General features: G+C 62.3%; 51 protein-coding genes and 4 pseudogenes (2 of these 55 cut by a window edge). 29 read left to right on the forward strand and 26 right to left on the reverse strand.

Going from position 1 to position 56266, the window contains the following annotated elements:
* Positions 1-65, forward strand: partial view of a GntR family transcriptional regulator gene (locus MKP05_RS12125; protein ID WP_240568505.1) — the 3' portion only. 571 nt of this gene lie to the left of the window's left edge; the window shows 65 of its 636 coding nt (coding positions 572-636); the start codon falls outside the window, past its left edge; its stop codon occupies positions 63-65.
* Positions 66-131: 66 nt separating this feature from the next.
* Positions 132-296 carry a hypothetical protein gene (locus MKP05_RS12130; RefSeq protein ID WP_240568506.1) on the forward strand — a complete coding sequence of 55 codons (165 nt, stop codon included), beginning with the start codon at positions 132-134 and terminating at the stop codon, positions 294-296.
* Positions 297-441: 145 nt separating this feature from the next.
* On the opposite strand, the gene leuD is transcribed toward MKP05_RS12130, so the two are convergent.
* The 6 genes from leuD to MKP05_RS12160 form a co-directional block, all read right to left on the reverse strand.
* Complete coding sequence (leuD, locus tag MKP05_RS12135; protein ID WP_240568507.1) at positions 442-1092, reverse strand: 3-isopropylmalate dehydratase small subunit; 651 nt, start codon at positions 1090-1092, stop codon at positions 442-444.
* A gap of 95 nt (positions 1093-1187) precedes the next feature.
* On the reverse strand, positions 1188-2612 hold the full coding sequence (gene leuC, locus MKP05_RS12140) for a 3-isopropylmalate dehydratase large subunit (protein ID WP_240568508.1): 1425 nt from the start codon (positions 2610-2612) through the stop codon (positions 1188-1190).
* A gap of 352 nt (positions 2613-2964) precedes the next feature.
* Positions 2965-4236: a TRAP transporter large permease gene (locus tag MKP05_RS12145; RefSeq protein WP_240568509.1), complete on the reverse strand. Its 1272-nt coding sequence runs from the start codon at positions 4234-4236 to the stop codon at positions 2965-2967.
* Positions 4233-4811 carry a TRAP transporter small permease gene (locus tag MKP05_RS12150; protein ID WP_240568510.1) on the reverse strand — a complete coding sequence of 193 codons (579 nt, stop codon included), beginning with the start codon at positions 4809-4811 and terminating at the stop codon, positions 4233-4235. Before MKP05_RS12150 ends, MKP05_RS12145 begins: the two co-directional genes overlap by 4 nt.
* Before the next feature lie 15 nt (positions 4812-4826).
* Positions 4827-5921 carry a TRAP transporter substrate-binding protein gene (locus MKP05_RS12155; protein WP_240568511.1) on the reverse strand — a complete coding sequence of 365 codons (1095 nt, stop codon included), beginning with the start codon at positions 5919-5921 and terminating at the stop codon, positions 4827-4829.
* Between the two features lie 179 nt (positions 5922-6100).
* Positions 6101-6967, reverse strand: coding sequence for an isocitrate lyase/PEP mutase family protein (locus tag MKP05_RS12160; RefSeq protein ID WP_240568512.1), 867 nt, complete (start codon positions 6965-6967; stop codon positions 6101-6103).
* Positions 6968-7190: 223 nt separating this feature from the next.
* On the opposite strand from MKP05_RS12160, the pseudogene MKP05_RS12165 reads away from it, so the two are divergent.
* Both MKP05_RS12165 and MKP05_RS22130 read left to right on the forward strand, forming a co-directional pair.
* A pseudogene (locus MKP05_RS12165) lies at positions 7191-7382 on the forward strand (IS66 family transposase); the annotation flags it as partial.
* An 18-nt stretch (positions 7383-7400) separates the two neighbouring features.
* Positions 7401-7622 (forward strand): annotated as a pseudogene (locus tag MKP05_RS22130) (IS30 family transposase); the annotation flags it as partial.
* Here MKP05_RS22130 and MKP05_RS12170 read toward each other — a convergent pair.
* The gene (locus tag MKP05_RS12170) at positions 7616-7840 is read right to left on the reverse strand and encodes a hypothetical protein (protein ID WP_240568513.1); all 225 of its coding nucleotides are present in this window, start codon (positions 7838-7840) and stop codon (positions 7616-7618) included. The pseudogene MKP05_RS22130 and the gene MKP05_RS12170 overlap by 7 nt on opposite strands.
* Positions 7841-7925: 85 nt before the next feature.
* On the opposite strand from MKP05_RS12170, the pseudogene MKP05_RS12175 reads away from it, so the two are divergent.
* Positions 7926-8358 (forward strand): annotated as a pseudogene (locus tag MKP05_RS12175) (transposase); the annotation flags it as partial.
* A gap of 60 nt (positions 8359-8418) precedes the next feature.
* Here MKP05_RS12175 and MKP05_RS12180 read toward each other — a convergent pair.
* The 6 genes and pseudogenes from MKP05_RS12180 to MKP05_RS12205 form a co-directional block, all read right to left on the reverse strand.
* Positions 8419-8841, reverse strand: coding sequence for a hypothetical protein (locus MKP05_RS12180; protein WP_240568514.1), 423 nt, complete (start codon positions 8839-8841; stop codon positions 8419-8421).
* The gene (locus tag MKP05_RS12185) at positions 8831-11035 is read right to left on the reverse strand and encodes a hypothetical protein (protein WP_240568515.1); all 2205 of its coding nucleotides are present in this window, start codon (positions 11033-11035) and stop codon (positions 8831-8833) included. The genes MKP05_RS12180 and MKP05_RS12185 overlap by 11 nt, the downstream gene beginning before the upstream one ends.
* Entirely contained in the window at positions 11032-13038 is a 2007-nt protein-coding gene (locus MKP05_RS12190; protein WP_240568516.1) for a hypothetical protein, read from the reverse strand. The genes MKP05_RS12185 and MKP05_RS12190 overlap by 4 nt, the downstream gene beginning before the upstream one ends.
* Entirely contained in the window at positions 13031-14641 is a 1611-nt protein-coding gene (locus MKP05_RS12195; protein WP_240568517.1) for a site-specific integrase, read from the reverse strand. Before MKP05_RS12195 ends, MKP05_RS12190 begins: the two co-directional genes overlap by 8 nt.
* A 78-nt stretch (positions 14642-14719) precedes the next feature.
* Positions 14720-14929 (reverse strand): annotated as a pseudogene (locus tag MKP05_RS12200) (MATE family efflux transporter); the annotation flags it as partial.
* Between the two features lie 101 nt (positions 14930-15030).
* A complete protein-coding gene (locus MKP05_RS12205) occupies positions 15031-15642 on the reverse strand; it encodes an outer membrane beta-barrel protein (protein ID WP_240568518.1) in 612 nt (203 codons plus the stop codon).
* Positions 15643-15840: 198 nt separating this feature from the next.
* Here MKP05_RS12205 and MKP05_RS12210 point away from each other — a divergent pair, with 198 nt between their 5' ends.
* Entirely contained in the window at positions 15841-16158 is a 318-nt protein-coding gene (locus MKP05_RS12210; RefSeq protein WP_240568519.1) for a hypothetical protein, read from the forward strand.
* Positions 16159-16268: 110 nt separating this feature from the next.
* Here the strand turns inward: MKP05_RS12210 and MKP05_RS12215 are convergent, their stop codons facing one another.
* The 3 genes from MKP05_RS12215 to MKP05_RS12225 are packed head-to-tail and all read right to left on the reverse strand — an operon-like array spanning position 16269 to position 18929.
* A complete protein-coding gene (locus MKP05_RS12215; protein WP_110285223.1) occupies positions 16269-16517 on the reverse strand; it encodes a YfhL family 4Fe-4S dicluster ferredoxin in 249 nt (82 codons plus the stop codon).
* Positions 16518-16560: 43 nt separating this feature from the next.
* The gene (gene coaD / locus MKP05_RS12220) at positions 16561-17040 is read right to left on the reverse strand and encodes a pantetheine-phosphate adenylyltransferase (protein WP_110285224.1); all 480 of its coding nucleotides are present in this window, start codon (positions 17038-17040) and stop codon (positions 16561-16563) included.
* On the reverse strand, positions 17037-18929 hold the full coding sequence (locus MKP05_RS12225; RefSeq protein WP_240568558.1) for a beta-ketoacyl synthase: 1893 nt from the start codon (positions 18927-18929) through the stop codon (positions 17037-17039). The genes coaD and MKP05_RS12225 overlap by 4 nt, the downstream gene beginning before the upstream one ends.
* A 329-nt stretch (positions 18930-19258) precedes the next feature.
* Here MKP05_RS12225 and trmB point away from each other — a divergent pair, with 329 nt between their 5' ends.
* The 17 genes from trmB (at position 19259) to MKP05_RS12310 (ending at position 38808) form a co-directional block, all read left to right on the forward strand.
* Positions 19259-19993, forward strand: coding sequence for a tRNA (guanine(46)-N(7))-methyltransferase TrmB (gene trmB / locus MKP05_RS12230; protein ID WP_240568520.1), 735 nt, complete (start codon positions 19259-19261; stop codon positions 19991-19993).
* Positions 19993-20322, forward strand: coding sequence for a DMT family transporter (locus MKP05_RS12235; RefSeq protein ID WP_276316605.1), 330 nt, complete (start codon positions 19993-19995; stop codon positions 20320-20322). Before trmB ends, MKP05_RS12235 begins: the two co-directional genes overlap by 1 nt.
* 11 nt (positions 20323-20333) lie before the next feature.
* The gene (gene dacB / locus MKP05_RS12240) at positions 20334-21830 is read left to right on the forward strand and encodes a D-alanyl-D-alanine carboxypeptidase/D-alanyl-D-alanine endopeptidase (RefSeq protein ID WP_500684151.1); all 1497 of its coding nucleotides are present in this window, start codon (positions 20334-20336) and stop codon (positions 21828-21830) included.
* Positions 21831-21843: 13 nt separating this feature from the next.
* On the forward strand, positions 21844-22215 hold the full coding sequence (locus tag MKP05_RS12245; protein ID WP_110285228.1) for a diacylglycerol kinase: 372 nt from the start codon (positions 21844-21846) through the stop codon (positions 22213-22215).
* An 87-nt stretch (positions 22216-22302) separates the two neighbouring features.
* A complete protein-coding gene (gene glnE / locus MKP05_RS12250; RefSeq protein ID WP_240568522.1) occupies positions 22303-25290 on the forward strand; it encodes a bifunctional [glutamate--ammonia ligase]-adenylyl-L-tyrosine phosphorylase/[glutamate--ammonia-ligase] adenylyltransferase in 2988 nt (995 codons plus the stop codon).
* An 89-nt stretch (positions 25291-25379) separates the two neighbouring features.
* Positions 25380-26303, forward strand: a complete 924-nt coding sequence (locus tag MKP05_RS12255; RefSeq protein ID WP_110285229.1) for a branched-chain amino acid transaminase — start codon at positions 25380-25382, stop codon at positions 26301-26303.
* Between the two features lie 197 nt (positions 26304-26500).
* Entirely contained in the window at positions 26501-27493 is a 993-nt protein-coding gene (locus MKP05_RS12260; protein WP_240568523.1) for a sugar ABC transporter substrate-binding protein, read from the forward strand.
* Between the two features lie 170 nt (positions 27494-27663).
* Positions 27664-28611 carry an ABC transporter permease gene (locus tag MKP05_RS12265; protein ID WP_219999978.1) on the forward strand — a complete coding sequence of 316 codons (948 nt, stop codon included), beginning with the start codon at positions 27664-27666 and terminating at the stop codon, positions 28609-28611.
* A 16-nt stretch (positions 28612-28627) separates the two neighbouring features.
* A complete protein-coding gene (locus tag MKP05_RS12270) occupies positions 28628-29587 on the forward strand; it encodes an ABC transporter permease (protein ID WP_240568524.1) in 960 nt (319 codons plus the stop codon).
* Positions 29584-31146, forward strand: a complete 1563-nt coding sequence (locus MKP05_RS12275; protein ID WP_240568525.1) for a sugar ABC transporter ATP-binding protein — start codon at positions 29584-29586, stop codon at positions 31144-31146. The genes MKP05_RS12270 and MKP05_RS12275 overlap by 4 nt, the downstream gene beginning before the upstream one ends.
* Before the next feature lie 72 nt (positions 31147-31218).
* A complete protein-coding gene (locus MKP05_RS12280) occupies positions 31219-32298 on the forward strand; it encodes a maleylacetate reductase (protein ID WP_240568526.1) in 1080 nt (359 codons plus the stop codon).
* Complete coding sequence (locus MKP05_RS12285; RefSeq protein ID WP_240568527.1) at positions 32295-33674, forward strand: amidohydrolase family protein; 1380 nt, start codon at positions 32295-32297, stop codon at positions 33672-33674. Before MKP05_RS12280 ends, MKP05_RS12285 begins: the two co-directional genes overlap by 4 nt.
* Positions 33671-34606 carry an NAD(P)-dependent oxidoreductase gene (locus tag MKP05_RS12290; protein WP_240568528.1) on the forward strand — a complete coding sequence of 312 codons (936 nt, stop codon included), beginning with the start codon at positions 33671-33673 and terminating at the stop codon, positions 34604-34606. The genes MKP05_RS12285 and MKP05_RS12290 overlap by 4 nt, the downstream gene beginning before the upstream one ends.
* 4 nt (positions 34607-34610) lie before the next feature.
* Complete coding sequence (locus tag MKP05_RS12295; RefSeq protein WP_240568529.1) at positions 34611-35471, forward strand: intradiol ring-cleavage dioxygenase; 861 nt, start codon at positions 34611-34613, stop codon at positions 35469-35471.
* A gap of 45 nt (positions 35472-35516) precedes the next feature.
* Complete coding sequence (locus tag MKP05_RS12300; RefSeq protein ID WP_110285238.1) at positions 35517-36107, forward strand: malonic semialdehyde reductase; 591 nt, start codon at positions 35517-35519, stop codon at positions 36105-36107.
* Positions 36108-36217: 110 nt separating this feature from the next.
* The gene (locus tag MKP05_RS12305) at positions 36218-36955 is read left to right on the forward strand and encodes a sulfite exporter TauE/SafE family protein (protein ID WP_110285239.1); all 738 of its coding nucleotides are present in this window, start codon (positions 36218-36220) and stop codon (positions 36953-36955) included.
* 80 nt (positions 36956-37035) lie between these two features.
* Positions 37036-38808 (forward strand): ABC transporter substrate-binding protein, encoded by a 1773-nt coding sequence (locus tag MKP05_RS12310; protein WP_240568530.1) that lies wholly within the window; start codon positions 37036-37038, stop codon positions 38806-38808.
* A 25-nt stretch (positions 38809-38833) separates the two neighbouring features.
* On the opposite strand, the gene MKP05_RS12315 is transcribed toward MKP05_RS12310, so the two are convergent.
* The 5 genes from MKP05_RS12315 to MKP05_RS12335 all read right to left on the reverse strand — a co-directional run bounded on the left by MKP05_RS12315 (position 38834) and on the right by MKP05_RS12335 (position 43750).
* A complete protein-coding gene (locus tag MKP05_RS12315; RefSeq protein ID WP_110285241.1) occupies positions 38834-39637 on the reverse strand; it encodes an SDR family NAD(P)-dependent oxidoreductase in 804 nt (267 codons plus the stop codon).
* 316 nt (positions 39638-39953) lie between these two features.
* Positions 39954-40616, reverse strand: coding sequence for an HAD family hydrolase (locus tag MKP05_RS12320; protein ID WP_240568531.1), 663 nt, complete (start codon positions 40614-40616; stop codon positions 39954-39956).
* A 70-nt stretch (positions 40617-40686) separates the two neighbouring features.
* Positions 40687-42189, reverse strand: a complete 1503-nt coding sequence (locus MKP05_RS12325; RefSeq protein WP_240568532.1) for a tripartite tricarboxylate transporter permease — start codon at positions 42187-42189, stop codon at positions 40687-40689.
* Positions 42190-42204: 15 nt separating this feature from the next.
* Positions 42205-42681 (reverse strand): tripartite tricarboxylate transporter TctB family protein, encoded by a 477-nt coding sequence (locus MKP05_RS12330; protein WP_240568533.1) that lies wholly within the window; start codon positions 42679-42681, stop codon positions 42205-42207.
* A gap of 61 nt (positions 42682-42742) precedes the next feature.
* Positions 42743-43750, reverse strand: coding sequence for a tripartite tricarboxylate transporter substrate binding protein (locus MKP05_RS12335; RefSeq protein WP_240568534.1), 1008 nt, complete (start codon positions 43748-43750; stop codon positions 42743-42745).
* 494 nt (positions 43751-44244) lie between these two features.
* Here MKP05_RS12335 and MKP05_RS12340 point away from each other — a divergent pair, with 494 nt between their 5' ends.
* The 6 genes from MKP05_RS12340 (at position 44245) to MKP05_RS12365 (ending at position 50857) form a co-directional block, all read left to right on the forward strand.
* Positions 44245-46089, forward strand: a complete 1845-nt coding sequence (locus MKP05_RS12340; RefSeq protein ID WP_240568535.1) for a bifunctional sugar phosphate isomerase/epimerase/4-hydroxyphenylpyruvate dioxygenase family protein — start codon at positions 44245-44247, stop codon at positions 46087-46089.
* A gap of 189 nt (positions 46090-46278) precedes the next feature.
* Complete coding sequence (locus MKP05_RS12345) at positions 46279-47142, forward strand: shikimate dehydrogenase family protein (protein WP_240568536.1); 864 nt, start codon at positions 46279-46281, stop codon at positions 47140-47142.
* A complete protein-coding gene (gene aroQ / locus MKP05_RS12350) occupies positions 47142-47591 on the forward strand; it encodes a type II 3-dehydroquinate dehydratase (protein ID WP_240568537.1) in 450 nt (149 codons plus the stop codon). Before MKP05_RS12345 ends, aroQ begins: the two co-directional genes overlap by 1 nt.
* Positions 47592-47954: 363 nt before the next feature.
* Positions 47955-48968: a DctP family TRAP transporter solute-binding subunit gene (locus tag MKP05_RS12355; protein ID WP_240568538.1), complete on the forward strand. Its 1014-nt coding sequence runs from the start codon at positions 47955-47957 to the stop codon at positions 48966-48968.
* Positions 48969-49030: 62 nt separating this feature from the next.
* A complete protein-coding gene (locus MKP05_RS12360) occupies positions 49031-49585 on the forward strand; it encodes a TRAP transporter small permease (RefSeq protein ID WP_240568539.1) in 555 nt (184 codons plus the stop codon).
* Positions 49586-50857, forward strand: coding sequence for a TRAP transporter large permease (locus MKP05_RS12365; protein WP_240568540.1), 1272 nt, complete (start codon positions 49586-49588; stop codon positions 50855-50857).
* A gap of 126 nt (positions 50858-50983) precedes the next feature.
* Here the strand turns inward: MKP05_RS12365 and MKP05_RS12370 are convergent, their stop codons facing one another.
* From MKP05_RS12370 to MKP05_RS12390, 5 genes are all read right to left on the reverse strand, one after another.
* Positions 50984-51877, reverse strand: coding sequence for a DMT family transporter (locus MKP05_RS12370; RefSeq protein WP_240568541.1), 894 nt, complete (start codon positions 51875-51877; stop codon positions 50984-50986).
* Positions 51878-51932: 55 nt separating this feature from the next.
* Positions 51933-52772, reverse strand: coding sequence for a sugar phosphate isomerase/epimerase family protein (locus MKP05_RS12375; protein ID WP_240568542.1), 840 nt, complete (start codon positions 52770-52772; stop codon positions 51933-51935).
* Positions 52765-54507 (reverse strand): FAD-dependent oxidoreductase, encoded by a 1743-nt coding sequence (locus MKP05_RS12380; protein ID WP_240568543.1) that lies wholly within the window; start codon positions 54505-54507, stop codon positions 52765-52767. The genes MKP05_RS12375 and MKP05_RS12380 overlap by 8 nt, the downstream gene beginning before the upstream one ends.
* A 115-nt stretch (positions 54508-54622) precedes the next feature.
* Entirely contained in the window at positions 54623-55576 is a 954-nt protein-coding gene (locus MKP05_RS12385) for an AEC family transporter (protein WP_240568544.1), read from the reverse strand.
* A gap of 45 nt (positions 55577-55621) precedes the next feature.
* A protein-coding gene (locus MKP05_RS12390; RefSeq protein ID WP_240568545.1) for an IclR family transcriptional regulator crosses the window boundary here: on the reverse strand, positions 55622-56266 show its 3' portion. The gene runs 135 nt beyond the window's last position; 645 of the gene's 780 nt are visible here — the last part of the coding sequence; its start codon lies off the right edge, out of view — the gene reads right to left on this strand; it ends in the stop codon at positions 55622-55624.

Below are 56266 nucleotides of genomic sequence, written 5' to 3' on the forward strand. Positions count from 1 at the left end.
TTTGGGCGCAGAGCATAATGAGGTCCCACTTGCTATCCTCTTTTGAATATCTGGAAGACTTATAGAGATTGGCCTTTAAGACATGTTTGATAGCTCTGTGCCCAGTTTTTGCGGCGCCCTGCGAGAGAAATATGGAATCACGCAAAGCTATACAAAGCGTAAATAGCCAACATGGCCTAGAAGATGATGTTGGTCCAATCGAAAAACATGCCAAGGAAGAAGAACACCAAGGTGATAGCCTTGATAATCTCGATCACGGTGAAAGCGGGGCGACAGTATCCGTCTTTTGTAAATGACAGCTGCCGCCACCGCACCGGTGCCTGGGTTGCATGCATCCTTCTGTAACTCTAAGTTGCCCGGCCGCCATCCGTGGCGCCGCTGCGTTTCATTGAATAAGCAACTTCATGCGAGTCAACCGGTTCGGAGGCTGACATCGTACCATTACTTAGGTTGCGTCGGGGCTAGCCACGGCATCGCTGCGAGCCGATCGTTCTCGAAAGCACGAATTTTTTCCTCGTGTTGCAGCGTCAGTCCGATATCGTCTAAGCCGTTGAGCAAGCAATGCTTGCGGAATGGTTGCACCTCGAAAGGTAGTTCCGTTCCATCTGGCTTGACGATTGCCTGACGCGGCAGGTCGATGGTGAGCTGGTATCCGGGGGTTGCTTCCACTTCATCGAATAGCTGGCTTATCTGAGCTTCGGTCAGCACAATCGGCAGCAAGCCATTTTTGAAGGAGTTATTAAAGAAGATGTCGGCGAAGCTTGGTGAGATCAACACCCGGAAGCCATATTGCTCAAGCGCCCACGGCGCATGTTCACGGCTCGAGCCGCAGCCAAAGTTCTGCCGTGTCAATAAGACGGTGGCGCCGGCATATCGGGGCTGATTGAGCACGAAGTCCGGATTGGGCTGGCGCGTGCTTGGATCCTGTCCCAGCTCGCCCTTGTCGAGATAGCGCCAATCATCGAACAGGTAGGGGCCAAACCCAGTGCGCTTGGTCGACTTCAGGAACTGCTTGGGGATGATGGCATCGGTATCGACGTTGGATCGATCGAGCGGTGCGACAAGGCCCCGGAAGACGTTAAGTGATTGCATGTTTTATCTCTGTCTAGATATGGTTGCGACTTCAATCGAGCGTCCAAATTCCGGCCTCTCGAGCGAATGCCTGGTTCTTTCGTTGGCCCGGCGTGTCACGTGATTCGTGCCACGTCGACAAAGTGACCATGCACGGCGGCGGCGGCAGCCATTGCTGGACTCACCAGGTGGGTGCGGCCACCTGCTCCTTGGCGACCTTCGAAGTTGCGGTTGCTAGTGCTGGCGCAACGCTCGCCCTTTTCCAGCCGGTCAGCATTCATCCCGATGCACATACTGCAGCCCGGCTGGCGCCACTCGAAGCCGGCCGCCTCGAACACCTCATGCAGGCCTTCGCGCTCGGCCTGAGCCCTCACGAGGCCAGAGCCTGGAACCACCATAGCCTGCACTACGTTGGGCGCGACGCGCCGTCCCAATCGCTTGATCACCGCTGCAGCTGCACGCAGGTCTTCGATGCGACTGTTTGTGCATGAACCGATGAACACCTTGTCGATTGCGATGTCCGTGATGGCCTGATTGGGCTCGAGACCCATGTAGGCAAGGGCGCGCTCCATGGCACTGCGCTTAACCGGGTCGGTTTCCCGGTCGGGGTCCGGCACGTGGCTGTCAACGGCTACTACCATCTCCGGGCTTGTACCCCAGCTGACCTGGGGCTTGATATGTGTCGCATCGAGTTCGACGACCGCATCGAAATGCGCGTCGACGTCACTCTTCAGCTGACGCCAGTGCTCCACAGCCTCGTCCCACATAGCGCCAGTCGGTGCAAAAGGTCTGCCCTTCAAATACTCGAGCGTCTTCTCATCCACTGCCACGAGTCCCGCGCGGGCACCCGCCTCGATTGCCATGTTGCAGACGGTCATACGACCTTCCATGCTCAGCGAGCGAATTGCGCTACCGGCGAATTCGATCGTGTACCCGGTCCCGCCAGCGGTGCCGATCTTGCCGATGATGGCTAAGACGAGATCCTTTGCGGTAACGTGAGGGTGCAGTAGTCCTTCGACCTTCACGAGCATGTTCTTTGCCTTCTTGGCGAGCAGCGTTTGTGTTGCCAAGACATGCTCGACCTCACTCGTGCCGATACCGTGGGCAAGTGCTCCGAAGGCGCCATGCGTGGAGGTGTGCGAATCACCACACACCACGGTCATGCCTGGCAGTGTCGCGCCGTTCTCGGGCCCTATGATATGTACGATGCCTTGTCGTTCGTGAAGGAACGGAAAATAGGCAGCGGCGCCGGAGGCACTTATGTTGTCGTCCAGCGTAACAATCTGCTGCTTGGTAAGAGGGTCCTTGATGGCCTCGTAACCCTGCTCCCATCCACTAGTTGGCGTGCTGTGGTCAGCAGTCGCCACAATGCTACTAGCGCGCCAGACCTTTCGGCTCGCCAGCCGCAACCCCTCGAACGCTTGCGCGCTGGTGACCTCGTGCAGCAGGTGTCGGTCAATGTAGATGACAGCCGTGCCGTCCTCCTCCGTGTGGACGACATGTTGGTTCCAGAGCTTGTCGTACAAAGTCAATGAACTCATTGGGTAATGACCTCTAATCTGTGGAAATGGAAGATCAATCTCAGGGTGCTCTTCGCCGGGCTTTTAGGAGCCGTGTGTATCCATTGAAGGGAAGACAGTTCCAGGCCTTGTCATGTCGACCAACAACGCCATGCATCATCCTTCATTTGTGTTTCTACCCCCTTCGCACTAGCCCAGCTGTGGGATGGAGAACGACAAAGTGTTATTTTAGCAAGCATAAGTACTCTTATGTCACCTCGTGAAAGTCTCCAAGCTGCAAATCCAACTCCATCACCTTCTTGCGAGAAACAGAAAAGGCTCACCGAAAAGATACTGCACCCCTAAGGCGAAGTTGCCTCAGGCGTGCAGGAACTCAGAGGAAGGGAATGAGCAACACTACCTGCGGTACCGCCCAGATGATAACGACTGACAGAAGCATGATAATGATAAAGGGAATGACACCCTTGACCACCGTTCCCAAAGGAGACTGTGCGACGGCCTGAAGCACGAAAAGATTGAGCCCAACAGGTGGTGTGATGAGCGCGATCTCAATCAATACCACGAAGAAAATGCCGAACCAGATCGGGTCGACATCGAAACCTAGGACCGTCGGCAACAACACCGGGACCATGATCAATAGCATCGACAAGCTTTCCAGGAACAGACCGATGAACAGCAGAATCCCTGCTACGAGCAGAAGGAACATATCGACCGAGGCCACGTGCGTATCGACTAGTTGCGAGATCTGCAACGGTACCTGATAGAGGGTTACGGCCTTGCCGAAAATCTTCGCGCCAATGACGACGAGGAAGAGAACGATAGTCGTCGACACCGTTTGGCGAATGGCCTCAAACAGCGACTTGCGCGTCAAGGTACGCAACAGGAACGCCGTTATCAGGAACGCCACTACAGCGCCCACCGCAGCCGCTTCCGTCGGCGTGAAGATGCCACTGTAAATTCCCCCAAGCATGATCACTGCCAATCCTGCGGATGGTATCGCTCGGAGCGTAGACTGACGCCGGTCTTGCCAAGATGCCTTCGGGCTCGGTTGATGCGCCTTCGTGAAGGTTGCGTACAGGATGGTAAAGACACTGAACAGAACGATGAGCAAAATGCCGGGACCGATGCCTGCCAAGAATAGCTTGCCGATGCTCTCCTCAGTTATGACCCCGTAGACGATAAGTGGAATCGACGGCGGAATGAGAATGCCTAGCGTGCCGCCTGCTGCCAGGAGACCAAGCGTGAACGACTTAGCGTAACCCCGCTGCGTCATCTCGGGAATCGCCACGGTACCAACAGTGGCGGCAGTCGCTACGGAGCTGCCGGAAATCGCCGAAAACAGGCCACAAGACAGCAAGGCTGCAATGCCCAAGCCGCCGGGCCAGTGTCCGACCCAGCTTTGTACCGCGTTGAAGAGATCGCGACCAACTCCACCTTTGAGGAGGATATTGGACATTAGCAGGAACAAGGGCACGGACAGCAGGATAAAATTGTCTATTGTTCCGTTCAGGCTCTGGGCCACCATGCCCAGCGGCAGCCCCTCGGCGATTAGCATCAACGTGCCAAGTCCCGCCAGTGAGAAGGCTACCGGCAAACCGCTGAACAGCAGCACCAGCAGTGCCAGGACGACGAATACCAGCGTCATAAGACTCCCTCCTCATCAGAATGCTCGCCGCCCGGGGAGAACTCAGGGGCAGGTTGGAAAGGCAGGCGGATCAGCTCTGCCAACGCCTGCACCGCCAACAAAGCAAAGCCGAGCATCATCGGCAGTTCGTTGACCCAACTTGGCATTGCCAACATTGAGGGCTGACGACGTCCCAAGCGGATGGAGTCGGCTAAAATTTCCCAACCCATCACCACTGCCATAATGCTGAATGCCAAGATCATAACAAGCGAAAAAAACTCCATAACTCGCCTACCGTTTGGCCCCAGAAAGACCAAGATAGCCGTGATGCGAATCAACTGACGCTGTCGAAGCACATATGCCATGCCGAGGTATGTGAACCAGACTTGGAACGTGATCGAAACGTCTTGTGTCCAGACGGTTGGTGCGTTGAAGACATAACGCAGTACAACCTCCATAAAAAGCATGATGGCAATGGCGACGACGAAGAGATCGCCGAGGAAGGCGGCCCCTCCAGCTATACTATCGACACCGGCGAGGAGCGCCCGACCAGGGGCGCTCTTGAGTGACGTTTCAGTATGGTTAGTGTGTTTCATAAAGATGCAAGACCCTTAGTACATGGCACGGACAGCTTCGACAAGCTTCCGTCCCTCCTCGCCGGCTGCCTCGATGTAGGCCTCGACGGCAGGGGCAGCAGCCTTCTGCCATACGTCGATCTGTTCCGGCGTGAGGGTGGTGACCTCCATATCGGTCTCTTCAGCGATGAACTCCTGAGCCTCAAGGTTTTCTTCCTTGGTTTCCTCACGCATCTTGAACTCGGCGGCACGCGCCGCCTCAGTCATCCATTCCCGTTCCTGCTCGGACATGGATTGCCACACCTCATCATTCAGGACGATAAGGAACTCAATCTGGGCGTGGTTGGTGATGGTAACGTGGTCCATCACCTCATTGAGCTTCCGCGACTTGATGGCGGTGGTGCCGGTCATGCCAACGTCAACCGTTCCGCGCTGGTAGGCCATGAACTGTTCTGAGCCGCTAATCTTGACGGGAACAGCGCCAACAGCCTCGACAAAGTCGCCGGATGGCTTACCTATGACCCGTACCTTTTGGTCCTTCATGTCTTCCGGAGAAACGATCGGTCGATCCTTGGAGAGCAATTGGACCGGACCGTAATCCTGCCACCACATGACCCGAGCGCCCGTTTCTAGGATCATCTCATCCAGCGCCTGGCGCACCGGGCTCGACGGATCGGCAGCCCGGGCGAGCACTTCGTAACTTGGAAACATGAACGCAACGCTGAACAGGCCGGCGATCGGATCCGTGCCGGCGAACTCATCAAGTGCCACCAGGCCCATGTCGATAGCGCCCGAACTAACCGCTTGTGGAATCTGACTACCCTTGAAAAGTTGGGCGGAATCATAAATTTGTAGCTCGATCTCTCCGCCGGAGATATCCTCGATCTTCTCCTTGAAGAACTCGATATTTTGGCCCACCGGATGCGTCGTCGGCACCTGTAGAGAGAGTCGAAGGGTACGTTCTGCAAGAGCGGGGGATGTAAAGGCAACCAAACCGGCCGTCAGTGCAACTGAAACAGTCATCTTCTTCACGTTCATGCCTCCCATGCCGGGCATCGCCGAACGGGCGAAGTTGTTAAGGCTTTTAGAAGCTCGAAATGGGTTGTGCTTGTTGATATTGAGCGAGACCATTGTTAATTCCTTTGTTTTCAATTGAGCAGGCTGTGCTGATTATTATTCAGCGATATTTTGCTAAGCGCTCATGCGAGGCTCGACAAAATGTGCTTCGTGATAGCCGGGAAAGCGCAGACTTGGATGTAAAATTTTTGTTCTGTTGTTTGCGTATAGAAATTCCATTGTTTAACCCTCGTTTATTTGGCTTGGTACTTTTTTTCTAACTCCCAGACATCTTCGAACCCCATGAGTGAATTAAATTTTTCGAAAGAGCTAAGTTCTGTTTTTTCTGGGGAATTGCCATTCAAAATCACCTCCTTATACGCCTTTTCTAATGCATATCCTGCTGCTAAAAAACCGACTGCGGGGAAAAGGGCCAACTTGAACCCAAGTTTTCCTAGTGAAGCTGTATCTAACAACGGGGTGCGGCCACCCTCAACCATATTCGCAACAAGGGGTTTGTTGAAAGATTTTCCGATTATCTCTAGCTCTTCAACGCTCTCTGGGGACTCGAGGAAAAGCAGATCTGCTCCTGCTTCGGCATATAGAGACATCCTCTCTATAGCTTCATCTAAGCCCAAAGTAGTGCGTGCATCTGTCCTGGCGATCACAAGAAATTCGTCGTCCTTTCGCGAATCGACTGCGACTTTAATTTTTGTGGCCATTTCATCCGCTGGGATTACCGATCTGCCTAGAGTGTGCCCACACTTTTTTGGAAAGGTTTGGTCCTCTAGTTGTATGGCGCTAGCTCCGGCGGCTTCATAGCCTCGCACTGTATGAGCGACGTTGATTACCCCGCCATAACCTGTATCGCCATCTGCAATTAGCGGCACGCCAAATTCGGCGGCCATGGGCGCCATTATTTGGACACGGCTCAGCATATCTCGATACGAAGCTATTCCGGCGTCTGGCACCCCCAAGTGAGAGCCAACGGTACCGTAGCCGGTCATGTACAAGATCTTGGCGCCGCATTGAGCAGCGATCCGAAGGGAAATGAGGTCGTAAACGCCTGGAGCCGCTATGACTTCATGGCCACTCAATAACTCTCTGATATTCAAAGACATTTGGTGTGTTTTCCTTTGCAGTGTGTATACACTGACTGATAAAATCAACAACTTACGCGATTGACTACCTATTTCTGTATCCATCAAGTTAGAGTGAGGAAGAGGACGCTGTCAAGTGATACTAAAGGCGCATATGGGCTGATCCGAGATGAGATCGTATCTGGGCCTACCCCAGCGGGGTGAGGCTTAGCTGGACATCGAAAACGGTCATCTCTACTAGGCGGAGCGCGAGGCGCATCACGCCGCGGGAGAACGCCCACGACTGAGTGATAACAGAGCGAGCCCCATCGCCGACGCGCTGCATCGCTGGATGCTGGCTCACTATGGGAAGGGGCCGAACGGCTCGGCGACGGCCAAGGCGCTGGACTACAGTCTGAAGCGTTGGGTGGCGCAGATGCGCTACCTCGTCGATGGCAGGCATCGCTTTCTCGGAGACCGCCTGATGCCTGGCCACTGGGAGGGGGATCTCATCATTGGCGCCAACAACCGCTCTGCAGTCGGTATCCTGGTGGAGCGCACCACGCGCCTTGTGATCCTGGCGAAAGTGGATGGCATTACGGCTACGGCGGCAGCCGTCGGCTTCAGCGACAAGCTCAATGAGGTGCTACGATCCCTGCGCCTCTCCATGACCTACGAACTGAGCCGCGATCAGCTTGACGTGATAGCCTCCGCTTGCAGTTGACGAGCCCAGTGATGAGACGCCGCGCAGGCTTCCATGCCGATCTCGGCGCCGGCAGGCACTCGCTTGATGATGGCATCGAGCCACTTGTCACGGGAGTACTTGCCGCGCCACGCGACCTGATCATGACGATCCACACCGTGAACATGAAAAACGGACTTTGCGATATCGACGCCGACCCGGCTAATGTTCATGGAGAGTTCTCCTCATCCTCAGGTTGGTAAGTGATGCTCTCACCCACCAATTTGGCGCAACGACGCCGGTGCAGGGTGGGGAGGACTCCATTCCATTGCTAACGTGCTGAACAAGTTGCCGAAATCAGTGCAACCCAAGGTCAAGGCAGACCTCCATGACATCTGGATGCGAGACCCGCTTTGATGCGCACAAGGCCTTTGATCGCACGCTGAAGCGCTTCGAGGCCAAGTCCCCCAAGGCGATGACGTGCCTGGCCAAGGATCGGGACGAGCTGCTGGCGTTCTACGACTACCCTGCAGAGCATTGGGTGCATATCCGCACCACCAACCCGATCGAGTCGACCTTCGCCACGGTCCGGCTACAGACCAAGCGCAGCCGGAACTGCGGTTCCCGGGCGACGACCCTGTCGATGGTCTTCAAGCAGATCCAGAGCGCTCAGAAGCGCTGGAGGCGCATCAAGCACTTCCAGAAGCTGGAACTGGTCGTCAGCAACGTCAAGTTCCAGGACGGGGAGTAAGTAGCCGATCAATCAGACAGGAATGCGGCCTGATCATTATCCACCAGATTTGACGATAACTCACTTTGAGGGCTCTGAAGGCTTCTCCCTATCCATAACGGGGCGCACGGCACTGTCTCTCTCTGGAAACTTGACAACCTCGCTGGGTGGTCTTTTGACGGTATACTCTCCTGCTTTGAAGAGTGCGTGGAGCGATGCTAGATATTTGGCGTGTGCGATGTCCAGCATGTCTTGCATTTTCTGTTTCTCGTCTACAAGTGTATTTACTCTGTTGTTCTGGGTGCGCTGTTTAGATGGCTTCTTTGCGGCTTCTATAGCAACGATAAGCTCGTCAAAGTCACGGCCTTTACGGATCGAGCTTGCGTTAGCTTTACCTGCCTCTAGGGCGACGTTTTGTTTGTTGATCTTCGCCCCTTTCGGTAGATGAATGGGTTCGTTCTTTTTGAGTCGCGCCAGAGCGTCCCAATATTCCTTATGTCTCATTTGGCACCTCTCGCTGTTGGCACAGTTGCTCTTCTATTGCGTCAATTTCCTGTTGAATAAATCTTGCTGAAGGATGTTTGTTATCCACAAAGTCGAGGCTGACGGCGATATCATCCTTGTATATCTTCAGAAAGTTGCCCGTTTCTACGCCGAGACCATCCTCGCCCCCCATTACAGAATCAGCGCATCCTGAGCGACATGGAAGTACATCATCAATCCCTTTGTGTTTGCATGTATGAATCTTCATGCATCCGCCCGTTGGCACCTGCTCCCAGCGCATGGTGCCATTATTGATTGCCTTAGCCAGTTCCTCTTCTGAGTCCCAATATTTGGGGTAGACGGATGCTTTCATCTGCTGGAAACGCGCGCCTGCACCTCCTGTGAGGGAGTCCTTGCTATCCACAATGTGCGATTTAAACCCTGTGGCCATGATCATATTAATCTCAGCCATGAAGTCAGAGATGATTGCGTGAGTACCAGGATCTGGGGTTTCAGCGAGGATGTTTTTTGCGAAAAGAGCGTTCTCTCGATACACCATTGTCATCGCTATGTGCAGGTGCTTGAATTGGAATTTAAGGCTCGGTAGGCTAACGATGCCCGAGCGCGCACTATAAACGGCTGTCGCGCGTCTGAACTGGTGGCTGGAGAAAGGCCATACCTTGCCTTTCTTAACCTTTCTGTCGTTGCGCCAGTTTCGGTAGACGTCAAAATCGCACAGCTCCTTCATGTCTGCTTCACTTGTTACATAGACGCTCTGATCTAAGTTGGCGGTTTTAAGAAAGTTTGCCCTTCCTTCAGCTGATTCCAAGTAGCCACTGACGGGTAAATTAAAGTGAGCAGAGCTCTGTTTGTCTGGTACAAGCCCGATGAAGAGTGGGATTGCAGAGTCATCTAGCTCGTCTATATTTCGGCGATGTATTGAAGTGACAGCGAACTTCGCGATCTTTTCGGCAGCTTTGATCGCAGGAATGGCCTCTTTGGATGTGGCCCATGGCAAAAGTTCTTCACTGTAGTTGTTATTTGTCATTTTTGATGTGCGACCCATGATCAAAGGGAACTCTCCTAAATCCTTGATCGTCATCGAGCTGAGACAGCCAAAGGTCAAGACCCTGTTTTCGTGAAGGCGCTGCCCTGTATATGCGAATATGAGGGTGCGTGCGCCCGTTTGTATAGCTGATAGCAAGGCAGATAACCCGACCCAGCTGTAAGTGTTGCTGCCATGAGCGTGCGCGGTAGAAATAGGGTGCTTCTCGAAATACTCAGTCAGTCCGTACTCCGTGACAGCCTCTTCTGGGGTAGTCCATTTAAACTCGGTGGATGCAGGTGCGGATGCTGAGCCGAAGCGGTCTTTCCAGCGCCTGTAAAACGTCGCTGTCCTCCAGTTTGTGTAAGGGTTGCCACTCTCTAGAATTGTATGGGTAGGAACGATCCAAAAGGACGGTTCTTCCTGATAGCGCGCCATCATTTCGAGTAACTTATCGCTTACCTCTAGAAAATCGTTAACCATCTTCTGTGAGTCTGATAGCAACTGTGCATAGAGGCGGGCTGGGATAAGTGGGGTTCTCGTCTGTGAATGCCCTTTACTCCGCTTGGGTATGCTTTCATGAATTCTGCGCAGATTTTTCAGCTCAAACAGTTGTGGTAGCTCAAGATTGTAGCGCTGGGATATGAAGCTAACGGTATTAGCCCATGTGTTGAGTTGGCGAGCCACTGTACGAGTTGATCCGGCCACTTCGATACTTGAGAATACCTTATGAAAAGCAATTGGGCTTTCATGGATATTCTGTAGACTTCTATGTTCACCGTAAGCTATTTCGGCAACGCCTCTTAACGCGCCAAGGTAGTTTCTGAGTGTTCCAGGTTTATAGCTTAGCCCACTGTTATGGAAAGGCTCCCACATAAAAAGCCACATCAATTGCTTCATCTCATTAGCAATTTTGTGCATCAGAGGGTTTTTCTTCTCGTGCTTTTTCAAGTCAAATACGACGTAAAAGTCGAGCTTAACGGTTTTGACTGCGTAAGGGGTTAAATCCCAGATGTCATCACCGTAGCGAGAAAGTGGGTTACCCTCTTTGTCGCGTGATATTACAAAAGTGTCGTCAGGGAATTTAATTTCCCCACCTTCTTCTACATAGGTTGAGGGAGACATTTCGACAGTAGCACCACCCTGTACGAATCTGGATCTCCATTTCATATCTGAGACTCCAAGATCACGCCAGCAGCTTCTAAAGCATCTATTTTCGAGCCCCAGTAAGGGTTAAGGTTGCCGTATTCAATCTGTTGATTCGCCTCGCTTACGATCTCCTCATAGTGTTCGGAGCGGCTAGCAAAGTCGGCTATGATATCGTCTATGCGAGCGACGAGAGGCTCATATTTTTCCAAGTGCTCATCCATGTTTCGTGACATCCTTCGGCTGTGTATCGGGAGCCATTCACGGATCGATAGTAGGAGGACTATGTCATCTACTGAGGCTTGTATTGCATAATATTTACAGAAGAAGCATGTCAACATCGCAGTGCAGCGAGGGTCCTGCGCGACATCAGTGAAGCCTTCTTTCTTTTGGGCTTCAGATCCTTGGGACTGGCAGCGACCTGTGGTGCCTGCGGGGGTGTCCGAGTCTACTACTTCAACGGGAATTTTTTTCCCTACATAAAGCCCAACCTTTCGAGATAGTCCTGTGAAGAACTTGTTCATTTCGGCGACTGCTCGCCCGTTCTCCACTGCAATATAGTGTTTAGTGGCTGTCTCTTCAGTGTGATTGTGTTGTTGGGCTGACAGAGTAATGTCACCCGTTTCTGTTAGGTGGGTGTGGGTTGAATACTTTCTCCAGTCTTTTGGTCTAACCCAACCGTAGTGTTCTGCCCAGATGGTTTTTCTTGGGTTCTGAAGTGAGTCATCTCCTGGGTAGTCAGGCTTGTCGCCAGGGACACAGTGGATGCCTACAAAATTAGTGGTATCCCCGAAAGCGGCTTTGCTAAGTTCTAGCATTTTGTCCCAGTAAGGCGCGAACTTAGGGGTCATTTTGATAGGGTACTCTTTATTAGCCCTGTCTTTCACTGACATCACGCGGTATTTGCCCTCGCGGCTCATCTGTTGTGACTTGATAAGAGGCGCGAATTCAAGTGTTATAGGGTTCGCTCCGCTGTCATGGAGTAGCGCATGCCAAAAGTGATGGATAGCTAGATTAAATAGCTGCTTTCTCACTCCTTTGGTTACTTGGTGGCAGGCATTTCTTTCTTGTAGTGTCTTAAAGTTATTCGTTACAATCTTGCGATCTTTCCAACGAAGGCACGCCTCATCCATCTTGCTGCAAATCACCTCCCAGTCATTAATTTTTCCGTTTGTGTCGATGATTAGATTCCAGCTCTTCCCTGATTTTCTTTTGGTTAACGTATCAGCAAGATTGTGCACATTGTGCGTCGTCTCGCTGACAAAAATTTGCTTGCTGATCTTTAGCGTCTCTTCTGCAGGGATTACCAGTGGGAAGGGCTTTTTGTTGATTAAGAAATCGAAGATCTGAAGAAATAAGTATCGGTGTATGGCTGCGATATCATGTGCATGAGACGGATCTTCAATGACATGGAATTGATCTTCTCCCTTGCGTTGAGTGATTTGAATGGCAGTTTTTTTTACTTCAGTCCATGTCAGCCTTGGAATTGATGTGCTTACTAACCTCGCACAAGCGTTTTGATAGTGGATGGCTGTAGTTCGTTTTAATTTCGGTGCAGTGGTATCGGCGCTGGACAATCTCACTCGATGCCATAAATATTCTGAGTAGTCAGAATACATTTTTAGCATGGAATCTTTGTCGGTGAAAATGTAGTTCTGCCCTGATTGATGATCGATCCACTTCAATACTATGGACATACAGTCCAATTTGTTAAATGAAATCTCCCCGTCGAGATACTGCTCAATTAACTCAACAAGAAAACTTGCTCGATCCTTACGGATGGAGCTGTGATTGATTTCGTAGGAGTCATAGAGTTTTTGGTCGTTTTGGTTAGCAGTGAAGTCGGAATCCTTTCGTCTGTCAGGGAATAGGTATGCACCAATAAAAACCCTTCGAATGCGTTCTTTGGATGGCTTGGCGACTATTCTTACGCGGCCCAGTTCAAAGAGTGAAAGCGTTGACGGGTTTATGCGATTTCCCAAAGCGTCGTCTTCGCAGGCGATGTCATAGAACACCTCGTTAGGCATCGAACATCTCCCAGTCAAAATTATGCGGATACATGGCTTGAGCTATCTGCTCATTCTTGGCCTTAAGGGTTGCATTAATCTCGTCATAGTTGAGGTAGATGTCAGTTGTATTGCCGTTTGGGGAATGTCCCATTAGTTTCACCAGTGCTGTTTTGCAGCCATCTATGTTTCCGTGTTTACGCTCCCAGTTTCTTACAAAGCGCATGCCAAAAGTAGCCCGCAGGTCGTGAAAGCCGAATTTTTCGTAAAAGGGCTTTCTGACTGCCTTCCTGTCAAAGTAAGGGTCGTTCTTGTGCTCCTCGATCCATCTCTTTACAAGCTGTTCGAAGTTATCTTCGATCCAAGGTATTAGAGTCTCTCGATCAAAGGCATTGATCCGATCTCCCGTAGCCTTGCCGGCTTTTTTCGACCTATCAGAAAGTACCAAGGTCCGTGAAATATCTGGGTCGTCCATAGCAATTCTGTGTCGTCGAGCTACGTAGTAGGGTTTGCTCTGTTTGGTTAAAAAGCAATAGTTGGCATCAGAGTCCCCATAAAACGAGTTAAGTGCTCGGTGTTTGTAGACTGGTGAGTAAGTGACCCATTGGTAAATGGCTTCAAGTAATGCGATGGGTACCATCATGTCGTATTTGACGCTCTTCTTTGTGTCCACGCCTGTTCCAGGGCCTACAGGTATGTAGGCAAAGTTTTGATCTTTGTATGTCTTCCAAGCTTGCTGAATGGCATGTGCGTGTAACGTGCAGATGGTTTGTTTGCGGGCTCCAGTAAATATGGCGAGCCAGTGCATGAGTTGCTGTTGTCTGTCATCAGTGTTATCAAGTGCCCAAAGCACAAATTGAGCGTCTCGTTCGCTCAGTGGCCGTACTCCACCTTCCTCACCCCAAATAAGGTCGCTACGATTTCGTTCATTTTCTGAGGGCCTCATTTTGAAATGCAGGTCAGTATAGTAGATATGTCGTATGCCGTAGTTCGTCAGCTTCGTGCCCTTCAGTGGCTTATAGAAAATACCTTCAATTGGCTTCCCATCTGGGTGAAGCTTGTAATGATTTAAGAAGGTGTAGAACTGTGCTACTTCACCTGCTTTGCCCTTGACGGTGCTTAGCGAGTTTATCCGTTCGTTGTTGCGATAAGTCTCAAACAGTTGTTGAAGGTGACTTTTGTACATATATGTGATGCGGTTGCGCGGTCTGCTGCGTTCAGGGGCATAGAACTCCTCTACATCATGTCCTTGGCACTGAAGGTGCTCAATCCACCTTAGGTAACCAAGTAGATTCTTTGCTTTCCGAACGATTGTTGAAGTGCTCACCTCGTCGTAGTCAGCTTCACTTTGCCACCACTCATACAAATACAGGTTAGCTAAGTTCCATGGAGTACCGTCAGACTTGTAAAGAATTGGGTACCCTTCGACAAGCCTATCGGTCGTGAGATCATGTGTGCCATAGCTGCCGGATGTGTAGTAGTTGTGATTCGTCCACTCTACAGTGACATCACCACTGTCCTTTGAGGGGACGAATAGCTCGACGTCGAGGCGGTACAGTCGTTCGATGTAAACAATTCTAGCGTTGGAACTATACTCGTCTGGTGCTACTAGTTCGGTGGTCATTTATCATTCCGCATATAATAATATGTCAAATATTATTGTATGCGGGTGCGGGGGTCAAATATATGTGCGCGGGTGTGTGCGCAGGAAGCCGAAGCCCCAGTAGAGGAAGCTGAACAGGGTGGCGCCCAAGGTCACCGCGGCCAGGTAGCGCGAATCCGGCAGGTGGCCCACCACGGCGGTGTCCACCAGCCCCAGCAGCGGCACGGTGACGTTCGACAGGATGATCGGCCAGGCGAGCGACCAGATGCGCCGGGGGGAGACGTCGGGGGTGGCAGGAGGCGATGACACGGCGACTTCCGCTGACGGTGAAACCGCGCAGCATGGCGGGCGAGAGGCCACAACGCAACAGCCCCGCCGAAGCGGGGATGTCGGGTATCAGGGTGGGGCAGTCAGAAACGGTAGCCGATGCTGCCGGAGAACATGTCGATCTCGAAGTCCTCACCGCTTTCGCTGATATCGTAGCGTTCGAACTCGGCGCGCATGATGATCTGGTTGATCACATACTCGGTACCGATACCGTAGAAGAGATCGGTGCCATCCTCCCCTCCGCTCCCTTGGAAAGACTGGCCTTGAATCGTCGCGTTGAAATCAAGGTCCGCATCCCAGGCGATCATACCCAGTTTGCCGAAGAGGCTGAACCCGCTCTGGATGGGTAATTTACCCACCAGGGCTGCAGTGAAGCCGTCAAAGCCGAGCTTCAGGCTGGCGCTGTCGCCCCCTTCGGAGCCACTGGCAGTGAAGTCGCCGAAGTCCACATAGCTGGCTTCCACGGCGAAGTAAGGGTTGAATTGGTAGCCGGCAAACAGCTTGAAGCTGACGTCGGTGTCATCGGTGCTGGCACCGATGTCGTCCAGCAGGTCCAGGGTGTCATTATCCAGCTTCGCATGCCCGATACCGGCTCCCAGGTAGGGGCCCGCGTCGGGGTTGTAGAACGGGCTCTGGGCGAAGGCGGGGCTGGCGACGAGAGTGGCCAGGGCGGCGGTGGCGATCAGACGCTTCATCATGCGCTCCTTTGCATGGATGGGCGGGCCGGTGGCCCGTGGGGGTGGGCAACCGCCGACAGGCGTCTACCCTTGATGTAAGTTAATGTGACAGACTGTAGCCTTGTCCGGGCGGAAAGTTAAGCATGTTTAATGCCGTGGCATGCGTCGGGTCATGAAAACGGGTGTCGACGACGGCAGGGGACGGAGGGAATGATCATGAAACGCAGGATTCTGATGGCGAGCGTGCTGGCCCTGGTCTCGATTCTGGGGAGCACGCCGGCGCTGTCCCAGGCGCAGCAGCGGCTGGAGGCGCAACCCAGCGGTGGCGCCATGGTGGCGGATGCGCTGCTCGCCCGGCCGTTGCTGTTCGTGGCGACCCTGGGGGGCACGGCGGTGTTCCTGGTCTCGCTGCCGTTCTCGGCGTTGGGGGGGAACGTGGATGCCGCAGCGGAAGCGCTGATCAAGACGCCGGCGGAGGCCACCTTCCGGCGCTGCCTGGGGTGTACCGTCAGCCGGCGCGCCGACGAGCTGTAGAGGCGGCTAGTCGCAGGAGAGCGCGGCCCACGGCCCCTGGAACGCCATCGCCCCGCCTGGTTAGCGGGGCGATGGCGATGTGTATGGGTATCTGGCGCGTGCGGAGCGAATCAGGCCGCGGTGATGATGTGGTACTTCTCCATCAGTTCGTCGCGGCTCTCCTCGTGGGCCGGGTCGAGCGGGATGCAGTCCACCGGGCAGACCTGCTGGCACTGGGGCTCGTCGTAGTGGCCGACGCACTCGGTGCACAGGTTGGGGTCGATGACGTAGATCTCTTCCCCCGGCGAGATGGCGCCATTGGGGCATTCGGGTTCGCAGACGTCACAGTTGATGCACTCGTCGGTGATCATCAGGGCCATGGGGGGTACCTCACGCAGGGCAGCGCTTGTCCGAGTAATCTAGTCAAGCATTGTACTGGCTGCCCAGCGTTTCGGCGACCCTGGGATGCACCAGCTTGCTGATGTCGCCGCCGAGCTTGGCGATCTCGCGCACGATGGTGGAGGAGATATAGGAGTTCTCTACCGCCGGAGTGAGAAAGACGCTTTCCAGTTCGGGCATCTGGGCACGATTCATGTTGGCCAGCTGCAGCTCGTACTCGAAGTCCGACACGGCGCGCAGGCCGCGCAGGATGATGCGCGCCCGCTGCTGTTTCATCAGCTCGGTGAGCAGGCCGGCGAAGCCGATCACCTCGACGTTGTCGAGATGCGCCACCACCTCCCGGGCCAGGGCGATGCGGGTGTCGAGATCCAGGGTCGGCCCCTTGTCGCGGCTGTCGGCGATCGCCACCACCACCTTGTCGAACAGCCGCGAGGCGCGCTCGATCAGGTCGAAGTGGCCGTTGGTGATGGGATCGAAGGTACCGGGGTAGACCGCGATGTTCATCCGTGCTCTCCATCCTCGAGTCGTCCAAAGGGGTTGTCCACCACCAGCGATACCGGCCGGGCATAGCCGGGGATGCGGATGCTCCGGTCGCTGACCTCGAGTTCCGGTCCTTCCAGCACGCCCTCGCCGAAGCGGTAGCGGGCCTGGAAGTGGCCACGGTCGGCCTGCTGCAGGTAGGCGGCGGCGGCCGCTCGGGTGGCCTCGCGGCGAGCCTGCCAGGCGGCCACGGCGCCCTTCCCGTGACGCTGCATCAGCAACCGTTCGGTGACCCCGGGCGAGAGCACCACCCCGGTGGCGTTGTTACCGCCGAAGCCCTTGGCATTGATGAAGGCGGCGTCGGCGGCGAAGGGGAGCGGTGTGCTCGAGAAGCGCAGCCGCTCGGCGTAGACGTCGTCGGCCACCGCGTCCAGGGTCGGGATGCCCGGCAGCAGGGCGTGGGCGAAGCTGCCCAGGGCGCTGGCGAGCTGGTCGCCGGCGGCGCTGCCCTGGGAGTGACCGACGAAGGCCTTGACCGCCACCACAGGCCAGGCCTCGATGCCGTAGGCGCGGGCGACCAGGTCGAAGACATGGGACTCGGTCACCCGGTTCTTGGGCGTGCTGGTGCCATGGGCGTGGAGGAAGCTGCGCTCGCGGAGCGCCGCCTCGCCGAGCATGTCACGCACGAGCGCAGCGGCCTTGCCCAGGGTGATGTAGTTGCCGATGCCGGGGGCCGAGATGGAGCGCTTCCAGCCGTCGGCATTGACGAATACCGCCGGCACGCTGCCGAGGATCTCGGCGCCGGTCTCCAGGGCCAGGGCATCGTCCATCAGCATGATGAACTGGCTGGACTCGGCGATGGTGAAGCCGCAGTTGCGGGCAAAGGGCCGACAGGCCTTCTGGTAGTCGGCATCGGTGAGCAGCTCCAGGGCGTCCAGTGCCCTGAGGCTGTCGTCGTCGGCCAGGGCGCCCATGGCCCGGAAGCCCTCGATGATCTCGGGGGTGACCGGGGCATCGGCGGTGCCCACCATCACCACCCGGCGCCGGCCGGCGCGGATATCCTCCACGCCGAGCCGCAGGTTGTAGAGGAAGCTGGCACAGGCACCGAGCATCGCGCCGGTACCGCCCACGCTGCCCAGCACATAGGCATTGAGGAAGTCGGCGGGCATCTGGCCATAGCCCAGCGGCATCTGCTTGGAGGTGGCCCGGTTGCCGGAGACGAAGCTCTTGAGCAGCCCGCCCCAGCCCTCGTCGTCGAGCTGGCCGATGGAGTTGCCGGCATACACCGCCACCTCGTCGGGGTCGAGGCGGTCACGCAGCTCGTCCCATTCCAGGCCGCTAGCCCCCAGGCAGTCGCTGGCGGCGAAGATCGTCATGGAGAGCCCGCGAGGGTGGTGCACGCTGCGGTAGAAGCGGCTGGGCTCGAAGCCGGTGGGCAACTGGCCGGCGGCGCGCACCTGGGCCTGGCGGGTCTCGGGCAGCATCACGTCCATCTGCCCGGCGGGCACGGTGACCTCGAGGGTGTGGCGGTCGATCCCGTGCACCTGCCAGGTGGGCGGCAGGTCATCCGGCAACTGGCGACGGCGGATCCGGAAGGTCAGCGGCGTGTCCAGGGCGAGGCTCGCCCGGCGGTTGGCGGGCAGGCCCTCGTCGTTGAAGCGGGGATCCTCGATGCGCCGGATCAGGGTGTGGTCGAGCACCCGCTGGCGGGCCTGCTCGACGATGGCGGCGGCCTCGAGGGAGTGGCCTTCGGCGTCCCGCCAGCCGCCATCGTCCTGACCGCTGGCCAGTCGCATCATTGCCGCCAGGCCCAGCAGGGTCTGGGCCTGGTCGTCATCGGGCAGGGCGCCGAGCACGGTGCGGCGAAACGCCTGGTGGCCCGAGGTTCTGCCGGCGGGATTCACGCCGCCCATGCCGACGATCACCGGTAAATGTGACAAGCCGGGTTCCTCGTTGTGCTGTTGATGTCTACGAGCCGATCGTGTGTATCAGGCCATGGATCATAGCACTCGGCCCGGCACGGCGTCATGCCGCGGCCAGCGGGGTTTGAAGGGGGTGTGCAGAAACGAGTGTTTGATGATGGCCGCCGTCCCGGTCGTCATCAAACGGCGGTTCGAGTCATGTGAGCTGGCCGTGGGCGCACCTCCCCGGCGGCGCCGTTTTTTCGTTTGGCTGGGTATCAGCGCCGCCCTCGACAGGCTGCTAGAATGGCCCTCCTCCAAGCCGTCTCGGGTCGTTCGTCATGCAAGCTCCCTCCCGTGCGATTGTCTCCAACCAGCCTGGTCCCCATGAGGACCTGTCGCGGCGCGTGATGCGCTCGCTCGCCCACCCGTTGCGCAAGCCGGTGGCCGAGCATACCCGTGACGCCTTCACGAGGGCCCGTTGCTGGCGAGAAACTCGCGGCGATATGCCGCTGATCCTCGATGCCGGCTGCGGCGTCGGCCTCTCGACCCGGCGGCTGGCCGAGCGCTTTGCCGACCATGCGGTGATCGGGGTCGATCGCAGTGCCGCCCGTCTCTCCCGGGACCATGGACCGCTCCCCGACAACGCCCTGCTGGTGCGTGCCGATCTGGTGGATTTCTGGCGCCTGGCGCTGGCAGCCGGCTGGCAGCCGGTGCGCCACTATCTGCTCTACCCCAACCCTTATCCCAAGGCGGCCCATCTCAAGATGCGCTGGCACGGTCACCCGGTGTTCCCGGCCATCCTGGCGCTGGGGGGGCGACTCGAGCTGCGCTCCAACTGGAAGCTCTACGTGGAGGAGTTTGCCCTGGCGCTGGAGCTGGCGGCCGGCGTGACGGCGGCGGTGGAACCCTACGTACCCGCTGCAGCCGGCCGGTTGCCCGTCGAATACCTCACGCCCTTCGAGCAGAAGTACCATGCCAGCGGCCAGCCCCTCTGGCGGCTGGTGGTCGGGCTGCCCCCTGACGCCGTCCTGGTGCCGGCCGGCCCGGTCCGGCCGGCCGGGGAGGGGGAGTGATGGCGTTCGTCTACCTGGCCCTGGCGATCATCGCCGAGGTGATCGCCACCAGCGCGCTCAAGGCGTCGGATGGCTTCACCCGCCTGTGGCCCAGCGTCACCGTGGTGGTCGGTTACGGCCTGGCCTTCTATCTGCTCGCCCTGGTGCTGCGCAGTGTGCCGGTGGGTATCGCCTATGCCTTCTGGGCGGGGCTGGGCATCGTGCTGATCACCCTGGTGGGGCAGGTGGTCTACGGCGAGCGACCGGACCCGCCGGCCCTGCTGGGGCTCGCCATGATCGTTGGCGGCGTGGTGGTGATCCAGGTTTTCTCCTCGGTCTCGGCCCATTAAGCTGAGGCTCCATGGCGGCGCACGTCGCCATTCCACTTGCCTTTCTCGATGATGATGACCCGGCCGCCATGCTCCAACGATTGATCTCGCTTCCATTGCTTTGCTTGCTGCTAGTGTCGCCGCTGGTGCAGGCCGAGGGATTCGCGCGCCTGGCCGAGCTGGGGGAGCGGGGGTTCCTGATCGGTGCCGAGGCCCGGCTGCTCGACAGCCGTGAAGTGCTCGGCGCCATCGAGCCGCAGCGCCAGCTCTCGCCGGCCTCGGTGACCAAGGCCTACCTGGCGGCGGCGGCACTGGACCGCTGGGGCCCCCAGCACCGCTTCACCACGCGCCTGGTCAGTGATGCCGAGCTCGACGCGAACGGCGTCTTGCACGGTGACCTGCTGCTCGACGGCGGCGGTGACCCGGCGCTCTCCACCGAGGACCTGTGGCGGCTCACCCGGCGGCTGCAGCAGGGCGGGGTTCGTGAAGTCGACGGCCAGCTGGTGGTCAGTCAGTGGCGGTTCGGCCCCGTGGAATGCATCACCACCGACCGCTGCCAGGCCCACTCCCGGGTGGCCAACGCCTACAGTGCACTGCTCTCCTCGGCGGGGGTGAACCATGGCAGCTGGTGCGTCACCGTGGCCCCGGGCCCCGCCGCCGGCGAGCCGGCACGGGTCACCAGCTGTGACAGTCAGGCGGCGATCGTCGGCATCGACAACCGGGTCGCGACCCGGGCCGACGACAGCGGCACCCGGCTCAACGCCGAGCGTGTCCTGCGCAGCGAAGGCGACGTCATGGTGGTGAGCGGCCAGATCTCGCTCAACGCCACCCCGCGGGATATCTACCGCGCCAGTTCGGACCCGGCGCTGCAGACCGCCCGCACCCTGCTAGCCATGCTCGAGCAGGCCGGCGTCAGGGTGCGCAAGGGGGCCACGACCAGCATCGCCGAACCGCCGGCCACGGCGCGGCGGCTCGCCGAGGTGGAGGGCCTGCCGCTCCAGGAGCTGCTGCTGCGCACCATGCACCACTCCAACAACTTCATGGCCGACCAGCTCGCCCTCAACCTGGTGGAGACGCCCCGGGCCGACCTGATCCTGGGGGCGCAGGCCATCGAGCACTTCGTGGCCGGCATTCCCGACCACGGCCCGCTCACCCTGCGCAGCGGCAGCGGGCTGACCCCGGAGAACCGGACGTCGGCGCGGGGGGGGAACACCCTGCTGGAGAGCATGTTCCATCGCCCGGCACTCTTCCCCAGCTTCGTGGCCAGCTTCCAGTCGCCGGGCAATGGGGTGATGCGCTTCATGCGCCGCGGTTCCACGACCTTCCAGCACCATGTCATGCTCAAGACCGGCACCCTCAACCAGCCGGTGGCGGTGCGCTCGCTGGGCGGCTACTTCCGCACCCGAACCGGCCGCTGGGGCGTGTTCACCGTGATGGTCAACGGCACCTCGAGCACCCCCTGGCTCAACTGGGCCCAGGTGCTCGATCCGCTGGCCGAGGATCTCGAGCGGATGATCAACGAGAACTGACAGGGACCTCGTCATGAAACCCGGACACACCGGCTGGCGCCACCTCATCAGCGCCACCGACTATTCACTCAGGGGACTGCGGGCCGCCTTCCGCCACGAGACCGCCTTCCGCCAGGAGCTGCTCGTCGGAGGGCTGCTGCTGCCGCTTGCCGTCTGGATCGGCCAGGGGGCGGTGGAGTGGATCCTGCTGGTGGGCAGCTGCCTGCTGGTGCTGATCGTGGAGCTGCTCAACAGCGCCATCGAGAACGTGGTGGACCGCATCGGCACCGAGCACCACGAGCTCTCCGGTCGCGCCAAGGACATCGGCTCCGCGGCGGTGATGCTGTCGCTGGTCGTCGCCGGCCTGACCTGGGGGCTGCTGGCCTGGCAGAAATTCCTCGGCTGATTCGCGACTCTTTCCACACCCCGGGTGCCGGGCGGCGCCCGGCTTCGCTATGCTGGGAGCATTCGTCCACCCGGATGCGAGATGCCCATGGCCCTTCCCGACGACTTCCTGCCGCTGACCGATATCCCCGACCCCCTCCGGGTGCCGCTGCAACATGCCCGCGAGCGCCTGGCGGCGTCGCTCGAGCAGGCCGACAACCTGGCCGGCATGAGCGACGGCGATTCGCCGCTGGAGGACTGGCTGGCGCTCTCGGCGTCCCGGCGCATGCAGCTGGCCCGGGTGCTGGCCATCTCCGCTTTCGTCGCCGAGACCCTGGTGCGTCATCCCGATTGGCTGCTCCACCTGGACGCCAGCGGCGAGCTGGAGGTCGCGCCCGATGCCGAGACCCTGCGTGAGTGGCTCGGCGAACGGCTCGAGACCGCCGAGGACGAGCCGGCCTTGCAGGCCGCCCTGCGCCGCTTCCGGCGCGCGCGGATGCTGGGCATCGTGTGGCGCGACCTGACCCGTCCGCCGGGCATCGACATGTGGGCCACGGCCGAGGCGGTCTCGCGGCTCGCCGAGACCTGCCTGGAAGGCGCCCTGGGCTGGCTCGAGCGTTATCTCGAGCCCCGCTGGGGGCGCCCCGCGCCCCGCCGCGACGGCGCCGAGCAGCGCCTGGTGGTGCTCGGCATGGGCAAGCTGGGGGCCGGGGAGCTCAACCTCTCCTCCGATATCGACCTGATCTTCGCCTTTCCCGAGAAGGGCGAGACCGAGGGCGGCCGCAAGTCTCTCGAACACCAGGAGTACTTCACCAAGCTGGGCCAGAAGCTGATCACCGCGCTCGATCCGGTGACCGCCGACGGCTTCGCCTTCCGCGTCGACATGCGCCTGCGCCCGCTGGGTGACGGCGGTCCCCTGGTGGGCAGCTTCTCGTCGCTGGCCGGCTACTATCAGGACCAGGGCCGCGAGTGGGAGCGCTATGCCATGCTCAAGGCGCGCCCCGTCGCCGGTGATCGCGAGGCTGGGGCCGAGCTGCTGGCCGGCCTGCGCCCCTTCGTCTACCGCCGCTACCTGGACTTCGGCGCCATCGAGTCGCTGCGCGAGCTCAAGGCGCTGATCAATCGCGAGGTACGCCGGAAGGGGATGCAGAACGACATCAAGCTGGGCCCCGGCGGCATTCGCGAGGTGGAGTTCGTGGTCCAGGCCTTCCAGCTGATCCGCGGCGGGCGCGACACCGAACTGCAGGTGACCTCGCTGAAGCTTGCCCTGGAGCGTTTGCCCGAACTCGGCCTGCTGCCGCAGGAGGTGGTCGAGGAGCTGCTGCCCGACTACGCCTTCCTGCGCGACCTGGAGCACATCCTCCAGGCACTCGAGGATCGCCAGACCCAGCGCCTGCCCGACGACGGCCTGGACCGAGAGCGTGTGGCGCTGGCCCTGGACATGGCCGACTGGCCGGCGGTGATGGCCCGTCTCGACGAGGTGCGCGCCCGGGTCCGCCAGCACTTCGACGCGGTGATCGCCGATCCGGAAGGGGAGGTGGAAGAGCCCGGTGATGGCGGTGAGGTGGCGGTCAGCCTCGAGGGGTGGCGCGCGCTCTGGCGCGGCGAACTGGAGGAGGACGAGGTCCAGGCGCTGCTGGGTGACGCCGGGTTCGGTGACCCGCTCACCGCCGCCCGGCGGCTGCACTCCCTGCGCCACTCCCGCCAGGTCCAGACCATGCAGCGCATCGGCTACGAGCGCCTCGATGCCCTGATGCCCCTGCTGCTCGATGCCGTGGCGGCCAGCGAACTGCCGGATACCGCCCTGGAACGGGTGCTGCCGCTGATCGAGGCGGTGCTGCGGCGCACCGCCTACCTGGCGTTGCTGCGCGAGAACCCCGAGGCGCTGGGACACCTGATGCGACTGTGTGGTGCCAGCCCCTGGATCGCCGAGCAGCTCGCCCGCTATCCCATCCTGCTCGACGAACTGCTGACCCCCGACACCCTCTATACCCCGGCCGACAAGGCGCGGCTCTCCGACGAGCTGCGCCAGGCGCTGGGGCGGCTGCCCGAGGACGACGAGGAGGCCCAGCTCGAGGCGCTGCGGGTGTTCAAGCACGCCCAGGTGTTGCACGTGGCGGCCTCGGACATCGTCGGCACCCGCCACCTGATGAAGGTCAGCGACTACCTCACCTACATCGCCGAGGTGATCCTCGAGGCGGTGCTGGCCATGGCCTGGAAGCACCTCACCCGCAAGCACGGCTTCCCGCAGCGTAGCAACGGCGAGCGGGCCGGTGTCGAACCGGAGTTCCTGATCGTCGGCTATGGCAAGCTCGGTGGCATCGAGCTCGGCTATGGCTCCGACCTGGACCTGGTGTTCGTTCACGACGGCGCGCCCCAGGGCAGCACCGATGGCGAGCGGCCGCTGGACAACGCCGTCTTCTTCACCCGCCTGGGCCAGCGGATCATCCACCTGCTCACCGCGGTGACCCCGGCCGGCTCGCTCTACGAGGTGGACATGCGCCTGCGCCCCTCGGGCAATTCGGGGCTGCTGGTCAGTTCGCTCGACGCCTTCGCCGACTATCAGCGCGACCAGGCCTGGACCTGGGAGCACCAGGCGCTGGTGCGGGCCCGGGTAGTGGCCGGCCATGAGCGGCTGGCCGAGCGGTTCCAGGCCATCCGCAGCGAGATCCTAGGACGCCCGCGTGACCTCGAGACCCTGCGCGACGAGGTGGTGAAGATGCGTCACAAGATGCGCGAGCACCTGGCCAGCAAGAGCGAAGGCGAGGACTTCGACCTCAAGCACGACCCCGGCGGCATGGTCGACATCGAGTTCCTCTGCCAGTATGCGGTGCTCTCCATGGCCGGCGACACGCCCGATCTATTGGCGTGGAGCGACAATATTCGTATTCTGGAGACCTTGGAAGCGACCGGCCGCCTGCCGGGGCGCGACTGCCAGCGCCTGCGAGACGCCTATCTCGCCTATCGCAGTGCGGCTCACCGGGCCTCGCTGACCCGCGAGGCGGGGCGCGGCCGGAATGCGGATTTCCATGCGCACCGTCAGGCCGTCATCGAACTCTGGCAGCGACTGCTCGAGCCGCAGGACGACCCGCAATGATCCCGTCCCGAAGGCGGCACCATGCGGTGCCGCTTCGCCGGCAGGTGCTCTGATTCAACACGACTAAAGAAGACGAAAGGACGTAGATTATGTCGATGGCTGACCGTGACGGTCTCATCTGGTTCGACGGCGAACTGGTTCCCTGGCGCGATGCCCAGGTGCACGTGCTGACCCATACCCTGCACTACGGCATGGGTTGCTTCGAGGGGGTGCGCGCCTATGCCACCGACTGGGGCACCGCCATCTTCCGGCTCAAGGAGCACACCGAGCGCCTGTTCGACTCCGCCAAGATCCTCGGCATGGAGATGCCGTTCGACAAGGAGACGATCAACGAGGCCCAGCGTGCCGCGGTGCGCGAGAACGGTCTCGAGGAGGCCTACCTGCGCCCCATGGTGTTCTTCGGCAGCGAGGGCATGGGCCTGCGTGCCGACAACCTCAGGACCCATGTGATCGTCGCCGCCTGGGAGTGGCCGTCGTACATGGCGCCGGAGGCCCGCGAGCTGGGCATCAAGGTGCAGACCTCCTCCTTCACCCGCCATCACGTCAACATCTCCGTGACCCGGGCCAAGGCCAACGGCCAGTACATCAACTCGATGATGGCGCTGGCCGAGGCGCAGCGCGGCGGCTACGACGAGGCACTGCTGCTCGACCCCCAGGGCTATGCCGCCGAAGGGTCCGGCGAGAACCTCTTCGTGGTCAAGAACGGCGTCATCTACACGCCGATGCTGACCTCCTGCCTCAACGGCATCACCCGCAACACCGTGCTGCACATGGCCGAGCACCTCGGCCTCGAGCTGCGCGAGAAGCTGATCACCCGTGACGAGATCTACATCGCCGACGAGGCCTTCTTCACCGGCACCGCCGCCGAGGTGCTGCCGATCCGCGAACTCGACGGCCGTACCATCGGGGCGGGTCGCCGCGGCCCGATCACCGAGAAGGTGCAGTCGCTCTACTTCGACCTGGTGCGTGGCAAGCAGGTGCTCGACGACAACTGGCTGACGCCGGTGGCCTGAAGTTCCAGCCGGGCTCGCCCGGGAGCGTGATCACGGCGCCCCGCCTGTCGACGACAGGCGGGGCGCCTTGCGTAGGCGGTCCGGCAAGCCTGCTCGCCCCACGGCGGGTTGCGGACAAAAATAACCAGATTGGTCATTTCTCCTTGATGGTCGCGTTGTGCCGAATCCAGGCCCAGCCGTAAGCTCCTTCAACCGACTTGCACAGTCCGCAGGTTGACGAACAAATATTAGAAAACGCCAGGAGAATCCCCATGTTCAAGAAAACCGCACTCGCTGCTTCCATCGTCATGATGTCGACCACGACCGTTTATGCCGAGGGGCCCTATCGGATCGGCATTACCCAGAACAATGTCGGCGTCGACAGTTACCAGACCACCTATGAAAGCGCTTTCGAGGCAGCGGCGGAAGCGAATGAGAATGTCGAAATCGTCGTGCTTGATGCTGGCGGCGATGTGGCAAGACAGATTGGCCAGATCAATAATCTGATCCAACAGCGGGTCGATGCCATCATCATCTGGCCGACCAATGGCCAGGCCGTTATTCCCGCCATTCGCCAGGCCCACAAGGCGGGCATCCCCGTCGTGGTCACCAACTCCAAGATCGCCGAGGCCGGCCTTGAGTATATCGCCGCCTTCTCCGGTCCCGACAACGTTCAGCAGGGTGCTTCCTCGGCCGAGATGATGTGTGATGCCCTGGACGGCGAAGGCCAGATCGTGCAGATCTCCGGCCAGCCGGGCTATACCACCGCCATGGAGCGGGCAGGGGGCTTCGAGGAGCGTCTGGCCGAACTCTGTCCGGGTGTCGAGCTGCTGGAAACCCAGCCGGGCAACTGGAACCGTGAGCGCGCCCAGCGCGTCATGGAAGACTTCCTGACCAAGTACGATCGTATCGACGGTGTCTATGCCGGTGACGACAACATGGGGGTGGGCGCCTTGAATGCCGCCAAGGGCGCCGGCCGCGCCGACGAGATCGTGTTCATCGGCGCCACCAACTTCGCCGTGGGCTATGACGCCATCAAGCGCGGCGAATACTACGGTTCCATCTACCAGTCTCCGGTGGATGACGCCGAGGCGGCCCTGCAGACAGCCCTGGATGTGCTGAATGGCCAGGAAGTGCCGAAGATGAACTTCTTCGAGACCCCGAAAATCACCGCCGAAATCCTTGGCGAGTTCGATCGACCGGTTTTCTGAAGGCACGTTGTGCTGCCCGGGGCCGTGCGTGAAAGGCGGTCCCGGGACACAGCACGAGCCTGGGCGCAGGCCGACTGCGCAAGGTGACACCCATACAGGTGATTAGCATGGCTTCTGCAGAACAAACCAAATCACGACTCTTGACGGGAAGTATCAACAAGGCGGGCTTGATGAGCTTTCTCTCGGCTCAGGGTATCCTGGTCTTCTTCCTGCTCGGCATGGTCGTGTTCTCGTTCTTTTCCGAGCAATTCCTCTCCCAGTCGAACATCATGACGGTTGTCCGCCAGGCTTCGATCATCGGCATCATCGCGGTTGGCGTCACGGTGGTGATCATCGGCGGGAATCTGGACCTTTCCGTGGGCTCATTGCTGTCTTTCTCCACCGTGCTGGTGGTCGACCTGCACGACAAGATCGGCCCCGTGAATGCCATCCTGCTGATGTTCGCGCTGACCCTGTTGATCGGTGCGGTGAACGGCTTCCTGATCGGCTTCATGCGCCTCAATTCATTGATCGTGACGCTGGCGATGCTCTCGGCGATCCAGGGGCTGGTGCTGATCTACAGCGGTGGCCAGAACGTCGACATCGCCAATCAGCAAGGCACCTGGTTCGCCTTCTTCGGCCGCGGCTACGTGGCCGGTATCGCGGTGCCCATCCTGCTGTTCGGGCTATTGGCCATCGTCGTGCAGGTCGTCATGTCCTACACCGGCTACGGGCGGCGCATCTTCGCCGTCGGCGGCAACCCCATGGCCGCCGTCTACTCGGGCATTCGCAAGAACTGGTGCGTGTTCAGCACCTACCTGATCTCGGCCTTCTGCGTGGCCTGTGCCGCCCTGGTGCTCGGCTCGCGGGTCATGGGTTCCCAGAACAACGTCGGCCAGGGCTACGAGCTGCTGGTGCTCGCCGGCATCATTCTCGGCGGTACCAGCCTGCTCGGCGGCGCCGGCAGCATCTGGAAGACGGTGATCGGCGTGCTGATCCTCGGCTTCATCCAGAACGGCCTGCTGCTGATGGGTTATCCCTACTACATCCAGTGGATCGTGACCTGGGTAATCATCATCCTGGCCGTCTGGCTGGACCTCGCCAACAAGCGCAAGCGCTTGCTGACGACCCACTCATGACGCGGAGGCATGACACATGACGTCACTGAAAGGTTTCTTCCGTGGCAAGACGGCCATCCAGCCGATCTGGATCTTCGTCATCGCCATCTTCATCTTCTTCAGCTTCATGTCGGAGTACTTCCTGTCGCTGAGCAACATCACCAACATCCTGGTGCAGACCTCGACGATCGGCCTGCTCGCCCTCGGCATGACCTACGTGATGATCAACGGCAACATCGACCTCTCCGTGGGCGCGACCCTGGGCCTGGCCGCCTCGCTGGCCGTCGGTCTTCAGCCGCTGGGTCTGACCGTGGCGGTGCTGGCCGCCCTGGCGGCCGGCATCGTGATCGGCGCCATCAACGGCCTGATCGTCTGGAAGACCGGGGTCAACGCCTTCATCGTCACCCTGGGGGCGATGATCGGGGTGCGCGGATTGATCTTCCTCTACACCCAGGAGCAATCCTTCTACGCAACCAACTTCGCCTTCGCCGACTTCGGTGCCAGCACCATCGGCCCGATCCCGGTCCTGGCGATCATCTTCCTGCTCTGCACGCTGGTGATGCACCTGGTGCTGACCCGCACCGGCCATGGCCGCAACACCTTCGCGGTGGGCGGCAACCCGGAGGCCTCCATCGATGCCGGCATCCGGCTCGGCCGCCACATGATGATCAACTTCATCATCGTCGGCTTCTTCGCCGCCCTCGCCGGTGTGCTGCTGGCCAGCCAGATGGGGGCCGCCACCCCCAACCTCGGCCGTGACTACGAGCTCTGGACCATCACCGCGGTGGTGCTCGGCGGCACCAAGCTCACCGGTGGCTACGGCAGCATCACCGGCACCCTGGGGGGCGTGTTGGCCATCGGCATCCTGCGCAATGGCATGAACATGATGCAGGTGCCGGCCTTCTACGTGCTGGTCATCCTCGGTGCGATCCTCATCTCGGTGCTGATCATCGACAAGAAGCTCAATGCGCCGTCGACCAAGGAGGTGCGGATATGAATCCCTCCCAAGGCAATGCCGTGCAGCGGCCCCCGATCGACGCCGAACCGGTACTCCGGCTCGCAGGCATCACCAAGCGTTTCCCCGGGGTGGTGGCCCTGAACAGCGTCGACTTCGACGTGCGCCCCGGCGAGGTCCATGCCCTGCTCGGCGAGAACGGCGCCGGCAAGTCGACCCTGATGAAGGTGCTGGCCGGCAAGCACCAGGCCAATGAGGGGAAGATCATCCTCGGCGGCGAGGAGATGGAGTTCGAGAATCCCAAGCATGCCAAGCGGGCCGGGGTGGTGCTGATTCACCAGGAGCAGTCGCTGGTACCGGAGATGACGGTGGCCGAGAACATCTTCCTCGGCAGCCTGCCGAAGAAGTGGGGCAACCGGGTCGACTGGCGAAAACTGCGCGAGGACACCAACAAGATTCTCGAGACCCTCAAGTGCAGCTTCCAGCACGACGACCTGGTGGGGTCGCTGTCCATCGCCAAGAAGCAGATGGTCGAGATCGCTCGGGCGCTGGTGTTCACCCCGCGGGTGGTGGTGTTCGACGAGCCCACCGCCTCTCTGACCGACCACGAGAAGCCGGTGCTCTACGACGTGATCCACTCGCTCTGCGACCAGGGTGTGGGGATCGTCTACATCTCGCACCGCATGGACGAGATCTTCCACCTGTCCCATCGCATCTCGGTGCTGCGCGATGGCGAGTACACCGGCACGGTGAATACCTGCGCGACCAGCGAGGACGAAGTCACGCGGATGATGATCGGGCGCAGCCTCGAGCTCGACCATGCCAGCAAGCCCTCCGAATTCGGCGACAACATGCTCGAGATACGCAACCTCTCGGTGAAGCGGATCTTCGAGGATGTCAGCTTCAACGTCCGCAAGGGCGAGATCGTCGGCATGTACGGGCTGGTGGGGGCGGGCCGTTCCGAGGTCGCCGAGACCATCTTCGGACTACGTACGCCCGTGGCGGGCGATGTGGTGCTGGATGGCGAGGTGGTGAACTTCCGTCACTCCCACGACGCCGTGGCCGCGGGTATCGCCCTGGTACCGGAGGATCGCAAGGACCAGGGGTTGATACTGGGCATGAACTGCCGGGACAACATGACCCTGGCAGGGCTCGGCACGGTCTCCTCGATGGGCTTCATGAAGGGCTCGGCCGAGCGCACCGTCTACGACAAGTACCAGCAGGCGATGAAGATCAAGACGCCCGGCTGGCGCCAGAAGGTCGGCAACCTGAGCGGCGGCAACCAGCAGAAGATCGTCATCGGCAAGTGGCTGCATACCCACCCCAAGCTGCTGATCCTCGACGAGCCGACCCGCGGGATCGATGTGGGCTCCAAGGCGGAGATTCACGCCCTGGTCAAGGATCTCGCCAAGTCGGGCTACGCAGTGCTGGTGATCTCCTCGGAGATGCCGGAAGTGCTCGGCCTGAGCAACCGCATCATCGCCATGTACGACGGCCGGGTCACCGCCGAGTTCGATGGCGACAGCGTCAGCGAGGACGAGCTGGTGCAGGCGATCACCGGAATGGGCAAGCCATCGCCGACGGCGGCCGTGACCGGCTAGGCGGGGTTCGCCGCCACCGCGGCGCCCCGCACGGGGCGCCGACATGCATCTTCAACGTCTGAGGAAAGACCCATGCAATCCTTTGTCTATCATGGCCTGCCATCTCGGGTGGTATTCGGCCAGGGGACCCTGTCGCGCCTCGCCGAGGAAATCGAACGACTCGGTTGCCGTCGGGCCCTGGTGCTGGCCACCCCCCAGCAGCAGGAACAGGCACGCGCGGTGCTGGAACAGCTCGGGGAGCGTGGGGCTGGCCTGTATGCCGAGGCGGCCATGCACACGCCGGTCGAGGTGACCGAGCGTGCCATGCGGGTGGTCGAGGAACTGGGGGTCGACTGCACCGTGGCCATCGGTGGCGGTTCGACCATTGGCCTGGGCAAGGCCATTGCGCTGCGCACCGGGCTGCCCCAGGTGGCCATCCCCACCACCTATGCCGGCTCCGAGATGACGCCGATCCTCGGCGAGACGCGCGACGGCCTCAAGACCACCCAGCGCACCCTGGAGGTGCTGCCCGAGACGGTGATCTATGACGTCGACCTGACCCTCTCGCTGCCCGCCGGCATGTCCGGCACCAGCGGCATCAATGCGATTGCCCATGCGGTGGAAGCGCTCTACGCCCGTGACCGCAACCCGGTGATCTCGCTGATGGCGGAGGAAGGCATCGCAGCACTGGCGCGCAGCCTGCCGGTGATCGCCGAGAATCCCTCCGATCAGGACGCTCGCTCGGATGCCCTCTATGGCGCCTGGCTGTGCGGTGCCTGCCTCGGCTCCGTCGGGATGTCGCTGCATCACAAGCTCTGCCATACCCTGGGGGGCTCCTTCGACCTGCCCCATGCCGAGACCCACACCATCGTGCTGCCCCATGCGGTGGCCTACAACGCCCCGGCGGCCCCCGAGGCGATGTCGCGCATCGCCCGGGCACTGGGCTGCGAGGATCCCGCCGCCGGTCTCTTCGACCTGGCCCTGGCGGTAGGCGCGCCCACGGCACTGGAGGAGATCGGCCTGACGCTGGACGATGTCGAGCGCGCCACCGAGATCGCTACCCGGAACCCCTACTGGAACCCTCGCGAGGTCGAGGCCGAGGGCATCCATCGTCTGCTGCGCCATGCCCTGGTCGGTCAGCGGCCGGCCAGGGAGGAGGGAGCACACCGATGAAGACACTGCTGACCAATGCCACCGTCGTGACCATGGATTCGGCGCTGGGCGAGCTTGCCCAGGGCCAGGTGCTGGTGGAAGACGACCGGATCCTGGCCGTGGGCCAGGATCTTCCGGCCGAGGGCGCCAAGGTCATCGACTGCCGGGGCGGCATCCTGATCCCCGGGCTGGTCAACGCCCATCTGCATACCTGGCAGACCGGCCTGCGTGGCGTCGCCGCCAACTGGACGCTGCTCGAGTACTTTCGCCACGTCCACCGCGGCCTGGCGAGCCTGTTCACGCCCGACGACATCCATATCGCCACCCGCATGGGGGCGCTCAACCAGCTCAACTGCGGTACCACCACCCTGGGTGACTGGTGCCACAACAACCCCACACCCGAGCATACCGATGCGGCGATTCGCGGGCTCAAGGAGTCCGGTATCCGGGCGCTGTTCTTCCACGGCTCGCCCAAGCCGGACCCCGAGCCGGGACAGCCGCATTTCAGCGAGATCCCGCACCCTCGCGGTGAGGTCGAGCGGCTGCTCCAGGGGGAGCTTGCCGACCCCGAGGCCCGGGTGACCCTGGGGCTGGCCATCCTCGGCCCCCACTATTCCACCCTCGATGTCAGCCTGCAGGATTTCGCCCTGGCCAAGGAGTTCGGCCTGGTCGCCTCGATGCACCAGGGCGGCGGCGCGGCCGTCAGCCCCGGTGGCTGGGACGTGATCGAGGAGCAGGGGCTGCTGGGGCCGGACATCAATATCGTGCACGGGCAGAGCCTGGACGACGGGCAGCTGGCCCGCTTCTGCGAGCAGGGCGTGACCTTCTCCATCGCGCCGGAGAACGAGATGACCCAGGGGCATGGCTTCCCGATCACCGGCCACGTTCGCCGGCACGGCGGTGTCGTCTCCCTGGGGGTGGATCTCGAGTCGGTCATCTCCGGTGACATGTTCTGCGTGGCCCGGATGGCGCTGGGCATGCAGCGGGCACTGGACAACGATGCCTCGCGGCGCGAGCAGGGCAGCATTCCCGACACCTCGACCATCCGCACCCGCGAGGCGCTGGCGTGGATCACCGTCGACGGCGCACGCGCCCTGGGCCTCGAGGCGCGCATCGGCAGCCTGACGCCCGGCAAGCAGGCCGACATCGTGCTGCTGGATAGCGGCCTGCTGAACATGCAGCCGGTCAGCGACCCGGTCTCGACCGTCGTCATGCAGGCGAGTCTCGCCAACGTCGACAGCGTCATGGTGGCGGGAGAGTTCCACAAGCGTAACGGCAAGCTGCTGGCGGACGTCGAGGAGGGGATCAGCCATCTGGCAGCCTCCGGTCACCGCATCAATGCCGAACTGATGTCACGGGAACACGCGTCCCGAGAACCAGGGGAGACAGTCCAATGACCACGACGAGCCCAACGACCACCACAAACAGGGTGGCCTGGATCGGCCTCGGCAAGCTGGGCTTGCCCATGGCAACGCGGATAGTAGCAGCTGGTTACCCTGTCCAGGGATTCGACCTCAGCGCCGAGCGGATGGCACTTGCCGAAGAAGCCGGCATTATCCCCCGCCGAGCGCTGGCCTCCGCCGTCGAGGACTGCCGCCTGGTCTTCGTCTCGATCCCCGATGACCGGGCGCTGCTGGGCCTGACCCTGGCGTCGGGTGGGCTGATCGAGGCGATGGCCCCGGGCAGCGTGTTGATCGAGACCAGCACCGTCAGCATCGAGGCGTCCGCCAGGGTGGCCACGGCCGCCGAAGCGCGGGGCATCGCCTATCTGCGCAGCCCGGTGTCGGGGAATCCCGTCGCCGCCGAGTCCGGTACCCTGTCGGCCATGGTCTCCGGTCCGCGCGAGGCGCTGGATGACGCCGTACCGGTGATGAACACCTTCACCAAGGCCCAGTACTGGCTCGGGGACGATGAGCAGGCTCGCTACGCCAAGCTGGCCATCAACCTGATGATCGCGGTGAGCGCCGGGATGATGGGCGAGGCCCTGGCGATGGCGCGCAAGGGCAACATCGGCTGGGAGGCGATGCTGGACCTGATGGCCGACAGTGCCGTGGGCTCGCCGATGGTCAGGTACAAGACCCAGCCGCTGAAGGACCGTGACTTCACCTCCACCTTCTCGGCCGCCCAGATGGCCAAGGACCTGGACCTGATCCTCGGCTGTGCCCACGGGGCCGGTGTCGCCGTGCCCCTGGCCGCCCAGATGCGCGAGGCCTACAGCTCCCTGATCGGCACGGGGCACGGTGAGGATGACTACATCGCCACCATTCACCACACCGAGCGCCTCTCCGGGTTGCCGGCCTTCGAGAGCGCCTCCGGCGCCAGGGGATGACGACATGCGAAACCTGAACGCAGAGAACATCACGGATGCCGTGATCGAGCAGTTCGCCGGCTGCCGTGACGAGCGGCTGAAGAGCGTGCTGAATAGCCTGGTGAGCCACCTGCACGCCTTCATCCGTGACGTGGAACCCACCGAACAGGAGTGGACCGAAGCCATCGACTTCCTGACCCGGACCGGCCAGATGTGCGACGACAAGCGCCAGGAGTTCATCCTGCTCTCCGACACCCTGGGCGTGACGATGTTGGTCGATGCCATCAATCATCAAACGTCGGACCCGATGGTGTCGGAAAGCACGGTGCTGGGGCCCTTCTATGTCGCCGACCCGCCCCGGGCCGAGCAGGGCGAGTCGATCGACTGGGGCGTCGAGGGGGAGCCCTTCTTCGTGGAGGGGCGGGTGCACGACGGGCGCGGCGAGCCGCTGGCCAATGTCGTCATCGACGTCTGGCAATCGGACAGCGAAGGGTTCTACGACGTCCAGAAGGAGCTCGAGAGTGCCTCGCTGCGGGCCAGGTTCACCACCGACGACCAGGGGCGCTATGCCTTCTGGACGGTGACCCCCTCACCCTACCCGATTCCCACGGACGGCCCCGTCGGCAAGATGCTGGAGCTCACGGGGCGGCATCCCTACCGGCCGGCACATGTGCATTTCATGCTGATGGCCGAGGGGTTTGACACCCTGGTGACCCAGGTCTTCGCCGAGCACGATCCCTACCTCGACTCCGACGCCGTCTTCGGCGTCAAGGACTCCCTGGTCAGGGAATACGAGCTGATGCCGCCGGGACAGGCGCCGGATGGCCGCACCCTGCAGTCACCATACCGCCATTTGAAATACGACTTCGGCTTGCAGGCAAGCTGACAGTCGAGATACAGAAATCCATTGTTCAACAAAGAGGTACACTTCATGACCGCCATCGACCAGAGCGCCGTCGAAACCCTGTTCACCAATGCCCGGACCCACAATGTCTGGAAGGACAAGAGTGTCAGTGAGCAGACGCTTCGTGAGCTCTACCACCTGATGCACTTCGGGCCCACCTCGATGAACTGCCAGCCACTTCGCGTGCTGTTCCTGAACAGCCAGGCGGCCAAGGAGCGGCTCAAGCCGGCCCTGATGCCCGGCAACCAGGAGAAGACCATGAAGGCGCCCGTGGTGGCCGTGCTGGGCTACGACACCGAGTTCCACGAGCACCTGCCGCGCATGTTCGCCCACAACAAGGACGCCAAGTCGCTGTTCGAGGGAAAGACGGACTTCATCAACACCACGGCCTTCCGCAACAGCTCCATCCAGGGCGGGTATTTCATCCTGGCCGCGCGCTCGCTGGGGCTGGATACCGGCCCCATGTCCGGCTTCAACAATGCCGCCGTCGACGAGGAGTTCTTCCCCGACGGCAAGGTGAAGAGCAACTTCCTGTGCAGCCTCGGCTACGGCGATCATTCGTCGCTGTTCCCGCGTCAGGCACGGTTCGAGTTCGACGAGGTCTGTCGGATCCTCTGACCGGGCCTGCTCAGCCGCCTCGGCCCATCGAGGCGGCTGGGCACTTGCATGTTCCTCCGATTTGGGCCGTGATCTTCACGGCCCTTCTTATGTCAGATGGGAGCCTTCCCATGGTGTACGACGCTCCGTTCGTGGCGTTGATGATCCTGGCCGTGCTGCTCACCGGCATCTCCAAGTCGGGTTTCGCCGGCGGTGTCGGGGTGGTGGCGGTGCCACTGATCTCGCTGAAGGCCAGCCCGGCCTTCGCCGTGGCCGTCATGTTGCCGCTGCTGATCGTGATGGATCTTTTCAGCCTCAAGGCCTGGTGGCGCCACCGCGTCGGTTCGCTGCTGTGGCTGATGTTTCCCCCGGCGGTGCTGGGGGTGGCGGTCGGCTACCTGACCTATGGTCTCTTCGATGAGGACCTGCTGAAGGTGCTGTTGGGGGTGTTCTCGATCCTGTTCGGCCTGTGGGGACTGCTCAAGCCCTTCCGCGGCCGCGTCATGCCGACCTGGGTCGGCGGACTGAGTGGCGGCATCGCCGGCTTCACCAGCTTCATCGCCCATGCCGGGGGGCCGCCGCTCAACGTCTACTTGCTGCAGCGCCGGCTCACCCGGGAGCAGTTCCTCGCCACCGCGGTGGTCTTCCTGGCCGCCACCAACCTGGTCAAGCTGGTGCCCTACGGCATGCTCGGCCTGCTGAATGTCGAGAACCTCACCATCGCGCTGTTGCTGATCCCGATGGCCTGGCTGGGGGTGCGCCTGGGGCTGGCCATACAGAAGCGGCTGAGTGGCGAGCTCTTCTTCCGGATCATCCTGACCCTGTTGATCCTGCTGGGCGTTCGGCTGATCGTCGACGGCTGGGGATAGCCGCGTTGCCATCGCGTTTGCTGCCAGGCGTGCGGCGGCGCTATCTTGGTGCATCACCCTGTCCCTGCTCCGAGGCGAACATGAGTGACCTCCCCGACGAGAGCCATCCGGAGGGCCCCTATGACAGGCTGTCGCAGAGGCCGGTGCCAAGGCTCTCCAATACCGAGTTCGCCCGCTTCCTCGACTTCATCGAGAAGTTCGAGGACGAGACGGAGCACGAGCTCTCCATGGCCAATGGCTACCGGGAGATGCGCATGATGCTCCACCTCATGCGCAACCATCTGGCCGGTCGACTGACGACGCCCACCTCGCTCGCGGATGCCTCGGGGCTCTCCTACGGCACCGCCAAGCGCGGGATCGAGAGCATCATCAAGCGCGGGCTGATCCTGTCACGCCCCAGGACGAAATCGGGCAAGACGGTTTCGCTGCACCCCTCGCCGAGCATGATCGACGAGTGGGAGGCCTACGCCAACCGGATCAAGGGCCTCCTGGCTCCCCTGTTCGGGGTGGATCCGGCGTCGGACTCCGGCCGCCGCATCTTCCTCGACGCTGCCTCGACGGGCCGCGTGATCTCGATGCCGGCGGTACTCTCGGCGCGACTCGAACTGAAGGGTGGGCTGCGCCTACTTGTCCATGCCGACCCCACCTTCATGGCGATGCACAACCTGAAGCAGCAACTGGAATCGATCTTCGGCCTGGAGATCAGGAACAAGGCCAAGTCGATCGATGGCCTGCTCGAGGAGATCCTCGACAATGCCCGTCTGGCGAAGTCGCGCTATGACCTCGTGGCCTGTGATCTTCCCTGGTTCGGTGAGCTGGCGTCGAAGGAGATGCTGATGCCGCTCGATGCGCTGATCGAACGGGACGCTTACGACCTGTCCGATTTCCATTCCGTCGCCATCCAGAGCTCCCGGTATGCCGGAAGGCAGTACGGGATTCCGGTCCAGACGACGCCGGAGTTGCTCTGTTACCGGAAGGATATCCTCGAGCGAGCACAGCTGGAGCCCCCGACGACGACCGAGGAACTGGTCAAGGTGGCCAGGCGACTCCATGACCCCGCCAGGGGGCAATACGGGATCGCCTGGAATGCCGCGCGCGGCACGCCGCTGGGCCATACCTTCAGTTTCCTGATGGCCAAGTTCGGCCAGCCGATCATCAATCTGCGCCCCAGCGAGGGTGGCTATGATTACCAGCAGGCGTCCGGGGAGGAGCTGCGACCGATGTTCCAATCGGATGCGGCCTTCCGGGCCTGCGAGTATATGCTGGATATCCTGAAATACTCGCCACCCAATATCCTCAACATGGCCTGGTACGAGCGTGCCCAGTCCTATGCCATCGGCAAATCCTGCATGGCCTACTGCTATACGCTGCTGGCCCCGCTCATCGAGTTTGATCGGGAGTCACCGGCCTGGGGACAGACCGGCTATCTGCCGCATCCCATCGGCAACCATGGCCGCCCGATCACCCCGATCGGGGGCTATGCGCTGGCCATTCCGGCCAATCTCTCGGAGGAACGGATCGAGGACGCCTGGACGGCCCTGCGTCACCTGACCTCGCCCAACATGTCCAAGCTCTATATCATGAACGGCAGCCTGGTGACGCCGCGCTTCAGCGTCAGCCAGGACCCGGAGGTCTCGGCGCTGTCGCCGCTGATCGAGATCGTGGATGGCATGGCAAGGAAGGACATCCTGCAGGCCTGGCCGCGCCCCCCGGTGCCGGGCATCACCGACCTGATCAGCATTGCCGGGCACGAGATCTTCGAGGTGCTGGACGGACGCCGCTCCATCAAGAAGGCCCTGTCCATGGCGCAGGACAGGGCCGATCGGGTGATGCGTGGCAGGGGATACTACTGATCCACCGGCCGGGTTGCCGGTGGCGTCACTGCAGGATCATGCCGCCGTCGATCATCAGCAGCTGGCCGGTCATGTAGTCCGACTCCGGGCTGGCCAGGAAGGAGGCGGTACCGACCACATCTGCCGGGTAGGAGTAGCGCTTCATCAGGATCATCTTCTCGGCGAGCTCGTCCATGGACTGGCCCTGCTTGTCGAACTTGCCGATGCTGACCAGGTCCTTGTCGAGCTGCTCCCACAGCTCGGTGCGCACGACGCCGGGGCCATAGCCGTTGACGGTGATGTTGTGGTCGACCAGCGCCTTGGCGCCACCGTTGATCATGGCCAGTACGGCGTGCTTGCTGCACGAATAGGGGACCACGTCATCGAAGGCCTGGCGGGACAGGATGGAACCGACATTGATGATCTTGTAGGGGCCACTCTCCTTGCCCTGGTCGATCATCTGCTTGGCGGCTTCCTGCATGCCGATCAGGCAGCCCAGCGCATTGACGTCCATGATCTGGTGCCAGTTATCCTCGGTGATATCGAGGAACATCAGCGGCTTGTTGATGCCGGCATTGTTGACCATGACATTGAGGCTGCCGAAGGCCTCGACGGTGGCCTGCACGGCCGCCTTCATCTGCTCACGCTCGGTGACATCGAGCTTGATCGCGATGGCCTTGCCGCCCCTGTCGGTGATGCGCTTGACGACTTCCTCGCACCCTTCGAGGTTGAGGTCGGCGACGCAGACATTGGCGCCCTGTTCGGCATAATGCTCGGCGACAGCGGCACCCATGCCACGCGCGGCGCCGGTGATCAGGCAGTTCTTTCCCTCGAGACGAGTCTTGTCCATGGTGTCACCTCCTGGTGTTGTTGTGGAAGAGTCAACGGCGAAGGCCGCGTTGTTTCCGGGTTCTGTTTGTCAGGCATCGAACCTGAAAGGCAGTGCTGCCGTGCTGTGCTACTGCGGGAAAAGTCAGGCAACGAATCGGTCGTCTCTGCCTTGCAGAACCACATTGTCTGCATGGTCGTGGGGAAGTGACAGTTGGCATGCCAGCCATTCTGGCCAGATTGGATGTTTTGATGAGGCTGTCGCCATCGAGCTATTGCCGGTATAACGAGCCTTGTCGGCAATGAAGTGCCTGAAGTAGGTGATCCGGAACGGTGGCTCAGAGCCTCGCCAGCGCGTCTTCCAGGCCGTACAGGTCGACGGTGGTGACGACATCGCTCGGGAAGGGGGAGGCCGCTGGGTCGGCGGTCACGCCGATGAAGAGGGTGGCGTTGGAGCGGGCCGCCCGGTAGTCGTTGTAGGAGTCGCCGATCATCACCGTGTCGCGGGCGGCATGCCGGTGGCGGGCCAGCAGGTTGCGCAGAGCGGTGACCTTGTCCGGCGGCGCCCCGATCACCTCGCGGAAATAGCCGGCCAGGCCCCGGCGCGCGACGATCGTCCTGAGTTCGGGCTCGGGGGTGGCGGAGAGCAGGTAGAGCGGCAGGTGGCCCTGCCAGCGTTCCAGGAACTCGAGTGCGCCGGGAATCGCCGGGGCGTCCAGCAGGCGCTGCTCCACGCTGGCCTTGAAGCGCCGGCAGAGCGCCTGGATGCGAGCCTCTCCGGCCTCGCGGCCGAGGATATGCCCCTCGATGTGGCGGAACTTGACCTCTCGCGGCTGGCCGCCGCGGCGGCTGAGGTAGGCGGCCACGGCACGCCGGCTCTCCTCCGGCTCGTCGTCGTAGAGCTCGGCGAAGGCCTGGCGCTTGAGGGTCGCCGAGTCGAGAATCACGCCGTCGAAATCGAAGACCAGCACGCTTCCGGGGCCGGGGGCGGTGTCGTTCACTGGCTCGCTCCACATCTGCACCAACAGGAACGCGGCCCGGTGGGCCGCGTCGTTGCCGTGGGGTGAGGCATCAGTTTCGCTGGAATTGGCTCGTCAGCCAAGTCTTGGCCGGTGTCTGGCCCAGCAGGACCAGCGCGATCACGGTGGTCAGCACCAGCGACAGCGGGTTGGTCACCAGCGCCAGCAGGAACTGGCCACCGCTGTCGCCCACCGAGGACATCGCCTGGCGATAGGTCTCGTCGAGCAGCGGCCCGAGGATCACGCCGAGGATGACGGGGCCCATCTGGAAGCCGAACACCTTCAGCCAGTAGCCCAGGATGCCGAAGCCCAGCATCCAGTAGACTTCCGTCATATTGCTGTTGATGGAGTAGGTGCCCACCACGCAGAGCACCAGGATCAACGGAATCAGCAGCGCCTTGGGGACCTCGACCACCTTGGAGAAGACCTTGATGCCGGTGAGGCCGAAGATCAGCAGGAAGATGTTGGCCAGTGCCAGGTTGCCCACGGTGAACCAGAAGATGTGCGGGGTCTCGATCATCAGCATGGGGCCGGGATTGAGGCCGTGGATGACCAGGGCGCCGAGGATTACCGCGGTCACCGCATCGCCGGGCATCCCCAGGGTCAGCATCGGCACATAGGCCCCGCCCACGGCGGCGTTGTTGGCGGTCTCGGGCGCCACCAGGCCCTCGTAGGCACCCTCGCCGAAGGGGCTGGAGGGGTTCTTGACGGTACGCTTGGCATGGTCGTAGGCGAACAGCGAGGCGATGTCGCCCCCGGTGCCGGGCAGGGCGCCCACGATGACACCGATGATAGAGGTGCGTATGGAGAGCGGCAGGTACTTCAGCACCATGCTCAGCGGCGGGATGATCTTGTCGACCTTCTGCTTGATCGGCACCTTGGTCAGGTTGTGCAACTGGTAGAAGGCCTCGGCCACGCCGAACAGACCGATCATTACCACTACATAATGGATGCCGCCGAGCAGCTCCATGCTGCCCATGGTCAGGCGAGGCTGGGCGGTGACCATGTCCATGCCTACCAGGCCGATGGTGGACCCCAGGGCCACCGAGAAGATGCCCCGGGCCAGCGACTTGCCGGAGAGGGTGCTGACCAGCAGCAGGCCGAGCACGGCGATCAGGAAGTAGTCGCGCGGGGCGAACTCCAGCGCCATGTCGGCGAGGAAGGGGGCGCTGCCGGCCAGGACCAGGGTGCCCAGCAGGCCGCCGATCACCGACATCACGGTACTCAGCCCGATGGCCTGGCCCGCCTCGCCGCGCTGGGCCAGGGGATAGCCGTCGAAGGCGGTGACCACCGCCGAGGGCGCGCCGGGGATGTTGAGCAGGATGGCGGTGCGCGAGCCGCCATAGACGCCCCCCACATAGATGCCCACCATCAGGGCCAGGGCATTGTTGATGTCCCAGGAAAAGGTGAAGGAGATCAGGATCGAGGCGGCCATGGTCACGGAGAGACCGGGAATCGCGCCGACGTAGATCCCGGCCAGGGTGCCCAGCGCCGTCAGCAGCAGCAGCTGAGGATCCAGCCAGGCCATGAGCAGAAAGGAAAACGTATCACTCATCAGGAGCCTCGGGGGTCAGGGGAGGTAGACGCGGAACACCAGGGTGAACAGGGCATAGATCACCGCGATGGCCACGGCCGAGATGATCAGCGAGCTCACCACCCGGCCATGACGGAAGTAGATGAAGGTCACGGCCAGGAAGAGGTAGGTGCTGACATAGAAGCTCGCCCAGACGATGGCGGCCAGGTAGGCCACGGCGAGGAAGGTGAACACCACGATATGCGGCTGGAAGTGCTCGTGGAGGAAGACCTGGGCCTCATGAAGCGCATTGCGGATCCGAGGATCGCGCCGCTTGTGGCGATGGCTGACCAGGATCACCACCGACGAGGCCAGCATCACCAGCGCCAGACCGACCGGGAAGGAGCCTGGCGAGTTGACGGAGGGAATCCCGTCGATGCGATAGGCCTCGAGCAGCACGCCGATGCTGAACAGCAGCAGCAGCCAGTCGAAGACCTTCTCTCCTGGCTGGACACGCTCGAATTTCTGGCTCATGTCATGACTCCGGGAGAGGCCGGGCGTGTGCCCGGCCTCTCCTTCAGGTGGGCATTGTGGGTCAGGGGCGCGGGATACCGAGTTCCTCGGGGCTGGCCTCGAGCGTCTCGGCATCCGCCTCGTACATGGCCCAGGCGGTCACCGACTGCCAGTTGTCCAGGTACTGCTCGGCCTCCTCGCCATTGAGGTTGAGCACTTCGGCGCCGAAGTTCTGCATGAAGTCGCCGAACTCCTGGTTGGCCACCGCCTGCTCGTAGGCCTCTTCCAGGGTGGCCTTGATGTCGTCCGGCGTGTCCTGGTGGACGAAGACGCCCCAGAACGGCCCCCACGGCAGGAAGGACTCGATGTCAGGCAGCGCCTGGGTGATTGGCGGCACGCCCGGCAGCGCCTCGATCTCCTCCTTGGTCAGCACGGCCAGGCCCTTCATCTTGCCGCTGCGGATCTGCTCGCCGACGGCGGCCAGGCTCAGCGGCATGAAGTCGATATGACCGCCCAGCATGGCGGTGATCCCGGGGCCGTCGCCGCCGAAGGTGACATTGCGCACATCGAGCTCGTCCACGGCGTTGACCATGGCCAGCACGGTGCTCGGCAGGCCGCCGGCGCCGGTCCCGCCCATCCGCAGCTCACCCGGGTTCGCCTTCGCATGTTCCAGCAGGTCGGCAAGGCTGTCGAAGGGGCTGTCGGCGGGTGCGGCGATCACCACCAGACCCTGGCCGATGATGTTGACGGTATGCATGTCGTCATAGCTGAAGTCGGCCAGGCCCATCAGCTGGTAGAGCTGCGGGTTCTCGGCGCCATACAGCAAGTTGTAGCCATCGGCACGCTGACGCATGACGTGGTTCATGCCGATCACGCCGGTACCGCCCGGACGGTTGGTCAGCACCACCGTGGTATCGAGGATCTCCTCGACATGGGGGGTCAGGCTGCGGGCCACGTTGTCGGTGGCACCACCGGCCCCCCACTGGATGGTGGCCTGGATATTGCGCTCGGGATACTCGGCCAGGGCGTTGCCGGCCATGGCCAGAGAGCCGACGGCGACGGCGAGGCTGGTGAGAAGCGGTTTGAACATGGGGAATCCTCCGGACTCGTGTTATTGGTCTGCCCGCGGGCAGCGGTCCTCGTGTTCTGGGACCAGGGGCTCAATTGCGTTCGGTAGTCGAACTAAAGTGCTGGTTGCGAACACTAGAACTCCCTTCCAGTACTGTCAATGCAGGATGTGGCCTCCTACGACCATAGTCGAATGGCGGGGAGGAGCCTGCCAGCGCGGCAGGCGGCACTCCCCGACAAGTGTTAGGTATCGAGGGCAACGCCCTCGATGAACGCCCTCTATAGTAGTAGCAACAATCGTTGACCACGGCGGGGAGAGGCGCGGACCTGAGGGGGCTTGCCACGCGCCCCCCCGATTTCGCGCATAATGCGAACTAATGAACGCCACGTGAACACCGGAACCGGGTTCCATTTTGGGCGTGCTGGCCGTATGATGATCGTTCGCGACTGAAACGACGGGCACCGAGGAGTGACGCTGCCAGATTCACCTCTCGACATCGCCACCTGGAGGACAAGATGCGCGCCATTGCCACCGTCTGCCTGAGCGGCGACCTGAGAACCAAGCTCGAGGCCAGCGCCCGTGCCGGCTTCGACGGCGTAGAGATCTTCGAGAATGATCTGCTCTCCTTCGACGGCACACCGGGGGAGGTGCGCGAACTCTGCGCGCGTCTGGGGCTGGAGATCGTCGCCTTCCAGCCCTTCCGCGACTTCGAGGCCATGCCCGAGCCCCAGCGCAGTCGCAACCTGCAGCGGGCCGAGCGCAAGTTCGACCTCATGGAGCAGCTCGGCACCGATTTCCTGCTGGTGTGCAGCAACGTCTCGCCCCAGGCCGTCGACGACATGGACCGGGCCGCGGCCGACCTGCGCGAGCTGGCCGAGCGGGCCGCCAGGCGAGGCATCCGCGTCGGTTTCGAGGCGCTGGCCTGGGGGCGGCATATCTCCGATTATCGCGATGCCTGGGAGGTGGTGCGTCGCGCCGACCACCCGAGCCTGGGCGTGGTGCTCGACAGCTTCCATATCCTCTCGCGCCGGCATGACCTCTCCGCCATCGGCAGGATCCCCAGGGAGAAGATCTTCTTCGTCCAGGTCGCTGATGCCCCGCTGCTGGACATGGACATCCTGCAGTGGAGCCGCCATTTCCGCTGCTTCCCCGGCCAGGGGCGCCTGCCGCTGAAGGCCTTCATGACGGCGCTGGCGAAATCCGGCTACGATGGCCCACTGTCGCTGGAGATCTTCAGCGATGCCTTCCGTGCGGCCCCCACCGAGGTCACCGCCCTGGATGGCCTGCGCTCGCTGATCTGGCTGGAAAATCTTCTCGAGGAGGGGCCCTGGGCAGGTCATATCCCGCCGGCACCACGCTACAACGGCATCCACTTCATCGAGTTCACCCTCGACGAGGAGAGCGCCGCACCCCTGGGCGAGTTCATCGACGCTCTGGGCTTTCGCCACGTGGGGCGCCACCGCTCGAAGAACGTCGAGCTGTGGAAGCAGGGGGATATCCACCTGGTGCTCAACTTCGAGACCGACAGCTTCGCCCACACCTTCCGCCTGCTGCACGGCACCTCGGTGTGTGCCGTGGGCTTCCGCGTCGACGACGTGGAGGGGGCGCAGGAGCGCGCCCGTGCCTTCAAGGCCCGGACCTTCCGTGGCCAGGTGGGCGAGGGCGAGATGGAGATCCCGGCGCTGCGTGGCATCGAGGGCAGCCTGATCTACCTGGTGGACGACGAGGCCGCCGCGGACCTGCAGTGGCGCACCGACTTCGAGCTCTTCGACCAGGAGAGCCGCAACGAGGCCGGCCTGACCCGCGTCGACCACCTTTCCTACGTGCTGCCGGCCACCCAGTTGCTCAGCTGGCAGCTGTTCTATCGCACCGTGTTCGGCTTCGAGGCCGAGGCCGAGCACGAGATCGTCGACCCCCGCGGCATGATGATCAGCCAGGCGGTGGTCAGCCCCGACCGCAGCATCCGCATTCCGCTGACCGTCTCCCAGGCCGAGGAGACCCAGCCGGGCCGCTTTCTCAGCGAGTTCCGCGGCGGCGTGCAGCAGCTCGCCTTCGCCAGCCGCGATATCTTCGCCACCGTGGACGAGCTGCAGGCCCGGGGCCTGCCCTTGCTGCGGATTCCCCGAAACTACTACGACGACCTGGAGGCCCGCTACGGCCTCGACGAATCCCTGCTGGAGGCGATGCGGACGCGCAACATCCTCTACGATCGCAACGACGAGGGCGAATTCTTCCACGCCTATACCGAGACCTTCTCGGGCCGCTTCTTCTTCGAGATCGTCGAGCGCCGTGGCGGCTATCAGCAGTTCGGCGCGGCCAACGCCGGGATCCGTCTCGCCGCCCAAGCGAATAGCGGCTGACAATTGGCAGAGTGGGTAGTTGCTCTGGGATTGGTTTTTGAGATTCATGCGAGCTCTTCGAGCGTAGGCAAGACAAGGCAAGCGTCGACGAAAAAGCGGAGTTTACTGTTGTAAATGAGCATTTTGAGGAGACGTTTAATGCCGCATTGCCGAGCGCAGAAAGTTCGTCCTCGTTCAGGAGACAACGTTATGAAATTGGGGCTGATCGGCAAGGCCATCATGAACTCCAGCTCCCCGGACCTGCACGTGCGGCTCGGCCAGCTGACCGGCATTCCCGCCACCTATGACCTCTTCGACGCCAACGAGCAGCCCATCGCGTCCCTGGAGAGCCAGGTCAGGCAGGTGATTGCCGACGGCTACCGCGGCGTCAACGTCACCTTTCCCTGGAAAGAGGAGGCAGTGAAGCTGGCGACCCGCGCCTCCGAGGGGGCCCGCATGGTCGGGTCCGCCAATACCCTGGTCTTCGAGAAGGGCGAGATCATCGCCGAGAACACCGACTTCACCGGCTTCATGAGCGGCTTTCGCGCAACGCTCGGTGAGCGAGAGCCGGGCCGCGTGCTGCTGATCGGTACCGGCGGGGTGGGCAAGGCGGTGGCCTTCGGCCTCGGCAAGTTGGGTGCGAAGGAGGTGATCCTGATGGACCTCGACGAGGCCAAGTCGCACCAGCTGGCCGGCGAGCTCCGGGCCCAGGGCTTTGCCGCCTTCACCATCACCCAGGCTGAGCTAGCCGAGACGGTGCCGCGCTGCGATGGCCTGGTCAACTGCACCCCCATCGGCCACGAGAAGAGCCCCGGCTGCCCGCTGCCCAAGGAGCTGGTGGCGACCCACCACTGGATCTTCGATGCGGTCTATGTGCCGGCGGTCACCGAGTTCGTTGCCGCGGCCAAGGCCGCCGGCGCGGCGGTGATGAGTGGTGTCAGCCTGTTCGTGTTCCAGGGCGTCGACGCCTTCAAGCTGTTCTGCGAGGATGAGACCAAGCGGGCCGCGGCCGACGCGCAGGCCGCCACTCTCTTCGCCCATTACCGCCGCGAACTGCTGAAGGAGACCGACTGATGAGCCAGGGCAAGGTACTGGTCCTGCACGGCCCCAACCTCAACCTGCTGGGCACCCGCCAGCCGGATATCTACGGCTACGAGACCCTGGACGACGTCGACAACGCCCTGCGCGAGAAGGCCGTGCTCAAGGGTTGGGAGCTGAACAGCTTCCAGAGCAACCACGAGGGCGAGCTGATCGATGCCATCCATGCCGCCCGCCTCGACGGCACCGGAGCGATCATCATCAACCCGGCGGCCTACACCCATACCTCGGTGGCGATCCTCGATGCGCTCAATGCCTTCGAGGGCAGGGTATTCGAGGTGCACATCTCCAACGTGCACCAGCGCGAGAGCTTCCGCCATCACTCCTACGTCTCGCTGCGTGCCGACGGCGTGATCGCCGGGCTCGGCACCCAGGGCTACCAGGCGGCGCTGGATGCATTGATCAAGGCCGCCGACAAGGCCTGAGGCCCACCCGCTTCCCTGCTTTTCTCTCCGGCCCGCCTCACGGCGGGTCTTTTTCGTTCGAACCTCGCTTTCAACGCTGCCAAGTCTCTCTCCGCGGGGCCGGCGACTACCCTAGAGACAAGTGCTGGGCCCGCCGCCGGTGACGGTGCCGCCGTGCTGGTAGCGCGATAGCTATGCCAGCCGGTACCTGCTCTCCATCTTTAGTGGCATGGGACCCGGTACGCATTGACATAAATAGAAGCGAGTTCTACTGTTCGTATCTAGCACTATGGTTCGCAATGCGAACATTTGGCATTGAATCCTGCCCAGACAGGAAGCCGCCCGGGTCACGGGCAGCACAACAACCACAACGGAGGACTTACCATGTTCAAACTGCTGACCGCCGGTACCACAGCTTCGCTCGGTGCCCTGGTCTTCGTTATGAGCACCCCGGCCCAGGCCGATACCATCCGCTTCGCCCATGTCGACCCCGACAACTGGCAGAGCTCCAAGAAGGGGGCGGCCGCGCACATGTTCAAGAACGTCGTCGAGAGCGAAACCGAGCACAGCGTGGATATCTACCCCGCGGCCTCGCTGGGCGACGAAGACCAGCTGATCCAGCAGGCCATGGACGGCACCACCCAGGTGGTCATGGTCTCGGGGGCCATGTCGAAGATCTGCCCTGCCGCGGGGGTGCTGGACATTCCCTACATGTTCGAGACGCCGCTGGTGGCCTGGGAAGTACTCGACGGCGACTTCGGCGACGCCCTGGCCGAGCACTGTCTCGAGCAGACCGGCCTGCGCACGCTGGGCTATGGCGAGACTGGGGTGCGCCACTTCACCAACAGCAAGCTCGAGATTCGTACCCCCGAGGACATGAACGGGCTCAAGTTCCGGGTCCAGGACATTCCCCTCTACGTGGAGATGGTCGAGGGGCTCGGCGCCCAGCCGACGCCGATCGCCTGGTCGGAGTTGCCGACCGCCCTGTCGACGGGCGTGGTGGATGGCCAGGAGAATCCGGTCGGGACCATCTACAACAACAACCTGCATGAGCTGCAGGACTACCTGACCCTCGACGACCATATCTACGCGGCCGACTTCCTGGTGATCAACGATGCCTACTTCAGCGGCCTCTCCGAGGCGGACCGCGAGGTGATCCAGCGGGCCGGGGTGATGGCCGGCATGATGGGGCGCGCCATCCAGCAGTTCACCACCGCCCAGGGCCTCAAGGCCGTGCAGGAGGAGGGCATGCAGGTCTACAGCCCGACCCCCGAGGAGCTCGCGCAGTTCCGCGAGCAGGCCCAGCCGCCGGTCATCGCCTGGCTGGAGGGCGACCTGGGTAGCGACGCCGAATGGATCCAGCGCCTTCAGGACGCAGTCGCCGAGGCCACCGAGTGATCGCTGGCCACCCCGTGCCGCCGGCGGCACGGCGTGGCCCTCTCCCAAGAGGCTCGAGACACATGGCAGCTATCTTCCAATCATTTCAGCGGCTGGTGGCGGGGGGCTTTGCCGCCGGCGCCGGGCTCTCCATGGCCCTGATCTTCCTGATCGTCTTCCTCAATGCCCTGGGGCGCTACACCCTGGGGAGCTCCCTGGCCTGGGGCGACCAGGTGCCGGTCTTCCTGGGGATCTACGGGGTCATGTTCGGCATGGCGCTGGCCTACCTGCAGGATCGCCACGTGCGCCTGGGGGTGATCGTGGACTTCCTGTCGATACGGCGCCGCGAGGCCCTGTTCCTGGTCGTCGACCTGGCCGTGGTGGTGACCGGGGCGGTGCTGGCCTGGTCGGGCTACCTGTTCATGTCCAGCCGCGGCGGCATGCGAATCTCGGGGCTCAACAGCACCATTCGCAGCCTGCGGGAGGCGACGGGGCTGGAGGTCTTCAATGTGTTCGGCACCATGGCGCCCTACCAGTTCGCCATCGTGCTGGGCGGTGGCATGCTGGCCGTGGCCGCGGCACTCAAGTTCATCGAGCGGCTCGGCGCGCTACGTGCGATGACAGACGAGGTGTCGTGAATGGTCTATCTCATCCTGCTGGTCGGCCTGGCCATCGGCGTACCGGTGGCCTTCGCCATCGTGGCGGCCCTGCTCTACTTCATGGCCGTGGGCGAGTTCCCCTATCAACTCGCCGCTGTCGCCACTCAGATGTTTTCGGGAATCAACTCCTTCGCCCTGTTGGCGATACCGCTGTTCATCCTGGCCGGGGAGCTGATGAACGAGAGCGGGATCACGATGCGGATCATCGCCTTCTCCAAGATCCTGGTCGGAAGGCTCAGGGGCGGACTGGCCCACGTGAACATCTGGGCCTCGGTGATCTTCGCCGGGCTTTCGGGTTCGGCGGTGGCCGACACCTCGGCGCTGGGACGGGTGTTCATCCCCGAGATGGAGAAGGAGGGCTATCCCCGCGATTTCGCGGCGGCGCTCACCGCGGCCTCGTCGGTGATCGGCCCGATCATCCCGCCGAGCATCCCGGTGATCATCTACGCGCTGATCGTCACCGGCGTCTCGGTGCCGGCGCTCTTCCTGGCGGGTATCGTGCCGGGCCTCCTGCTGGCCATCTTCCTGTCCGGTTACGTGATGATCTTCGCAGGAAAGTACCAGAAACAGCCGACGGCACTGCCCTCCGGGGAAAAGCGCAAGATCCTGCTCGAAGGCGTTATCCCGTTGTTCATGCCGGTGTTCGTGGTCGGCTCCATCCTGCTGGGCATCGTCACCCCCACCGAGGCGGCGGCCTTTGCCGTGGCCTATGCGCTGTTCGTGGGTATGGTGGTCTTCCGCAAGATCCATGTTCGCGATCTGCCGAGCATCTTCACGCGCACCATGGTCGACACGGCGGTGATCATGATCATCATCGCGGCGGTGGCAGCGGCCAACTGGCTGCTCACCTTCAACCGCGTGCCCAACATGCTCACCGATCTGACGATCGCCTATATCACATCGCAGTGGACCTTCCTGCTGGCGGTGATCGTGCTGTTCCTGGTTGCGGGGCTCTTCCTGGAGGGGATTGCCGCCATGCTGGTGCTGGTGCCAATCCTGCACCCCATCGCGGTGGGTATGGGGGTGGATCCGGTGCACTTCGGCATCATCGTCATCTTCAACCTGATGATCGGCCTGATCACCCCGCCCATGGGGCTGTGTCTGTTCGTGGCGGACTCCGTGGCCAATGTGGGGCTGGCACGGCTGTCGCGGCGTATCCTGCCGCTGTTCCTCGTGGAACTGCTGGTATTGCTGATCATCACTTTCGTACCGGGTATCGTGACCGGATTGCCCAGGCTGCTGGGTTACTGATGAACGGTGACGTGGTCAGCCCCATGCCGCAGCGTTGCAGCACCATCGCTCGTGAGCGGGGCGTGCCCCCCGCGGCGAGCGGTGGTGCCTCGAGGTCATGCCGTCGGCGGCGGGCTGAAGCCGTCGTTAGCCGCGCCGGGTGGCGAGGAAGATGCCGGCGCCGATGATCAGTACGGCACCGAGATAGGTCTCGAGCAGCGGCACGTCGCCGAAGACGAGGTAGCCCGAAACGGTGGCCCAGACGATCTGCAGGTAGAGAAAGGGGGAGACCAGGGACGCGGGAGCGCAGCGCATGGCCATGATCAGGCCAAGCTGGCTGGCGGCGCCCAGGGTACCGACCACCAGGAACAGTGGAATATCGCCGAGGGCGATGGGCGTCCAGAAGAAGGGTACGGCCAGGGAGCTGACCAGGGCGCCGGCCAGCCCCGCATAGAACAACGAGGCGAGAGGGTGGTCGTTGCGCCCGAAGCGGCGCGTGGCGAGCTGGTAGAGTGCGAAGCAGAAGGCCATGCCGAAGGGTAGCAGGGCGGCGGGCTGGGCGCGCCAGTCCACGGGGCCGACGGCGATTACCACGCCAACGAAGCCGGTGGCGACCGCGGTGCCGCGGGCCGGCGTCACCCGCTCCCTGAGCAGCGGGATGGCCAGCAGGGTCACCAGCAGCGGTGAGCTGAAGTTGATCACGTAGACCTGGAGTAGGGGGAGTTCGCGGAAAGCCAGGAAGGCGAAGGTGCTGGCGGCGAGCAGCAGCAGGCCGCGCACGAACTGCCCGGGCAGCGACTCGACGGAGGCCATGATCGCCCGGCAGCGGGGCCAGCCGAGCATGAGCAGGTAGGCGCCCAGCACCAGCATGTGGCCTGTATAGCGTGCCCAGACCACCTGCACGGGGGAATAGCTCTGGGTGAGCCACTTCACGCCGGTGTCGAGTAGGGTGAACAGCAGGCCGGCGGCCAGCATGAAGGCGATGCCGAGGAGCGGTCGATCAGCGGGTAGTGCGGGTGCCAGGGGGGGAGAGGTGGCCATGGAGCTCCAGGAACGTGGGCGAGGATTCAATACTAGCAGGCTAACGATGTTCACGTTAAGTGTCGGCTGAACAGGCCTCCACCCCCCGTCGTGCTTTCTGCAGTGCCAGGCAGGCGCGCTCCAGCGCGCTGATACCCTGGCGACGAAGCCCCTCGGTGGGAATCTCCAGGCTCAGTGGCAGGTTGCGGGGTAACGCCGTCAGCAGGGCCGGCAGGTCGATGTCGCCGTCACCGGGGAAGCAGCGCTCCTGACGTGCCTCGCGAAGGATCTCTGCCATGTCGTCGGGGATCGGGCCGGCCACGTCGCATAGCTGTAGATAGCGCATCCATTCCCGGGGAACCTCGGCCAGCTCCTCCAGGCGGCTGGCGGAACGGTTGAAGTGGAAGGCATCCACCAGCAGGCAGGCATTGTCATGACCGGCCTCGCGCACGGCCCCGACGATATGGTGTGCCTCGACGAGGTTCTTCACGCCTGTCCAGGGCATGAATTCCAGATGAGGGTGCAGCCCCAGGGGTTTGGCCAGTTCACACAGGCCGGCGAAGTTGTCGATGGTCCGTGCCTCGTCGTCATCGTTGCCGGCCACCAGCACCTCGCTGGCGCCCAACTCGGCACCGATCTCCAGGATCCGGGGAAAGTCCTCGCGTACTCGGGTCTCGGGCTTGAGACGCAGGATCTCGATATCCACGACGTTCAGGCCGGTATCGCGCAGTCTCTCCCGGGTCTGGCGCAGCAGGGCCGCGTCGCTGGCCAGGGGAAAATGGTGCTCTTCCGGCGTTGCCGGAATGAGGCGCAGGCCGACGCCGTCGTAGCCCGCCCGGGCGGCTACCTCGACCATTGCGGGGGGAGACAGCTCCAGCACGGTCAGGGCGGCCAGGGAGACGGTGCGGTCATGCATCGGCGTTCTCGCTGCGTGTCTCAAGTGAACCGGTATCGCGCTGGCCGGCGGCATGCAGACCGGCGATATGGCCGAAGGTCATGGCCGGGCCGAGGTTGATGCCGCCGGCCGGGTAGTAGCCGCCCATGATGCTGGCCATATCGGTGCCGGCCGCATAGAGGCCGGCAATGGGTTGCCCCTCCCGGCCCAGTACCTGGGCGTGCTCGTTGGTCTTGAGGCCGGCGAAGGTGCCGAAGCAGCCGGGCACCACCTTGATGGCATAGAAGGGGCCGTCGTCGAGCGGGGCCACGCAGGGGTTGGGCTGGTGAGCCGGGTCGCCCTGCTTGCGGTTGTAGAGGGTGGAACCACGGCCGAACTCGGGGTCTTCGCCCTGGCGCGCATGCTTATTGTAGGCCGCCACGGTCTGTTCGAGCCCCTGGGGGGCGATGCCGCACTGGTGGGCCAGCTCCTCCAGGGTCCTGCCGGCCTTGAGGTAGCCCTTGCGGATCCAGTGGCGGAAGGGCACCGGCGCCGGCCGGGTGATGCCGATGCCGTAGCGGCGCTGGAAGCGGTGGGTGCAGATCAGCCAGGAGCAGAGTTCCTCGTCTTCCGGCACCGCCTTGACCATGGCGTCCACGTAGTCGTAGTAACCACTAGCCTCGTTGACGAAGCGCTTGCCGTTTCTGAGCACCCCGATGAGGCCCGGCTTGCCGCGGTCGATGATATGCGGGAAGTGGCCGACATGGCCATCCTTGTAGGGGACCACCGAGACCGGCGCCCAGGCCACCGGGGAGTAGAGGCTGGTGTCGACCTCGCCGCCCACCGACTCGCCCAGCCGCAGGCCGTCGCCATTGGCGGAAGGGGGCGGCAGCGGCCAGTGTTCCTGTCCGGTGGGGGTGTGCGGAAAGAGTTCCTTGCGCCGCGCGATGTCCCAGGGGAAGCCACCGGCGGCCAGCACCACGCCGCGCCTTGCGGTCAGGGTCATCTCGCCGACCGGTGTTTGCACCACCACGCCGGTGACGCGCGCGTCTTCCTTGATCAGGCGCTGGGCCGGCGATGACACCCAAGTCTCCACCCCGAGCGCATCGGCGGACTTGGCCAGCCGGCCGGTCAGGGCCACGCCGTTGACCAGCTGCATGGCACGGCCGAAACGGGCCAGGTCATAGAGATGACGGGTGAAGCGCTTCGTCACATGGAGGAAAGACTTGAAGGAACGAATGACGGTCAGGAAGGCCATCAGGTCCGTCCCGGCCTGGATCGGCATGCCGAGGAAGGCGGTCTCCGGCATGGTCTTGCGCAGCTTCTTCAGCGTCTTCCTGTCGAGCTGGTGGCCATCGAAGGGGGCAGCGATCACCGAGCGCCCGCCGGTGCCGGCCCCGGGGGTGTCGCCATGAATGTCGGCGATGGCGTTGCCGTCGGCGAACTGCAGGGCGGTGTTGTCGTGGAAGAACTCCACCATCTTGGGGGCGGCGTCGAGGAAGGCATCGATCCTGGCCGGATCGTAGCGCTCGCCCAACTCGTGGCGCAGGTAAGTGCGCACCGTCTCCGGGTCCTCGTCGATCCCGGCGGCCTTGGCCAAGGGGTTGAGCGGGGTCCACATCCAGCCGCCCGACCAGGCGGTGGCGCCGCCCAGCCCCTCGGCCTTCTCCACCACCACCACCTTCAGGCCATGCCAGGCGGCGGTGACGGCGGCGGAGAGGCCGGCCGCGCCGGAGCCCACCACCACCAGATCGAGGTCTTGCTGTCTGTCGGCCATTGCCAGTCCTCTGGAATGCTGTTCCATACAAATTTAGAACAAAGTTCCACTTATTGCAATAAGCAGGCATCGTCAACCCCGGATGTGCCCGGGGGCGTAATGGGGGAACGGTGATTCAAGCGACGGGCAGGAGGCCGTAGTGGGTCATCAGCCCGATCACCAGGCTGATGGTGACGAAGGAGGCCAGGGTGCCGACCATCAGGGCGGCGGCACTGACCCCGCCCAGGCCATAGCGCTGGCCGAACAGCGGAAAGACGCTGATCATCGGGGCACAGGCAAACAACAGCGCACCGGTCAGCAGCAGGGGGTCCGCCTCTGGCAGCAGCAGGAAGACGCCGAGCACGGCAAGGGGGTGCAGCAGCAGCTTGCCGACGACGATCTGGCCGACGTCGCCGGCCATGCCGCGGACCTGGAGCCCATACAGGGAGCCGCCGATCACGAACAGCGCGGCGGGGCCGGCGGCATCGGCCAACATGTCGATGGCCTTGGCCAGCGGGCCCGGCAGGGCGAGGCCCGAGACGGCGAGCAGCACGCCCACCACCAGGCCAATCAGGATCGGGTTGCGGACCAGGCGCAGGGCGGTCTGGAGGACGACGTCGCGCAGCCCGGTACCATTCTGACGCCCCACCTCGGCGAGGATCAGGGCGGCGGGAATGATCAGCAGGTTCTCGATCAGCATGTTCAGCGCCAGGAACACCGCGGCGGGGGAGCCCAACACCATGGCGGCCACCGGATAGCCGATGAAGCCGCTGTTGGAGGCAGCCATGCCCAGGGCATGCATGGCCCCGATGCCGAGCGACTTGCGCTGGAGTCCCAGGGTCAGCAGCAGAGCGAAGCCGAACACCACCAGGGAGCCCAGGCCATAGGCCAGCAGGTAATGGGGGTTGAAGACCTCGGCGAGCGGGTTCTGGTTGAGGGCCCGGATGACCAGGGAGGGCAGGGCGCAGTACATGACGAAGGTGCCCACGCCCTGGAGCTGCTCACCGGTGATGATGCCGCCGGCCATGATCACATAGCCCACGCCGATCAGCAGGAAGATCGGGGTGGTGATGGCGAGGATCTCGAGCACTACGGCCTCCTTGCCGGCGCGTGGGGACGTACGGGGGGTGGGGGATCAGCTGAACAGGCGTGACGAGGCGCTGGCCTGGGAGAGCTCCGCCGCCGCGGCCATCAGGCGCGGCCCCAGGGCCTGGACGCGCTCGGCATCGAGCCGCACGCTGGGCCCGGCGATGCTCAGTGCCCCGATGGGGTGGCCGTCGAGCGGGTGGCGCACCAGGGCTGCCATGGCCGTCGTGCCCGGCCCCATGCTGTCGCTGACCCAGCTGTAGCCACGCTCGCGGGTCTGGCGCAGGTGCTCGAACACGGACTCGCGAGTGCGGGGGGCCCCGGGACCCACCGGATGGTCGGTTTCCAGGCCCTGGGCGTCGATCAGGGCAGTGGCCGCCTCGTCGCTGAGGTCGGCCAGCCAGGCATGACCGCTGGCGGTGCAGAACAGCGGCGCCTCACGGCCCATGTCCGGGTCGTAGCGCAGCCCGGTGCGTGCGCCCTGGGCCTTGGCGATCCAGGTGAGGTGCTGGCCCTCGATGACCGAGAGGCGCACCAGCTCACCGCTCTCCTCGGCCAGGCGGTCGAGGATCGGCTGGATGACGTCGCTGGCCCCGGTACTCGCCAGGTAGCTCAGTCCCATGGCCATCAGTCGCGTGGTGAGCCGGTAGCGCTGGGTATTCGGATCCTGGCGGACGTGGCCGAGCCGGATCAG

Origin of the sequence: Halomonas flagellata, from assembly GCF_022487945.1 — a bacterium.
Lineage (GTDB): Bacteria > Pseudomonadota > Gammaproteobacteria > Pseudomonadales > Halomonadaceae > Halomonas > Halomonas flagellata.

What these genes read in the sequence shown, in the direction of transcription:
- MKP05_RS12130 (WP_240568506.1), top strand. Translation starts at nt 132, where the DNA reads ATGGAATCACGCAAAGCTATACAAAGCGTAAATAGCCAACATGGCCTA.
- leuD (WP_240568507.1), bottom strand. Translation starts at nt 1,092, where the DNA reads ATGCAATCACTTAACGTCTTCCGGGGCCTTGTCGCACCGCTCGATCGA.
- leuC (WP_240568508.1), bottom strand. Translation starts at nt 2,612, where the DNA reads ATGAGTTCATTGACTTTGTACGACAAGCTCTGGAACCAACATGTCGTC.
- MKP05_RS12145 (WP_240568509.1), bottom strand. Translation starts at nt 4,236, where the DNA reads ATGACGCTGGTATTCGTCGTCCTGGCACTGCTGGTGCTGCTGTTCAGC.
- MKP05_RS12150 (WP_240568510.1), bottom strand. Translation starts at nt 4,811, where the DNA reads ATGAAACACACTAACCATACTGAAACGTCACTCAAGAGCGCCCCTGGT.
- MKP05_RS12155 (WP_240568511.1), bottom strand. Translation starts at nt 5,921, where the DNA reads ATGGTCTCGCTCAATATCAACAAGCACAACCCATTTCGAGCTTCTAAA.
- MKP05_RS12160 (WP_240568512.1), bottom strand. Translation starts at nt 6,967, where the DNA reads ATGTCTTTGAATATCAGAGAGTTATTGAGTGGCCATGAAGTCATAGCG.
- MKP05_RS12170 (WP_240568513.1), bottom strand. Translation starts at nt 7,840, where the DNA reads ATGAACATTAGCCGGGTCGGCGTCGATATCGCAAAGTCCGTTTTTCAT.
- MKP05_RS12180 (WP_240568514.1), bottom strand. Translation starts at nt 8,841, where the DNA reads ATGAGACATAAGGAATATTGGGACGCTCTGGCGCGACTCAAAAAGAAC.
- MKP05_RS12185 (WP_240568515.1), bottom strand. Translation starts at nt 11,035, where the DNA reads ATGAAATGGAGATCCAGATTCGTACAGGGTGGTGCTACTGTCGAAATG.
- MKP05_RS12190 (WP_240568516.1), bottom strand. Translation starts at nt 13,038, where the DNA reads ATGCCTAACGAGGTGTTCTATGACATCGCCTGCGAAGACGACGCTTTG.
- MKP05_RS12195 (WP_240568517.1), bottom strand. Translation starts at nt 14,641, where the DNA reads ATGACCACCGAACTAGTAGCACCAGACGAGTATAGTTCCAACGCTAGA.
- MKP05_RS12205 (WP_240568518.1), bottom strand. Translation starts at nt 15,642, where the DNA reads ATGAAGCGTCTGATCGCCACCGCCGCCCTGGCCACTCTCGTCGCCAGC.
- MKP05_RS12210 (WP_240568519.1), top strand. Translation starts at nt 15,841, where the DNA reads ATGAAACGCAGGATTCTGATGGCGAGCGTGCTGGCCCTGGTCTCGATT.
- MKP05_RS12215 (WP_110285223.1), bottom strand. Translation starts at nt 16,517, where the DNA reads ATGGCCCTGATGATCACCGACGAGTGCATCAACTGTGACGTCTGCGAA.
- coaD (WP_110285224.1), bottom strand. Translation starts at nt 17,040, where the DNA reads ATGAACATCGCGGTCTACCCCGGTACCTTCGATCCCATCACCAACGGC.
- MKP05_RS12225 (WP_240568558.1), bottom strand. Translation starts at nt 18,929, where the DNA reads ATGGGCGGCGTGAATCCCGCCGGCAGAACCTCGGGCCACCAGGCGTTT.
- trmB (WP_240568520.1), top strand. Translation starts at nt 19,259, where the DNA reads ATGCAAGCTCCCTCCCGTGCGATTGTCTCCAACCAGCCTGGTCCCCAT.
- MKP05_RS12235 (WP_276316605.1), top strand. Translation starts at nt 19,993, where the DNA reads ATGGCGTTCGTCTACCTGGCCCTGGCGATCATCGCCGAGGTGATCGCC.
- dacB (WP_500684151.1), top strand. Translation starts at nt 20,334, where the DNA reads ATGGCGGCGCACGTCGCCATTCCACTTGCCTTTCTCGATGATGATGAC.
- MKP05_RS12245 (WP_110285228.1), top strand. Translation starts at nt 21,844, where the DNA reads ATGAAACCCGGACACACCGGCTGGCGCCACCTCATCAGCGCCACCGAC.
- glnE (WP_240568522.1), top strand. Translation starts at nt 22,303, where the DNA reads ATGGCCCTTCCCGACGACTTCCTGCCGCTGACCGATATCCCCGACCCC.
- MKP05_RS12255 (WP_110285229.1), top strand. Translation starts at nt 25,380, where the DNA reads ATGTCGATGGCTGACCGTGACGGTCTCATCTGGTTCGACGGCGAACTG.
- MKP05_RS12265 (WP_219999978.1), top strand. Translation starts at nt 27,664, where the DNA reads ATGAGCTTTCTCTCGGCTCAGGGTATCCTGGTCTTCTTCCTGCTCGGC.
- MKP05_RS12270 (WP_240568524.1), top strand. Translation starts at nt 28,628, where the DNA reads ATGACGTCACTGAAAGGTTTCTTCCGTGGCAAGACGGCCATCCAGCCG.
- MKP05_RS12275 (WP_240568525.1), top strand. Translation starts at nt 29,584, where the DNA reads ATGAATCCCTCCCAAGGCAATGCCGTGCAGCGGCCCCCGATCGACGCC.
- MKP05_RS12280 (WP_240568526.1), top strand. Translation starts at nt 31,219, where the DNA reads ATGCAATCCTTTGTCTATCATGGCCTGCCATCTCGGGTGGTATTCGGC.
- MKP05_RS12285 (WP_240568527.1), top strand. Translation starts at nt 32,295, where the DNA reads ATGAAGACACTGCTGACCAATGCCACCGTCGTGACCATGGATTCGGCG.
- MKP05_RS12290 (WP_240568528.1), top strand. Translation starts at nt 33,671, where the DNA reads ATGACCACGACGAGCCCAACGACCACCACAAACAGGGTGGCCTGGATC.
- MKP05_RS12295 (WP_240568529.1), top strand. Translation starts at nt 34,611, where the DNA reads ATGCGAAACCTGAACGCAGAGAACATCACGGATGCCGTGATCGAGCAG.
- MKP05_RS12300 (WP_110285238.1), top strand. Translation starts at nt 35,517, where the DNA reads ATGACCGCCATCGACCAGAGCGCCGTCGAAACCCTGTTCACCAATGCC.
- MKP05_RS12305 (WP_110285239.1), top strand. Translation starts at nt 36,218, where the DNA reads ATGGTGTACGACGCTCCGTTCGTGGCGTTGATGATCCTGGCCGTGCTG.
- MKP05_RS12310 (WP_240568530.1), top strand. Translation starts at nt 37,036, where the DNA reads ATGAGTGACCTCCCCGACGAGAGCCATCCGGAGGGCCCCTATGACAGG.
- MKP05_RS12315 (WP_110285241.1), bottom strand. Translation starts at nt 39,637, where the DNA reads ATGGACAAGACTCGTCTCGAGGGAAAGAACTGCCTGATCACCGGCGCC.
- MKP05_RS12325 (WP_240568532.1), bottom strand. Translation starts at nt 42,189, where the DNA reads ATGAGTGATACGTTTTCCTTTCTGCTCATGGCCTGGCTGGATCCTCAG.
- MKP05_RS12330 (WP_240568533.1), bottom strand. Translation starts at nt 42,681, where the DNA reads ATGAGCCAGAAATTCGAGCGTGTCCAGCCAGGAGAGAAGGTCTTCGAC.
- MKP05_RS12335 (WP_240568534.1), bottom strand. Translation starts at nt 43,750, where the DNA reads ATGTTCAAACCGCTTCTCACCAGCCTCGCCGTCGCCGTCGGCTCTCTG.
- MKP05_RS12340 (WP_240568535.1), top strand. Translation starts at nt 44,245, where the DNA reads ATGCGCGCCATTGCCACCGTCTGCCTGAGCGGCGACCTGAGAACCAAG.
- MKP05_RS12345 (WP_240568536.1), top strand. Translation starts at nt 46,279, where the DNA reads ATGAAATTGGGGCTGATCGGCAAGGCCATCATGAACTCCAGCTCCCCG.
- aroQ (WP_240568537.1), top strand. Translation starts at nt 47,142, where the DNA reads ATGAGCCAGGGCAAGGTACTGGTCCTGCACGGCCCCAACCTCAACCTG.
- MKP05_RS12355 (WP_240568538.1), top strand. Translation starts at nt 47,955, where the DNA reads ATGTTCAAACTGCTGACCGCCGGTACCACAGCTTCGCTCGGTGCCCTG.
- MKP05_RS12360 (WP_240568539.1), top strand. Translation starts at nt 49,031, where the DNA reads ATGGCAGCTATCTTCCAATCATTTCAGCGGCTGGTGGCGGGGGGCTTT.
- MKP05_RS12365 (WP_240568540.1), top strand. Translation starts at nt 49,586, where the DNA reads ATGGTCTATCTCATCCTGCTGGTCGGCCTGGCCATCGGCGTACCGGTG.
- MKP05_RS12370 (WP_240568541.1), bottom strand. Translation starts at nt 51,877, where the DNA reads ATGGCCACCTCTCCCCCCCTGGCACCCGCACTACCCGCTGATCGACCG.
- MKP05_RS12375 (WP_240568542.1), bottom strand. Translation starts at nt 52,772, where the DNA reads ATGCATGACCGCACCGTCTCCCTGGCCGCCCTGACCGTGCTGGAGCTG.
- MKP05_RS12380 (WP_240568543.1), bottom strand. Translation starts at nt 54,507, where the DNA reads ATGGCCGACAGACAGCAAGACCTCGATCTGGTGGTGGTGGGCTCCGGC.